At 57.5% G+C, this 56,485-nt stretch carries 52 protein-coding genes, 6 tRNA genes and 1 rRNA gene (1 of these 59 cut by a window edge); 44 read left to right on the plus strand and 15 right to left on the minus strand.

Annotated features, from left to right (window positions below; translation table 11 throughout):
* Positions 1 to 46 precede the first annotated feature (46 nt).
* The 3 genes from rrf to KHQ24_RS17955 all read left to right on the plus strand — a co-directional run bounded on the left by rrf (position 47) and on the right by KHQ24_RS17955 (position 425).
* Positions 47 to 162 (plus strand): 5S ribosomal RNA (gene rrf / locus KHQ24_RS17945).
* Between the two features lie 57 nt (positions 163 to 219).
* Positions 220 to 296, plus strand: a tRNA-Asp gene (locus KHQ24_RS17950).
* A 53-nt stretch (positions 297 to 349) separates the two neighbouring features.
* Positions 350 to 425, plus strand: a tRNA-Trp gene (locus tag KHQ24_RS17955).
* Between the two features lie 109 nt (positions 426 to 534).
* Here the strand turns inward: KHQ24_RS17955 and hdfR are convergent.
* Positions 535 to 1,356 carry an HTH-type transcriptional regulator HdfR gene (gene hdfR, locus KHQ24_RS17960; protein WP_211777384.1) on the minus strand — a complete coding sequence of 274 codons (822 nt, stop codon included), beginning with the start codon at positions 1,354 to 1,356 and terminating at the stop codon, positions 535 to 537.
* A gap of 118 nt (positions 1,357 to 1,474) precedes the next feature.
* Between hdfR and KHQ24_RS17965 the strand changes: the two genes are divergently transcribed.
* Positions 1,475 to 1,813, plus strand: coding sequence for a DUF413 domain-containing protein (locus tag KHQ24_RS17965; protein WP_004886877.1), 339 nt, complete (start codon positions 1,475 to 1,477; stop codon positions 1,811 to 1,813).
* Between the two features lie 24 nt (positions 1,814 to 1,837).
* Here the strand turns inward: KHQ24_RS17965 and KHQ24_RS17970 are convergent, their stop codons facing one another.
* The gene (locus KHQ24_RS17970) at positions 1,838 to 3,358 is read right to left on the minus strand and encodes a YifB family Mg chelatase-like AAA ATPase (RefSeq protein ID WP_211777385.1); all 1,521 of its coding nucleotides are present in this window, start codon (positions 3,356 to 3,358) and stop codon (positions 1,838 to 1,840) included.
* Positions 3,359 to 3,712: 354 nt separating this feature from the next.
* Between KHQ24_RS17970 and ilvL the strand changes: the two genes are divergently transcribed.
* From ilvL to ilvA, 7 genes are all read left to right on the plus strand, one after another.
* Positions 3,713 to 3,811 carry an ilv operon leader peptide gene (ilvL, locus tag KHQ24_RS17975; RefSeq protein WP_001311244.1) on the plus strand — a complete coding sequence of 33 codons (99 nt, stop codon included), beginning with the start codon at positions 3,713 to 3,715 and terminating at the stop codon, positions 3,809 to 3,811.
* Positions 3,812 to 3,898: 87 nt separating this feature from the next.
* Positions 3,899 to 3,949 (plus strand): peptide IlvX, encoded by a 51-nt coding sequence (gene ilvX, locus KHQ24_RS24590; protein ID WP_175426296.1) that lies wholly within the window; start codon positions 3,899 to 3,901, stop codon positions 3,947 to 3,949.
* 2 nt (positions 3,950 to 3,951) lie between these two features.
* Entirely contained in the window at positions 3,952 to 5,598 is a 1,647-nt protein-coding gene (gene ilvG / locus KHQ24_RS17985) for an acetolactate synthase 2 catalytic subunit (RefSeq protein WP_004886873.1), read from the plus strand.
* Positions 5,595 to 5,852 (plus strand): acetolactate synthase 2 small subunit, encoded by a 258-nt coding sequence (gene ilvM / locus KHQ24_RS17990; protein ID WP_004886870.1) that lies wholly within the window; start codon positions 5,595 to 5,597, stop codon positions 5,850 to 5,852. Before ilvG ends, ilvM begins: the two co-directional genes overlap by 4 nt.
* A gap of 16 nt (positions 5,853 to 5,868) precedes the next feature.
* Positions 5,869 to 6,798 (plus strand): branched-chain-amino-acid transaminase, encoded by a 930-nt coding sequence (gene ilvE / locus KHQ24_RS17995; protein WP_002883171.1) that lies wholly within the window; start codon positions 5,869 to 5,871, stop codon positions 6,796 to 6,798.
* A 60-nt stretch (positions 6,799 to 6,858) separates the two neighbouring features.
* Positions 6,859 to 8,709: a dihydroxy-acid dehydratase gene (gene ilvD, locus KHQ24_RS18000; protein ID WP_002883173.1), complete on the plus strand. Its 1,851-nt coding sequence runs from the start codon at positions 6,859 to 6,861 to the stop codon at positions 8,707 to 8,709.
* Between the two features lie 2 nt (positions 8,710 to 8,711).
* Entirely contained in the window at positions 8,712 to 10,256 is a 1,545-nt protein-coding gene (gene ilvA, locus KHQ24_RS18005; RefSeq protein ID WP_017899412.1) for a threonine ammonia-lyase, biosynthetic, read from the plus strand.
* Here ilvA and ilvY read toward each other — a convergent pair.
* Positions 10,253 to 11,143, minus strand: coding sequence for an HTH-type transcriptional activator IlvY (ilvY, locus tag KHQ24_RS18010; RefSeq protein ID WP_002883176.1), 891 nt, complete (start codon positions 11,141 to 11,143; stop codon positions 10,253 to 10,255). The two genes, ilvA and ilvY, sit on opposite strands and share 4 nt — an antisense overlap.
* 152 nt (positions 11,144 to 11,295) lie before the next feature.
* Between ilvY and ilvC the strand changes: the two genes are divergently transcribed.
* Positions 11,296 to 12,771 carry a ketol-acid reductoisomerase gene (ilvC, locus tag KHQ24_RS18015; RefSeq protein ID WP_002883178.1) on the plus strand — a complete coding sequence of 492 codons (1,476 nt, stop codon included), beginning with the start codon at positions 11,296 to 11,298 and terminating at the stop codon, positions 12,769 to 12,771.
* Positions 12,772 to 12,974: 203 nt separating this feature from the next.
* On the opposite strand, the gene ppiC (KHQ24_RS18020) is transcribed toward ilvC, so the two are convergent.
* Together ppiC (KHQ24_RS18020) and ppiC (KHQ24_RS18025) are read right to left on the minus strand one after the other, a co-directional pair.
* Positions 12,975 to 13,256 (minus strand): peptidylprolyl isomerase PpiC, encoded by a 282-nt coding sequence (gene ppiC, locus KHQ24_RS18020; RefSeq protein WP_211777386.1) that lies wholly within the window; start codon positions 13,254 to 13,256, stop codon positions 12,975 to 12,977.
* 50 nt (positions 13,257 to 13,306) lie between these two features.
* Positions 13,307 to 13,588, minus strand: a complete 282-nt coding sequence (gene ppiC, locus KHQ24_RS18025; RefSeq protein ID WP_004886860.1) for a peptidylprolyl isomerase PpiC — start codon at positions 13,586 to 13,588, stop codon at positions 13,307 to 13,309.
* A 112-nt stretch (positions 13,589 to 13,700) separates the two neighbouring features.
* Between ppiC (KHQ24_RS18025) and rep the strand changes: the two genes are divergently transcribed.
* Positions 13,701 to 15,725 carry a DNA helicase Rep gene (gene rep, locus KHQ24_RS18030; protein ID WP_004886858.1) on the plus strand — a complete coding sequence of 675 codons (2,025 nt, stop codon included), beginning with the start codon at positions 13,701 to 13,703 and terminating at the stop codon, positions 15,723 to 15,725.
* Between the two features lie 51 nt (positions 15,726 to 15,776).
* Here the strand turns inward: rep and gppA are convergent, their stop codons facing one another.
* Both gppA and rhlB read right to left on the minus strand, forming a co-directional pair.
* Positions 15,777 to 17,267 (minus strand): guanosine-5'-triphosphate,3'-diphosphate diphosphatase, encoded by a 1,491-nt coding sequence (gene gppA, locus KHQ24_RS18035; protein ID WP_023319439.1) that lies wholly within the window; start codon positions 17,265 to 17,267, stop codon positions 15,777 to 15,779.
* A gap of 117 nt (positions 17,268 to 17,384) precedes the next feature.
* Entirely contained in the window at positions 17,385 to 18,650 is a 1,266-nt protein-coding gene (gene rhlB, locus KHQ24_RS18040) for an ATP-dependent RNA helicase RhlB (protein WP_002883222.1), read from the minus strand.
* Between the two features lie 342 nt (positions 18,651 to 18,992).
* Between rhlB and trxA the strand changes: the two genes are divergently transcribed.
* From trxA to KHQ24_RS18135, 19 genes are all read left to right on the plus strand, one after another.
* Positions 18,993 to 19,322 carry a thioredoxin TrxA gene (trxA, locus tag KHQ24_RS18045; protein WP_002883224.1) on the plus strand — a complete coding sequence of 110 codons (330 nt, stop codon included), beginning with the start codon at positions 18,993 to 18,995 and terminating at the stop codon, positions 19,320 to 19,322.
* Between the two features lie 332 nt (positions 19,323 to 19,654).
* Positions 19,655 to 20,914: a transcription termination factor Rho gene (gene rho / locus KHQ24_RS18050; protein WP_002883293.1), complete on the plus strand. Its 1,260-nt coding sequence runs from the start codon at positions 19,655 to 19,657 to the stop codon at positions 20,912 to 20,914.
* A 240-nt stretch (positions 20,915 to 21,154) separates the two neighbouring features.
* Positions 21,155 to 22,258 carry a UDP-N-acetylglucosamine--undecaprenyl-phosphate N-acetylglucosaminephosphotransferase gene (wecA, locus tag KHQ24_RS18055; protein WP_004886849.1) on the plus strand — a complete coding sequence of 368 codons (1,104 nt, stop codon included), beginning with the start codon at positions 21,155 to 21,157 and terminating at the stop codon, positions 22,256 to 22,258.
* Positions 22,259 to 22,271: 13 nt separating this feature from the next.
* The gene (gene wzzE, locus KHQ24_RS18060; RefSeq protein ID WP_004886846.1) at positions 22,272 to 23,318 is read left to right on the plus strand and encodes an ECA polysaccharide chain length modulation protein; all 1,047 of its coding nucleotides are present in this window, start codon (positions 22,272 to 22,274) and stop codon (positions 23,316 to 23,318) included.
* A 56-nt stretch (positions 23,319 to 23,374) separates the two neighbouring features.
* On the plus strand, positions 23,375 to 24,505 hold the full coding sequence (gene wecB / locus KHQ24_RS18065) for a non-hydrolyzing UDP-N-acetylglucosamine 2-epimerase (RefSeq protein ID WP_211777387.1): 1,131 nt from the start codon (positions 23,375 to 23,377) through the stop codon (positions 24,503 to 24,505).
* The gene (gene wecC / locus KHQ24_RS18070) at positions 24,502 to 25,764 is read left to right on the plus strand and encodes a UDP-N-acetyl-D-mannosamine dehydrogenase (RefSeq protein WP_048293967.1); all 1,263 of its coding nucleotides are present in this window, start codon (positions 24,502 to 24,504) and stop codon (positions 25,762 to 25,764) included. Before wecB ends, wecC begins: the two co-directional genes overlap by 4 nt.
* Positions 25,761 to 26,828: a dTDP-glucose 4,6-dehydratase gene (rffG, locus tag KHQ24_RS18075; RefSeq protein ID WP_064183899.1), complete on the plus strand. Its 1,068-nt coding sequence runs from the start codon at positions 25,761 to 25,763 to the stop codon at positions 26,826 to 26,828. The genes wecC and rffG overlap by 4 nt, the downstream gene beginning before the upstream one ends.
* Positions 26,829 to 26,846: 18 nt before the next feature.
* Positions 26,847 to 27,728: a glucose-1-phosphate thymidylyltransferase RfbA gene (gene rfbA, locus KHQ24_RS18080; RefSeq protein ID WP_004886836.1), complete on the plus strand. Its 882-nt coding sequence runs from the start codon at positions 26,847 to 26,849 to the stop codon at positions 27,726 to 27,728.
* The gene (gene rffC / locus KHQ24_RS18085) at positions 27,706 to 28,380 is read left to right on the plus strand and encodes a dTDP-4-amino-4,6-dideoxy-D-galactose acyltransferase (RefSeq protein ID WP_004886833.1); all 675 of its coding nucleotides are present in this window, start codon (positions 27,706 to 27,708) and stop codon (positions 28,378 to 28,380) included. Before rfbA ends, rffC begins: the two co-directional genes overlap by 23 nt.
* A gap of 4 nt (positions 28,381 to 28,384) precedes the next feature.
* Positions 28,385 to 29,515, plus strand: a complete 1,131-nt coding sequence (gene rffA / locus KHQ24_RS18090) for a dTDP-4-amino-4,6-dideoxygalactose transaminase (protein ID WP_004886831.1) — start codon at positions 28,385 to 28,387, stop codon at positions 29,513 to 29,515.
* A 1-nt stretch (position 29,516) separates the two neighbouring features.
* Positions 29,517 to 30,767, plus strand: a complete 1,251-nt coding sequence (gene wzxE, locus KHQ24_RS18095) for a lipid III flippase WzxE (protein WP_004886828.1) — start codon at positions 29,517 to 29,519, stop codon at positions 30,765 to 30,767.
* A complete protein-coding gene (locus KHQ24_RS18100) occupies positions 30,764 to 31,840 on the plus strand; it encodes a TDP-N-acetylfucosamine:lipid II N-acetylfucosaminyltransferase (RefSeq protein WP_211777388.1) in 1,077 nt (358 codons plus the stop codon). The genes wzxE and KHQ24_RS18100 overlap by 4 nt, the downstream gene beginning before the upstream one ends.
* Complete coding sequence (gene wzyE, locus KHQ24_RS18105; RefSeq protein WP_211777389.1) at positions 31,837 to 33,177, plus strand: ECA oligosaccharide polymerase; 1,341 nt, start codon at positions 31,837 to 31,839, stop codon at positions 33,175 to 33,177. Before KHQ24_RS18100 ends, wzyE begins: the two co-directional genes overlap by 4 nt.
* Positions 33,178 to 33,194: 17 nt before the next feature.
* Positions 33,195 to 33,935, plus strand: coding sequence for a lipopolysaccharide N-acetylmannosaminouronosyltransferase (gene wecG, locus KHQ24_RS18110; protein WP_004886818.1), 741 nt, complete (start codon positions 33,195 to 33,197; stop codon positions 33,933 to 33,935).
* A gap of 205 nt (positions 33,936 to 34,140) precedes the next feature.
* Complete coding sequence (thrP, locus tag KHQ24_RS18115) at positions 34,141 to 35,526, plus strand: bifunctional threonine/serine APC transporter ThrP (protein ID WP_004886813.1); 1,386 nt, start codon at positions 34,141 to 34,143, stop codon at positions 35,524 to 35,526.
* Between the two features lie 102 nt (positions 35,527 to 35,628).
* Positions 35,629 to 35,705, plus strand: a tRNA-Arg gene (locus tag KHQ24_RS18120).
* A gap of 55 nt (positions 35,706 to 35,760) precedes the next feature.
* A tRNA-His gene (locus tag KHQ24_RS18125) sits at positions 35,761 to 35,836 on the plus strand.
* 23 nt (positions 35,837 to 35,859) lie between these two features.
* A tRNA-Leu gene (locus tag KHQ24_RS18130) sits at positions 35,860 to 35,946 on the plus strand.
* A gap of 42 nt (positions 35,947 to 35,988) precedes the next feature.
* Positions 35,989 to 36,065 (plus strand) — tRNA-Pro (locus KHQ24_RS18135).
* Between the two features lie 461 nt (positions 36,066 to 36,526).
* Here KHQ24_RS18135 and hemY read toward each other — a convergent pair.
* Genes hemY through hemC form a run of 4 tightly spaced genes read right to left on the minus strand, consistent with a single transcriptional unit; the run spans position 36,527 to position 40,617 of the window.
* Positions 36,527 to 37,723, minus strand: coding sequence for a protoheme IX biogenesis protein HemY (hemY, locus tag KHQ24_RS18140; RefSeq protein WP_004886811.1), 1,197 nt, complete (start codon positions 37,721 to 37,723; stop codon positions 36,527 to 36,529).
* A gap of 3 nt (positions 37,724 to 37,726) precedes the next feature.
* Positions 37,727 to 38,917, minus strand: a complete 1,191-nt coding sequence (hemX, locus tag KHQ24_RS18145; protein WP_048293969.1) for a uroporphyrinogen-III C-methyltransferase — start codon at positions 38,915 to 38,917, stop codon at positions 37,727 to 37,729.
* A gap of 21 nt (positions 38,918 to 38,938) precedes the next feature.
* Positions 38,939 to 39,679, minus strand: coding sequence for a uroporphyrinogen-III synthase (hemD, locus tag KHQ24_RS18150; protein ID WP_017899402.1), 741 nt, complete (start codon positions 39,677 to 39,679; stop codon positions 38,939 to 38,941).
* Positions 39,676 to 40,617 (minus strand): hydroxymethylbilane synthase, encoded by a 942-nt coding sequence (hemC, locus tag KHQ24_RS18155; RefSeq protein ID WP_004886804.1) that lies wholly within the window; start codon positions 40,615 to 40,617, stop codon positions 39,676 to 39,678. The genes hemD and hemC overlap by 4 nt, the downstream gene beginning before the upstream one ends.
* 357 nt (positions 40,618 to 40,974) lie before the next feature.
* Here hemC and cyaA point away from each other — a divergent pair, with 357 nt between their 5' ends.
* The gene (gene cyaA / locus KHQ24_RS18160; protein ID WP_002883383.1) at positions 40,975 to 43,527 is read left to right on the plus strand and encodes a class I adenylate cyclase; all 2,553 of its coding nucleotides are present in this window, start codon (positions 40,975 to 40,977) and stop codon (positions 43,525 to 43,527) included.
* Between the two features lie 48 nt (positions 43,528 to 43,575).
* On the opposite strand, the gene cyaY is transcribed toward cyaA, so the two are convergent.
* Complete coding sequence (cyaY, locus tag KHQ24_RS18165; protein ID WP_004886799.1) at positions 43,576 to 43,896, minus strand: iron donor protein CyaY; 321 nt, start codon at positions 43,894 to 43,896, stop codon at positions 43,576 to 43,578.
* Positions 43,897 to 44,042: 146 nt separating this feature from the next.
* Here cyaY and lptM point away from each other — a divergent pair, with 146 nt between their 5' ends.
* The 8 genes from lptM to corA all read left to right on the plus strand — a co-directional run bounded on the left by lptM (position 44,043) and on the right by corA (position 50,957).
* Positions 44,043 to 44,246: an LPS translocon maturation chaperone LptM gene (lptM, locus tag KHQ24_RS18170; protein ID WP_004886794.1), complete on the plus strand. Its 204-nt coding sequence runs from the start codon at positions 44,043 to 44,045 to the stop codon at positions 44,244 to 44,246.
* 35 nt (positions 44,247 to 44,281) lie between these two features.
* Positions 44,282 to 45,106, plus strand: a complete 825-nt coding sequence (gene dapF / locus KHQ24_RS18175) for a diaminopimelate epimerase (protein ID WP_135683901.1) — start codon at positions 44,282 to 44,284, stop codon at positions 45,104 to 45,106.
* Positions 45,103 to 45,810 (plus strand): DUF484 domain-containing protein, encoded by a 708-nt coding sequence (locus KHQ24_RS18180; protein WP_004886790.1) that lies wholly within the window; start codon positions 45,103 to 45,105, stop codon positions 45,808 to 45,810. The genes dapF and KHQ24_RS18180 overlap by 4 nt, the downstream gene beginning before the upstream one ends.
* The gene (gene xerC, locus KHQ24_RS18185) at positions 45,807 to 46,709 is read left to right on the plus strand and encodes a tyrosine recombinase XerC (RefSeq protein WP_043521016.1); all 903 of its coding nucleotides are present in this window, start codon (positions 45,807 to 45,809) and stop codon (positions 46,707 to 46,709) included. The genes KHQ24_RS18180 and xerC overlap by 4 nt, the downstream gene beginning before the upstream one ends.
* On the plus strand, positions 46,709 to 47,425 hold the full coding sequence (gene yigB / locus KHQ24_RS18190) for a 5-amino-6-(5-phospho-D-ribitylamino)uracil phosphatase YigB (protein ID WP_135683899.1): 717 nt from the start codon (positions 46,709 to 46,711) through the stop codon (positions 47,423 to 47,425). The genes xerC and yigB overlap by 1 nt, the downstream gene beginning before the upstream one ends.
* A 63-nt stretch (positions 47,426 to 47,488) precedes the next feature.
* Positions 47,489 to 49,651 (plus strand): DNA helicase II, encoded by a 2,163-nt coding sequence (gene uvrD, locus KHQ24_RS18195; RefSeq protein WP_004886784.1) that lies wholly within the window; start codon positions 47,489 to 47,491, stop codon positions 49,649 to 49,651.
* Positions 49,652 to 49,799: 148 nt separating this feature from the next.
* Positions 49,800 to 49,856 carry a YsgD/CorL family protein gene (gene ysgD, locus KHQ24_RS24595; RefSeq protein ID WP_349815745.1) on the plus strand — a complete coding sequence of 19 codons (57 nt, stop codon included), beginning with the start codon at positions 49,800 to 49,802 and terminating at the stop codon, positions 49,854 to 49,856.
* Positions 49,857 to 50,006: 150 nt separating this feature from the next.
* The gene (gene corA / locus KHQ24_RS18200) at positions 50,007 to 50,957 is read left to right on the plus strand and encodes a magnesium/cobalt transporter CorA (RefSeq protein ID WP_002883400.1); all 951 of its coding nucleotides are present in this window, start codon (positions 50,007 to 50,009) and stop codon (positions 50,955 to 50,957) included.
* An 87-nt stretch (positions 50,958 to 51,044) separates the two neighbouring features.
* On the opposite strand, the gene rarD is transcribed toward corA, so the two are convergent.
* Positions 51,045 to 51,938 (minus strand): EamA family transporter RarD, encoded by an 894-nt coding sequence (gene rarD / locus KHQ24_RS18205; protein ID WP_017899396.1) that lies wholly within the window; start codon positions 51,936 to 51,938, stop codon positions 51,045 to 51,047.
* 48 nt (positions 51,939 to 51,986) lie between these two features.
* Complete coding sequence (gene yigI, locus KHQ24_RS18210) at positions 51,987 to 52,451, minus strand: acyl-CoA thioesterase YigI (RefSeq protein WP_002883404.1); 465 nt, start codon at positions 52,449 to 52,451, stop codon at positions 51,987 to 51,989.
* Positions 52,452 to 52,603: 152 nt separating this feature from the next.
* Here yigI and pldA point away from each other — a divergent pair, with 152 nt between their 5' ends.
* From pldA to rhtC, 3 genes are all read left to right on the plus strand, one after another.
* Positions 52,604 to 53,464 carry a phospholipase A gene (gene pldA, locus KHQ24_RS18215; protein ID WP_004886777.1) on the plus strand — a complete coding sequence of 287 codons (861 nt, stop codon included), beginning with the start codon at positions 52,604 to 52,606 and terminating at the stop codon, positions 53,462 to 53,464.
* A 67-nt stretch (positions 53,465 to 53,531) separates the two neighbouring features.
* Positions 53,532 to 55,358 carry an ATP-dependent DNA helicase RecQ gene (gene recQ, locus KHQ24_RS18220; RefSeq protein ID WP_004886773.1) on the plus strand — a complete coding sequence of 609 codons (1,827 nt, stop codon included), beginning with the start codon at positions 53,532 to 53,534 and terminating at the stop codon, positions 55,356 to 55,358.
* Positions 55,359 to 55,419: 61 nt separating this feature from the next.
* A complete protein-coding gene (rhtC, locus tag KHQ24_RS18225; protein ID WP_023319447.1) occupies positions 55,420 to 56,040 on the plus strand; it encodes a threonine export protein RhtC in 621 nt (206 codons plus the stop codon).
* 44 nt (positions 56,041 to 56,084) lie between these two features.
* Here the strand turns inward: rhtC and KHQ24_RS18230 are convergent, their stop codons facing one another.
* Positions 56,085 to 56,485, minus strand: partial view of an Rpn family recombination-promoting nuclease/putative transposase gene (locus KHQ24_RS18230; RefSeq protein ID WP_004886770.1) — the 3' end only. 532 nt of this gene lie beyond the right edge of the window; the window shows 401 of its 933 coding nt (coding positions 533–933); its start codon lies beyond the right edge, outside the window — the gene reads right to left on this strand; its stop codon occupies positions 56,085 to 56,087.

The raw sequence follows: 56,485 nt of genomic DNA on the forward strand, positions 1-56,485 counted from the left end.
AGATTAGTCGATGCGTCCGCAGGACGTGTTGACAAAACAGAATTTGCCTGGCGGCACTAGCGCGGTGGTCCCACCTGACCCCATGCCGAACTCAGAAGTGAAACGCCGTAGCGCCGATGGTAGTGTGGGGTCTCCCCATGTGAGAGTAGGGAACTGCCAGGCATCAAATTGCAGTAAGCCGGGGTGACAACCGGTGGTCATAAAGCGAAAAAATTCGGTGGAGCGGTAGTTCAGTCGGTTAGAATACCTGCCTGTCACGCAGGGGGTCGCGGGTTCGAGTCCCGTCCGTTCCGCCACTTATTTAACATTAAGCCTGCTCAGATAGCAGGCTTAGTGGTAAGAAAGCTTTAGGGGCGTAGTTCAATTGGTAGAGCACCGGTCTCCAAAACCGGGTGTTGGGAGTTCGAGTCTCTCCGCCCCTGCCATTTATAAGAATCCTTTGCTCAGGCAAAGGATTTTTTCTTATCTCTGCTCTCTATCTGCAATATCCCTGTTCAAAATACCTTGCTTCTCTCCGTCCATGGAGAGTACCGCTTATTCCAGGATAGGGCTTTTCAGGATCTCGTGGATCTGCGCCTGCTTATCGCTATTTTGTAACCAGATCGCATAGAGTGGGCGGGACAGCGTAGCGCTGTCCATAACCGTATGTAACCCATGCTTCTCTTTCGCCCAGCGGACAGGTAGCCAACAGCAGCCGCTCAGACGCGATAATTGCTGATAGACCAGTTCAGCTGAAGAGGTAGTGAGCAGCGGAACATCATCGCTTCCTATCAGACCCACTTCGTTTTGCTGAAAATCAGGCCCCCATTCAAGGCGCAAGTAATTCAATTCATTTCTGTTTTTTGCAGGCGATGCGCAATACAAGGCAAGGGTAAAATTACCCAACAGCTGGCTGCTTAATTCATCCATCTTCGGCGATTCGGTGGTGATCAGCAGATCCAACTGGCGTTCGTGAAGCTGTTTAACCAGCGACTGCCGCTGTGCGATACGCGCTTCAAACTGGAGATTGTAAGGTGCGCTGTAGAGGGTGCCGAGCCAGCCGTTAAGCATGCATTCCCACAGCGAGGCGCTGGCTCCGATGGAGAATTCATTATGTCGCGAAGAGTGTGCGACCTCCTTGCGCGCAGCCTGCCAGGTATTCATTAACGTTTCGGCGTAAGGCAGGAGCTTTTCTCCGGCCGTCGTCAGGCGAATGTTATTACGATGTCGGGTGAACAGGTTCACACCAAGTTGATTTTCCAGCTGACGAATACGAAAGCTGACCGCTGACTGCGTCAGGTAAAGCGCCTCTGCTGCTCGCCCAAAGTGACGAGTTCTGCTCACTTCCAGGAAAGTCTTGAGCAATTCCGTATCCACACCGTTCTCCACAAAATTATTTGTCGTGATGATTTAAATGTTTTGTTTGACGCTCTGTCAAGCGTAACTAATACTCCGCGCCATAAATAGCTCGGCCAAAGAATCAGGAGCGTGTAGGATGGCGGAAAGCTTTACGACGACTAATCGTTTTTTCGACAATAAAAATTATCCACGCGGGTTCTCCCGTCACGGTGATTTCACCATCAAAGAGGCGCAACTGCTGGAACGTCATGGTTATGCCTTTAACGAACTGGAACTGGGTAAACGCGAACCTGTTACCGATGATGAAAAACAGTTTGTCTCGGTGTGCCGTGGTGAGCGTGAGCCGGTAACGGAAGCAGAACGCGTATGGATTAAGTATATGGCGCGCATCAAGCGGCCGAAGCGTTTCCATACCCTTTCCGGCGGCAAACCGCAGATGGAAGGCGCTGACGATTACACCGAAAGCGATGACTAAGAAAAAAGGGCGTAAGCCCTTTTTTTACGCCATCATTTTCTGCAGATGGTTTAGCATCCGGTCTATCGCCCGATAGCTGAGCGCCTCCTGCAAATGACGGCGTTCAATCTCTTCAGCCTCTGCCAGATCGGCAATGGTTCTCGCCACCTTTAACAGACGCTGCCAGGCTCGAATAGAGAGCCCCAACTGCGTTAGCGTCTGTTCCAGCCAGACAGCGTCCTCCCGCCGTAAGTGGCAGCAGCTCTTCATTTCACGATTCTCAAGATGAGCATTGAGCTTATTTTGCCTGAGCATTTGCCGTTCGCGCGCCGCCAGCACCCGCTGCCGGACCGTTGCGCTAGACTCTTCGCCCTGCGTGCCCTGGCTCAGTATCCCTGGCGGCGGCAGCGGGATCTCTAAGGAGAGATCGAAGCGGTCAAGGAAGGGGCCTGACAGACGTCCCAGATAACGTAATGTCTGCTCAGGCGATGTACGATTATGTTTGCCCTGATAATGCCCTGTCGGGCTTGGGTTCATCGCCGCGATAAGCTGAAAGCGCGCCGGATAGTCAATTTTGGCGCGCGAGCGTGATATGTGGATCTTGCCTGACTCAATGGGTTCGCGCAGCGCATCCAGTACACGCCGCTCAAACTCAGGCAGTTCATCAAGAAACAGCACGCCATTATGGGCCAGGGAAATCTCACCGGGGACCGGTATTGAGCCGCCGCCCACCATCGCTGCCAGCGAGGCGCTATGGTGAGGCGCGCGAAACGGCCTCTGACGCCACCGGGTCTTCGCGGTATGCAGATTGACCAGGCTCTGAATGGCCGTGCTCTCCAGGGCTTCCTGATTGCTTAATGGCGGCAGGAGACCGGGTAGCCGGCTGGCAAGCATGGTTTTCCCGGTGCCGGGTGGGCCGATCAGGAGCAGGTTGTGACCCCCGGCGGCCACAATCTCCAGCGCTCGCTTGCCCTGCTGCTGGCCGATAACATCGCGCAGATCTTCGCCGCGTTCATCAACGGTGGGTGCCTCGGCGAGAGGCGGCGAAAGCGATGTCTGCCCCGCGAGAAAAGCACACACCTCCTGCAGATGGTCGGCGACCAGGCAATCGCTGCCGCCGATCAGGCCGACCTCAGCCGCATTATCAGAGGAGACGACGATGCGCCGGCCGGCTTTGATGGCTTCCATTGCGCTGGGGATCGCCCCTGGAACGCCGCGTAACCCACCTGTGAGGGCGAGTTCGCCCACAAACTCATATTGATTCAGTCGCGTCGTGTTGAGCTGCTCTGAGGCAACGAGAAGCGCGAGAGCGATAGGTAGATCGTATCGCCCGCCCTCTTTAGGCAGATCCGCTGGCGCCAGGTTAATGGTTATTTTCTTCGCAGGGAAAGCGTAGCCGCTGTTGATCAGGGCGCTGCGAACCCGGTCACGGGCCTCTTTCACGGTGGTCTCCGGCAGTCCGACCATAGTCAGGCCGGGCAGACCGTTGCTGAGATGAATCTCGACAGTAATCAATGGCGCTTCGATACCGAGCGCCGCGCGGGTATAGACGATGGCGAGCGACATAAAACCTCCTGGACCAGGCAGGATTATGGCTGACCTGTGTTAAAACGGGATCGGTAATAGTCAGAAGTTAGGACCATAAATCCATACTTTTCGCGCCATATTGTTACATTTAGCCGAAACTGGAAGTTCGCTCGCAAAACAGAGCGGCGTTGGGAAGGAGGGCGCAAAAGAGCGCGGCAGGCGAGAGAAAACTGAGTTTTTTTCATCTTCGAATTTTTTCATATAAAACAATTATTTTTGCTGAAACTGTTAGGCTGCTCAGCAACAGAGATATAAAAAAATCTTGTGTTTTATGTGATGTCTGTGGTACCTCTTTAGGTATTCCTTCGAACAAGAAGCCAGAAAGTACAGAAAATGACAGCCCTTCTACGAGTGATTAGCCTGGTCGTGATTAGCGTGGTGGTGATTATTATCCCACCGTGCGGGGCTGCACTTGGACGAGGAAAGGCTTAATAATCAAGCCTTAACGAACTAAGACCCCCGCACCGAAAGGTCCGGGGGTTTTTTTATAACTGAAATAACCTAAGCGAGGAGCAGATGATGACTTTTAGCATAAAATTCTGTTTCTCCCGATTTATGACGGGGAACTAACTATGAATGGCGCGCAGTGGGTGGTACATGCTTTGCGGACACAGGGGGTCGACACCGTTTTTGGCTATCCGGGTGGCGCAATTATGCCGGTTTACGATGCACTGTATGACGGCGGCGTGGAGCACCTGCTGTGCCGGCATGAGCAAGGGGCAGCCATGGCGGCCATTGGTTATGCGCGAGCAACCGGTAAAACCGGGGTATGTATCGCGACTTCCGGCCCGGGCGCAACCAACCTGATCACCGGCCTGGCGGACGCTTTGCTTGACTCCATCCCCATTGTCGCTATCACCGGCCAGGTGGCCGCACCCTTCATCGGCACGGATGCGTTCCAGGAGGTAGACGTTCTCGGTTTGTCACTGGCCTGTACTAAGCACAGTTTCCTCGTGCAGTCTCTGGACGAGCTGCCGCGGGTCATTGCTGAAGCTTTCCAGGTGGCAAACTCAGGCCGTCCAGGCCCGGTGCTGGTTGATATCCCTAAGGATATTCAGATGGCGCAGGGCGATCTCGATCCCCATTTCTCTATGGTCGCCGATGAGATGGCATTCCCGCAGGCGGAAGTGGCTCAGGCTCTGCAGATGCTGGCTCAATCGCAGCAACCGATGCTGTATGTTGGCGGCGGGGTCGGCATGGCGCAGGCGGTACCGGCGCTGCGCGAATTCCTCGCAGTGACCCGGATGCCGGCGACCTGCACCCTGAAAGGGCTGGGCGTGGTGGACGCCGATTACCCGTATTATCTCGGCATGCTGGGAATGCACGGCACCAAGGCGGCCAATCTGGCGGTACAGGAGTGCGATCTGCTGATCGCTGTCGGCGCGCGCTTTGACGATCGCGTGACTGGCAAGCTCAACACCTTCGCGCCGCATGCCAAAGTGATCCATATGGACATCGATCCGGCGGAGCTGAACAAGCTGCGCCAGGCGCACATTGGTCTGACCGGCGATCTGAACCGCTTGCTGCCGGCGCTGCAGCAGCCGTTAGCGATCGATGGCTGGCGCGAGCGGAGTGCCGCACTGCGTGCCGATCACGCCTGGCGTTACGATCATCCCGGTGAGGCTATCTACGCGCCGCTGCTGCTGAAACAGCTTTCCGACCGCAAGCCGGCGGACAGCGTGGTGACAACCGACGTAGGCCAGCATCAGATGTGGTCGGCTCAGCATATGACCTATACCCGCCCGGAAAACTTCATCACCTCCAGCGGCTTAGGCACCATGGGCTTTGGCCTGCCGGCCGCCGTTGGTGCCCAGGTGGCGCGCCCTAACGATACGGTGATCTGTATCTCTGGTGACGGCTCCTTCATGATGAATGTGCAGGAGCTGGGCACCGTAAAACGCAAGCAGTTACCGCTGAAGATCGTATTACTCGACAACCAGCGGTTAGGGATGGTTCGACAATGGCAGCAGCTGTTTTTCCAGGAACGTTATAGCGAAACCACTCTGACTGATAACCCTGATTTCCTCACGCTGGCCAGCGCCTTCGGTATTCCTGGCCAACACATCACCCGTAAAGACCAGGTTGAAGCGGCACTCGACACCATGCTTTCGAGCCAGGGGCCATACCTGCTTCATGTCTCAATCGACGAACTTGAGAATGTCTGGCCGTTGGTGCCGCCCGGCGCCAGTAACTCTGAAATGCTGGAGAAATTATCATGATGCAACATCAGGTCGCTTTACAGGCACGTTTCAACCCGGAAACCTTAGAGCGCGTGCTGCGCGTTGTCCGTCACCGTGGTTTTCAAATCTGCGCAATGAACATGGAAACCGCAGCGGACGCACAGAACATAAATATCGAATTGACCGTTGCCAGCCCGCGGCCCGTCGAATTACTGTTTAGTCAATTAAGTAAACTGGTCGACGTTGCCTGCGTCGAGATCCAGCAACCCACATCACAACAAATCCGCGCCTGAGCGCAAAGGAAGAAAAATGACGACGAAAAAAGCTGATTACATCTGGTTCAATGGCGAGATGGTTCCGTGGGGCGAAGCGAAAGTTCATGTGATGTCCCATGCGCTGCACTATGGCACCTCGGTATTCGAAGGCATCCGTTGCTACGACTCGCACAAAGGCCCGGTGGTGTTCCGTCATCGCGAACATATGCAGCGTCTGCATGACTCAGCCAAAATTTATCGTTTCCCGGTCTCCCAGAGCGTCGACGAACTGATGGAAGCCTGCCGCGAAGTCATTCGCACTAATAATCTGACCAGCGCTTATATCCGCCCGCTGGTGTTTGTTGGCGATGTCGGCATGGGGGTAAACCCGCCTCCGGGTTACAACACTGACGTGATCATCGCGGCGTTCCCGTGGGGAGCCTACCTCGGCGCAGAAGCGCTGGAGCAGGGGATCGATGCCATGGTCTCTTCCTGGAACCGCGCGGCGCCGAACACCATCCCGACGGCGGCGAAAGCCGGCGGCAACTATCTCTCCTCGCTGCTGGTTGGCAGCGAAGCGCGTCGCCATGGCTACCAGGAAGGTATCGCCCTCGATGTTAACGGCTATATCTCTGAAGGCGCTGGCGAAAACCTGTTTGAAGTGAAGGACGGCGTGCTGTTCACTCCGCCGTTTACCTCTTCCGCGCTGCCGGGCATTACCCGCGACGCCATCATCAAGCTGGCGAAAGATCTCGGTATTGAAGTCCGCGAGCAGGTATTGTCCCGTGAATCCCTGTACCTGGCGGATGAAGTCTTCATGTCCGGCACCGCGGCGGAAATCACCCCGGTACGCAGCGTGGATGGCATCCAGGTCGGCGCAGGCCGTCGCGGTCCGGTCACCAAACGCATTCAGGAAGCCTTCTTTGGCCTCTTCACCGGTGAAACAGAAGATAAATGGGGCTGGTTGGATCCGGTAAGTAAGTAATTAAAAATGGGACGGCACGCACCGTCCCATTTAATAAACACAGATGGGAGTAAAAAGAGCATGCCTAAGTACCGTTCCGCCACCACCACACATGGCCGCAATATGGCGGGCGCCCGCGCGTTGTGGCGCGCAACCGGGATGACCGATGCCGATTTCGGCAAACCGATTATCGCCGTCGTTAACTCCTTTACCCAGTTTGTTCCTGGGCACGTGCACCTGCGCGACCTCGGCAAACTGGTTGCCGAGCAGATTGAAGCCGCCGGTGGCGTGGCCAAAGAATTCAACACCATCGCAGTGGATGATGGGATCGCCATGGGCCACGGGGGTATGCTCTATTCACTGCCATCCCGCGAGCTGATCGCCGACTCGGTGGAGTACATGGTTAACGCCCATTGTGCGGATGCGATGGTCTGTATCTCCAACTGCGACAAAATCACCCCGGGGATGCTGATGGCTTCCCTGCGCCTGAACATTCCGGTGATCTTTGTGTCCGGCGGCCCGATGGAAGCCGGGAAAACCAAGCTGTCAGATAAAATCATCAAGCTCGACCTGGTGGATGCGATGATCCAGGGGGCGGATCCGAAAGTGTCCGACGAGCAGAGTAATCAGGTGGAACGCTCCGCCTGTCCGACCTGCGGCTCCTGTTCCGGGATGTTCACCGCCAACTCCATGAACTGTCTGACCGAAGCGCTGGGCCTGTCGCAGCCGGGTAACGGCTCTCTGTTGGCGACCCACGCCGATCGTAAGGAGCTGTTCCTTAACGCCGGGAAACGTATCGTTGAGCTGACCAAACGCTATTACGAGCAGGATGACGCTTCCGCGCTGCCGCGCAATATCGCCAGCAAGGCGGCCTTTGAGAACGCCATGACGCTGGATATCGCCATGGGCGGTTCCACCAACACCGTTCTGCACCTGCTGGCGGCGGCGCAGGAAGCTGAAATCGACTTCACCATGAGCGATATCGATAAGCTTTCCCGCAAAGTGCCGCAGCTGTGTAAGGTGGCGCCGAGCACGCAGAAATACCATATGGAAGATGTGCATCGCGCCGGCGGCGTGCTGGGCATTCTGGGCGAGCTGGACCGCGCCGGGCTGTTGAATCGCGAGGTCAAAAACGTTCTCGGCCTGACGCTGCCGCAGACCCTGGAACAGTACGATGTGATGGTGACCCAGGACGACGCGGTGAAAAAAATGTTCCGCGCCGGGCCGGCGGGCATCCGTACCACCCAGGCGTTCTCGCAAGACTGCCGCTGGGATACGCTGGATGACGATCGCGCCGAAGGCTGTATCCGTTCTCTGGAACACGCTTACAGCAAGGACGGCGGCCTGGCGGTGCTGTACGGCAATTTCGCGGAAAACGGCTGTATCGTGAAAACCGCCGGCGTGGACGACAGCATCCTGAAATTTACCGGTCCGGCGAAAGTGTATGAGAGCCAGGACGATGCGGTTGAGGCCATCCTCGGCGGTAAAGTCGTTGAAGGCGACGTCGTGGTGATCCGCTACGAAGGGCCGAAAGGCGGGCCGGGGATGCAGGAGATGCTTTACCCCACCAGCTTCCTGAAGTCGATGGGGCTGGGCAAAGCCTGTGCGCTGATCACCGATGGCCGTTTCTCCGGCGGCACCTCAGGGCTCTCTATCGGTCACGTCTCACCGGAAGCGGCGAGCGGCGGCAACATTGCGCTCATTGAAGATGGCGACATGATCGCGATTGATATTCCGAACCGCAGCATCCAGCTGCAGCTGAGCGATGCGGAAATTGCGGCGCGTCGTGAAGCCCAGGAAGCGCGTGGCGACCAGGCGTGGACGCCGAAGAATCGCCAGCGTCAGGTCTCCTTTGCCCTTCGCGCCTACGCCAGCCTGGCGACCAGCGCCGACAAAGGCGCGGTTCGCGATAAATCGAAACTGGGTGGCTAATCATGGCGGATTCACAACCCCTGTCCGGCGCACCTGAGGGCGCCGAATACCTGAGAGCAGTGCTGCGCGCGCCGGTTTATGAAGCGGTGCAGAAAACGCCGCTGCAAAAAATGGACAAACTCTCTTCTCGCCTGGATAACGTTATTCTGGTGAAGCGCGAAGATCGCCAACCGGTACACAGCTTTAAGCTGCGCGGCGCCTACGCGATGATGTCCAGCCTGACCGCGGAACAGAAATCCCACGGGGTGATCACCGCCTCGGCGGGCAATCATGCCCAGGGCGTGGCGTTCTCCGCATCGCGGCTGGGCGTTAAGGCGCTGATCGTGATGCCGGTAGCGACCGCCGACATCAAAGTGGATGCCGTTCGCGGCTTTGGCGGCGAAGTGCTGCTGCATGGCGCCAACTTTGACGAAGCGAAGGCGAGGGCGATTGAGCTGGCGCAGCAGCAGGGCTTTACCTGGGTGCCGCCGTTCGATCACCCGATGGTCATCGCCGGTCAGGGAACCCTGGCGCTGGAGCTGCTGCAGCAGGATGCCCACATCGACCGCGTGTTCGTCCCGGTGGGCGGCGGCGGCCTGGCGGCAGGCGTGGCGGTGCTGATCAAGCAGCTGATGCCGCAGATTAAAGTGATCGCGGTGGAAGCGGAAGATTCGGCCTGCCTGAAGGCGGCGCTGGACGCCGGTCATCCGGTGGACCTGCCGCGCGTCGGCTTGTTTGCCGAAGGCGTGGCGGTCAAACGCATCGGCGATGAAACCTTCCGTCTGTGCCAGGAGTATCTGGACGACATCATCACCGTCGACAGCGACGCTATTTGCGCGGCGATGAAGGATCTGTTCGAAGATGTGCGGGCGGTGGCAGAGCCTTCCGGCGCGCTGGCGCTGGCGGGGATGAAGAAATATGTCGCTCAGCACAATATTCGCGGCGAGCGACTGGCTCACATCCTGTCCGGGGCCAACGTCAACTTCCACGGTCTGCGCTACGTGTCTGAGCGCTGCGAGCTCGGGGAACAGCGCGAAGCGCTGCTGGCGGTGACGATCCCGGAAGAGAAGGGCAGCTTTCTGAAGTTTTGCCAGCTACTGGGGGGCCGCTCGGTGACGGAGTTCAACTACCGCTTTGCCGATGCCAAAGACGCCTGTATTTTTGTGGGGGTACGCCTGAGTCGTGGCCTGGAAGAGCGCAAAGAGATCCTCCAGTTACTGAACGACGGCGGCTACAGCGTGGTGGATCTCTCTGATGATGAGATGGCTAAGCTGCATGTGCGCTATATGGTCGGCGGCCGGCCGTCAAAAGCGCTGCAGGAGCGGCTGTTCAGCTTCGAGTTTCCGGAATCGCCGGGGGCGCTGCTGAAATTCCTGCATACCCTTGGCACCCACTGGAATATTTCACTGTTCCACTACCGCAGCCACGGCACTGACTATGGTCGGGTACTGGCGGCCTTCGAGTTGGGCGAGCACGAGCCGGACTTTGAAACTCGTCTCAATGAGCTGGGCTATGAGTGCCACGACGAAACGCATAACCCGGCATTCCGCTTTTTCCTCGCGGGTTAGTGGTTGGGAAGAATTTTCCAGAAAGCATCAATAAGCGGCTCATGCAGCCGCTTTTTTTGTGCGCAAACGCCCAGCTCAAACGGCGTTTGCTCATCGCTGCGCTCCAGGATCATCACCCTGTTGCGTACCGGCTCCGGACTGTTCTCCAGCACCACTTCCGGCAGCAGCGCCACGCCGCATCCCAGGGCGACCATCGACACCATCGCTTCGTGCCCGCCGACGGTGGCGTAGATCGACGGATTGCTGATTTTATGCCGCCGAAACCACAGCTCGATGCGCCGACGTACCGGCCCCTGGTCGGCCATGATAAAGGGCACTGTCGACCAGTCGGGGCGCTCGACGGTCACCTGGTTGCGCACCGGGCAGGGAAGGGCCGGGGCAATTAACACCACGGCGAGGTTCTCCAGCATCGAAAACGCCACCGACCCTGGCAGAGTCTCCGGCTTACCGGCAATCGCCAGGTCGGCTTCGCCGGTGACCACCTTCTCCATGGCGTCGGCGGCGTCGCCGGTCGACAGCTTGATCTCCACCGAGGGGTGCGCGGCGCGAAAGCGGTCGAGGATCGGCGGCAGATGGCTATAGGCGGCGGTGACGGAGCAGAAGATGTGCAACTCGCCGGAGAGCGAAGGGCCCTGCTGATCGATGACGTGACGAAGCTGCTGATACTGCAGTAAAGTCTGTTGGGCAAAGGTACGTAACTCTTCCCCGGCTTCGGTAAGGGTCACCGTGCGATTATCTCGCACGAACAGCGGCTGGCCGAGGTCCTCTTCCAGGCGCTGGATCTGGCGCGAAAGCGTCGACGGGCTGACGTGCATGGCCCGCGCGCTGCGGCCAAAATGGCGGCTTTCCGCCAGATGCAGAAAGGTTTTCAGATCGCGTAAATCCACGGCGCGTACTCCCCGGTTTTGTATTTCATAAAATGCAACGTGACGTTGTGAATATATCAATTTCCGCAATAAAATTCCTGTCATATAGTAAGTTCATTCTCGCAAAAGCGAACCGAACAATAAGCACGACACAACATCACGGAGTTACAGACATGGCTAACTACTTTAATACACTGAACCTGCGCCAGCAGCTGGCACAGCTGGGCAAATGCCGCTTTATGGCGCGCGACGAATTCGCCGATGGCGCAAGCTACCTTCAGGGTAAAAAAGTGGTCATCGTCGGCTGCGGCGCGCAGGGCCTGAACCAGGGTCTGAACATGCGTGACTCCGGCCTGGATATCTCCTATGCGCTGCGCAAAGAAGCGATCGCCGAGAAGCGCGCCTCCTGGCGTAAAGCGACCGAAAACGGCTTCAAAGTCGGCACTTATGAAGAGCTGATCCCGCAGGCGGACCTGGTGGTTAACCTGACTCCGGACAAACAGCACTCTGACGTTGTGCGCTCCGTACAGCCGCTGATGAAAGACGGCGCGGCGCTGGGCTACTCCCACGGTTTCAACATCGTGGAAGTGGGCGAGCAGATCCGTAAAGACATCACCGTGGTGATGGTGGCGCCGAAGTGCCCGGGTACCGAAGTGCGTGAAGAGTACAAACGCGGTTTCGGCGTACCGACGCTTATCGCGGTACATCCGGAAAACGACCCGAAAGGCGAAGGCATGGCCATTGCGAAAGCATGGGCGGCGGCGACCGGCGGCCATCGTGCGGGCGTGCTGGAATCTTCCTTCGTTGCCGAAGTGAAATCTGACCTGATGGGCGAGCAGACCATCCTCTGCGGCATGCTGCAGGCGGGTTCTCTGCTGTGCTTCGACAAGCTGGTGGCGGAAGGTACCGATCCGGCGTATGCAGAAAAACTGATTCAGTTCGGCTGGGAAACCATCACCGAAGCGCTGAAGCAGGGCGGCATTACCCTGATGATGGATCGCCTCTCTAACCCGGCGAAACTGCGCGCTTATGCGCTCTCCGAGCAGCTGAAAGAGATTATGGCGCCGCTGTTCCAGAAACACATGGACGACATCATTTCCGGCGAATTCTCCTCCGGTATGATGGCGGACTGGGCGAACGACGATAAGAAACTGCTGACCTGGCGTGAAGAGACTGGTAAAACCGCGTTCGAAACCGCGCCGCAGTATGAAGGTAAAATCGGCGAGCAGGAGTACTTCGATAAAGGCGTTCTGATGATCGCGATGGTGAAAGCGGGCGTTGAGCTGGCCTTCGAAACCATGGTGGCCTCCGGCATCATCGAAGAGTCCGCGTACTATGAATCTCTGCACGAGTTGCCGCTGATCGCCAATACTATTGCCCGTAAGCGTCTGTACGAGATGAACGTGGTTATCTCCGATACCGCTGAATATGGTAACTACCTGTTCTCTTATGCTTGCGTACCGCTGCTGAAAGAGTTCATGACCACCCTGCAGACTGGCGACCTGGGTACGGCGATTGCCGAAGGCGCGGTAGACAACGCTCAGCTGCGTGATGTTAACGAAGCCATTCGCAGCCACGCTATTGAGCAGGTTGGTAAGAAACTGCGCGGTTATATGACCGATATGAAGCGTATCGCGGTAGCCGGCTAATTCCTCGTCGTCTTTCGACTTGCCGATGCGTTGGCTACGGTACGTACACCCCAGTCACATAGTAATCTATGTTCGTGGGGATGTACCTCCTTGCCGCCTTCCGGCAAGCCGAAATCCATAGAGGAATGGATTTGTTTAATAGGCCTGATAAGCGAAGCGCCATCAGGCAAAAACCCGGAGATTAAGATCCCCGGGTTTTTTTATTATTTCCGGTACAGCACTTTGATGATGTGGTAGCCGAACTGGGTATGCAGCGGTCCGGTTGGCTCCAGCACCGGGCAGGAGAAAACCACTTTATCGAACGCCGGCACCATCTGGCCCTGGCGGAACTCACCTAAATCACCGCCGCGTTTGCCTGATGGGCAAATGGAGTGCTTCTTCGCCAGCTTACCGAAGTCGGCGCCGTTTTTAATCTGCTCCAGAAGATCCAGAGCCAGTTTCTCTTCTCTAACAAGAATATGCAGTGCTGCTGCTGTTTTTGCCATGATCGTGCCTTGAATAGGTTGAGATAAATCGGGGCGCAATATACCACGCGTCAGCGGCGATAAAGCACCTTAATGATATGGTAGCCAAATTTGGTTTTTACCGGACCGTAGGGCTTGAGAAGTGGGCAGCTAAAGACCGCCTGATCGAATGGGCCGACCATCGCGCCTTGCTGAAACTCCCCCAGATCGCCGCCGTTACGCCCGGACGGGCATTTCGAATAGCGCTTTGCCAGATGATCGAAGCTGATGCCGCGTTCCAGTTTGGCAAGGATCTCCTGGGCCAGTTTCTCTTCTTTGACCAGGATATGCAGGGCTGCTGCGGTCTTTTTCATGGTTCTGCTCTACGGGTTAATCGCGATTTCTTCACTTTACCATCAGTCGGTAAATCTCGGCTCCGCTTTCTGCTACAATCGCCACCCCGTTCGAAGATTGAGCAAGACTCCCATGCGTTTAAACCCTGGCCAACAACAAGCCGTCGAATTTGTAACCGGACCTTGCCTGGTGCTGGCGGGCGCCGGCTCCGGTAAGACCCGCGTGATCACCAATAAAATCGCCCACCTGATCCGCGGCTGCGGCTATCAGGCGCGCCATATCGCGGCCGTGACCTTTACCAACAAAGCCGCGCGCGAGATGAAAGAGCGCGTTGGGCAAACGCTGGGGCGCAAAGAGGCACGCGGGCTGATGATTTCCACCTTCCACACTCTGGGGCTGGATATCATCAAGCGGGAATACGCCGCGCTGGGCATGAAGTCTAACTTCTCCTTATTCGACGATACTGACCAGGTGGCGCTGCTCAAAGAGCTGACCGAAGGGTTGATCGAAGATGACAAAGTGGTGCTCCAGCAGTTGATCTCGACGATCTCCAACTGGAAAAACGATCTGAAAACCCCGGCGCAGGCCGCCGCGGGTGCGAAAGGCGAACGGGATCGCATTTTCGCCCACTGCTATGGGCTGTACGATGCGCATATGAAGGCCTGCAATGTCCTCGATTTTGACGATCTGATCCTGCTGCCGACGCTGCTGCTGCAGCGCAACGAGGAGGTGCGCGAACGCTGGCAGAATAAGATCCGCTACCTGCTGGTGGATGAGTATCAGGATACCAACACCAGCCAGTATGAGCTGGTGAAGCTGCTGGTGGGCCAGCGGGCGCGTTTTACCGTGGTAGGCGACGATGACCAGTCGATCTACTCGTGGCGCGGCGCGCGGCCGCAGAACCTGGTGCTGCTCAGCCAGGACTTCCCGGCGCTGCAGGTTATCAAGCTTGAGCAGAACTATCGCTCCTCCGGGCGTATTCTGAAAGCCGCTAACATTCTGATCGCCAATAACCCGCACGTTTTTGAAAAGCGGCTGTTCTCTGAGCTGGGATATGGCGCTGAGCTGAAAGTGCTCTCCGCCAACAATGAAGATCATGAAGCGGAGCGCGTGGCCGGGGAGCTGATCGCCCACCACTTCATTAATAAAACCAATTACAAAGACTACGCGATCCTTTATCGCGGCAATCACCAGTCGCGGGTCTTTGAAAAGATGCTGATGCAGAACCGCATCCCGTACAAAATCTCCGGCGGCACGTCGTTCTTCTCGCGCCCGGAAATTAAAGATCTGCTGGCCTATCTGCGCGTGCTGACCAACCCGGACGACGACAGCGCCTTCCTGCGTATCGTGAATACACCGAAGCGCGAGATCGGCCCGGCGACGCTGCAAAAGCTCGGTGAGTGGGCGATGGGCCGCAACAAAGGATTGTTCACCGCCAGCTTTGATATGGGTCTCAGCCAGACGCTGACCGGGCGCGGCTATGAATCACTCACCCGCTTCACCCACTGGCTGCGTGAGATCCAGCAGCTGGCCGAACGCGAGCCGGTTAACGCCGTGCGCGACTTAATCCGCGGAATTGACTACGAATCCTGGCTGTATGAAACCTCGCCCAGCCCGAAGGCCGCAGAAATGCGCATGAAAAACGTCAACCAGCTGTTCACCTGGATGACCGAGATGCTGGAAGGCAGCGAAATCGATGAGCCAATGACCCTGACGCAGGTGGTCACCCGCTTTACGCTGCGCGACATGATGGAGCGCGGTGAATCGGATGAAGAGCTGGATCAGGTGCAGCTGATGACCCTTCATGCCTCAAAAGGGCTGGAGTTCCCGTATGTTTACCTGGTGGGAATGGAAGAGGGATTGCTCCCGCACCAGAGCAGCATTGATGAAGATAATGTCGATGAAGAGCGCCGGTTAGCCTACGTGGGCATCACCCGCGCGCAGAAAGAGCTGACCTTTACGCTCTGTAAGGAGCGCCGGCAGTATGGTGAGGTGGTGCGCCCGGAACCGAGCCGTTTTCTGCTGGAGCTACCCCAGGACGATCTGATTTGGGAGCAGGCGCGCAAAGTGATTACCGCTGAAGAGCGAATGCATAAAGGACAGGCTAACGTGGCGAACATTCGCGCCATGCTGGCAAAAGCTAAAGAGAAAGGATAGCGATAAGCTGGCCGGGTAAGGCGAAGCCGCCGCCCGGCAATGTTCAGCGTATTACTTCACCTCAAGTACCCAGTGCACATAGCTCTGCCACTGGCATTCCTGTTCGATCAGCTCAGCCCCAAGCGGGTGATTATCCAGCCAGTTTTCCGGCAGCGTCAGGGACAGTTTTTCATCATCGGCCACAAGATTGATGGCGGGCAGCAAATCGTCACGCCGCCGGCTGGCAAAGAGTATCGCCAGTCGCAGCAGGCGACAAAGATGTTCGGCAACTCGCGGCGGAACGGCATTCTGCTGATGAAGCGATGAGAGGTCGATGGCGTTAGTCTGGTTAAGCAGCAGCGTCGCAATCAGCTTCTTCTGCGCCGGGGTAAAGCCGGGCAGGTCGAGATTATTGACCAGATAGGCCGCGTGCTGCGGCGCGCGCTTAAAATCCACGCTCAGGCCAATTTCATGCAATGCACAGGCGCTGAGGAGCAAGTCGCGGCTTAGCGGATCCAGCTCCCAGCTGCCGTCCAGCTGGCTGAGCAGGTGGCTGGCGAGACCAGCGACGCGCTGGGCCTGTTCGGTGTCGATCATAAAACGACGCTGAATATTACGCAGAGTGCGGCTGCGGATGTCCTGTTCAACGGAGAGATGCAGCATGCCGTACACCAGACCTTCACGTAACGCGCCGCCCGCGAGGGTCATACACTGAATATTCAGTTCGCTGAAGATAGCGATAAGGATCGCCAGCCCGCTTGGAAACACCAGCGCTCGCTCAAGGGTTAAGCCTTCGATCTCCAGCTCTTCCAGGCGTCCGCACTGAATGGCGCGCTGTTTAAGCTGCTGGAGTTTGGTCAGGGTGATCCGCTCATCCATCCCCTGCGCCATCATAATTTCCTGCAGAGCCTGAACGGTGCCGGAGGCGCCAACGCACACTTTCCATCCGTGATAGCGCAGCACATCGGCGACGGGCAGCAGCACCTCACGCGCGGCCGCCTCGGCAAGATCGAAATTTTCTTTCGTCAGGCTGCGATCGGCGAAATAGCGTTCAAGCCAGGTCACACAGCCCATCGACAGGCTAAATAGCGAGGTCGTTTGCGCGCCGGTTCCGGTCACCAGTTCGGTGCTGGCGCCGCCGATATCGACCACCAGTCGCTGATCGGCGCCGCCGGTGGTGTGGGCGACCCCCTGATAAATCAGACGCGCTTCTTCTTCGCCGCTAATGACCTGTACCGGACTGCCGAGGATCTCCTGCGCTTTCGCCAGAAATTCGCCGGCATTGACGGCAAGACGCAGCGTGGCGGTGGCCACGACGCGGATTTGCGCCGGCGGAATATCCTGCAGGCGTTCGGCAAACAGGCGTAAGCACTGCCAGCCGCGCTCCATCGCTTCTGCGGAGAGCGTGTTGTCGCTATTCAGGCCGGCGGCAAGACGGACTTTGCGCTTAATGCGGCTCAGCGTCTGGATACTGCCAGCCACCTCGCGCACCACCAACATATGGAAACTGTTGGAGCCCAAATCAATGGCGGCATACAGCGAGGTGGAGCTCATGCTCTTCATCGTTCAGAAGGCTCCCTGGTCGACGGGGCGCTTGTGCCCAATCCGTGTAACTGAGCGGGTTGCCGGGGAAGCGCGCCCTGGCACATTCTGAATGATTGAGCGTATAGCATAGATTTCTTAACCTGAACGACGACGATTGCGCGGTGGACCGTTGCGGCGCGGGCCGTTGCCTGGGCGAGCACGGGTCAGGCGCAGCGGCTTCGGCAGATCGGTCATCAGCGCGTCCGGGTTGTACTTGCTGACCGGAATTGAGTGACCAATATAGGTTTCGATAGCCGGCAGGTTCAGCGCATACTCTTCGCAGGCGAGGCTGATGGAGTGACCGCTGGCGCCAGCGCGACCGGTACGGCCAATGCGGTGAACGTAATCTTCGCAATCGTCTGGTAGATCGTAGTTAAAGACGTGGGTCACGGCCGGAATGTGCAAGCCACGAGCGGCAACGTCAGTCGCGACCAGGATATCGAGGTCGCCGCGGGTAAATTCTTCGAGAATACGCAGACGTTTTTTCTGCGCCACGTCGCCGGTCAGCAGACCTACGCGATGGCCGTCGGCGGCGAGATGGCCCCAGATATCTTCACAACGATGCTTGGTATTGGCGAAGACGATGGCGCGATCGGGCCACTCTTCTTCCAGCAGCGTCTGCAGCAGGCGCATTTTTTCTTCGTTGGACGGGTAGAAGAGCTCTTCTTTAATACGGTGGCCCGTTTTCTGTTCCGGCTCGACTTCAACGTACTCGGCGTTGTTCATTTGTTCGAACGCCAGTTCGCGTACGCGATAGGAAAGGGTCGCGGAGAACAGCATGTTCAGACGCTGAGTGGCCGGCGGCATGCGGCGGAATAGCCAGCGGATATCTTTAATAAAGCCGAGATCGTACATGCGATCGGCTTCGTCCAGCACGACGACCTGAATGGCGCCGAGGTTAATGTGGTTTTGCTTCGCGTAATCGATCAGACGACCGGTGGTGCCGATCAGAATATCGACGCCGCTTTCCAGCACTTTTAGCTGCTTATCGTAGCCGTCGCCGCCGTAAGCCAGACCCAGCTTCAGACCGGTGGCCTGCGCCAGCGGTTCAGCGTCCGCGTGGATCTGTACCGCCAGTTCACGCGTCGGCGCCATAATCAGCGCGCGCGGCTGGTTTACCTGGCGATCGGCGATAGCCGGGTGAGAGAGAAGATAATGAAACGTCGACGTCAGGAACGCCATCGTTTTACCGGTACCGGTTTGCGCCTGCCCGGCGACATCGCGGCCTTCCAGCGTCAGCGGAAGGGCGAGGGCCTGAATAGGTGTGCAATTATGAAACCCTTTCTTTTCAAGGGCTTCAATGACTGCCGGGTGCAGGGCGAAGTCGGAAAACTTCTGTTCTGTTAAATGTGTTTTGCTCATAGTGTGGTAGAATATCAGCTAACTATTGCATTAAGAAAGCGTATCCGGTGAAATAACGTCAACCTTTCGTTGGCGGTGTGCGAAATTATTCAAGGTACGTCTACGGTAACTGAACGAATCCAGGATAGCTTAGACCACTAAGCGAGTCGGGAGCGATAAATCTGCAGCATGCAGTTCGCGTTCGGGCAACCCTGGCGTCAAAAGGTGGGTCCATGATGGATCGCGCCAGTTGGCAGACCAGAGAATTGAGGTATCCTGAAGAATAGCGTGCATAACGTAGCTGCAGCGCGTCGTTGATGGCTACGACACCAACACACCAGGCTTATTCCTGTGGAGTTAAATATGAGCGATAAAATTATTCACCTGACTGACGACAGTTTTGACACGGACGTACTCAAGGCTGACGGGCTGACCCTCGTCGATTTCTGGGCAGAGTGGTGTGGTCCGTGCAAAATGATCGCCCCGATTCTGGATGAGATCGCTGAAGAGTATCAGGGCAAACTGACCGTAGCTAAGCTGAACATCGACCAGAACCCGGGTACCGCGCCGAAGTACGGCATTCGCGGCATCCCAACCCTGCTGCTGTTCAAAAACGGCGAAGTGGCGGCCACCAAAGTTGGCGCCCTGTCCAAGGGTCAGCTGAAAGAGTTCCTCGACGCCAACCTGGCGTAAGCGAATTGCTGTTCCGGCGTCCAGATTCCTATTTTTTGCGGAACTCTGGACGCCCGGCTGGAGTCGTGCTAAGTTAATCCACAGACTTCGTTTTAAACATACCTTGTTTGAATCTTGTTTTACCCGAAGCATCCCGCAAAAAAATGCGCGTGAAGCTATTAATTCCGGGCTTTTCACTCATTCCGTCTAGTCGTTTCAGTTCTGCGTTCTTTCCTGTGACCAGGCAACGTACAGACACGAGATGAAGGCCGTTAACAGGCATGGAAGTTCCTGCCATACCATTCACAACATTAAGTTCGAGATTTACCCCGAGTTTAAGAACCCACACCACTATGAATCTTACCGAATTAAAGAATACGCCGGTTTCTGAGCTGATTACTCTCGGCGAAAATATGGGGCTGGAAAATCTGGCTCGTATGCGTAAGCAGGATATTATTTTTGCCATCCTCAAGCAGCATTCGAAGAGTGGCGAAGATATCTTTGGCGACGGCGTACTGGAGATACTGCAGGATGGATTTGGATTCCTCCGCTCCGCAGACAGCTCCTACCTCGCCGGCCCTGACGACATCTACGTATCCCCCAGCCAAATCCGCCGTTTCAACCTCCGCACTGGTGACACCATTTCCGGTAAGATTCGTCCTCCGAAAGAGGGTGAGCGTTACTTTGCGCTGCTGAAAGTTAACGAAGTTAACTACGACAAGCCGGAAAACGCCCGTAACAAGATCCTGTTCGAGAACTTAACGCCGCTGCACGCGAATTCTCGTCTGCGTATGGAGCGTGGTAACGGTTCTACCGAAGACTTAACCGCTCGCGTACTGGATCTGGCTTCCCCGATTGGCCGCGGCCAGCGTGGTCTGATCGTCGCGCCGCCGAAAGCCGGTAAAACCATGCTGCTGCAGAACATCGCGCAGAGCATCGCTTACAACCATCCGGACTGCGTGCTGATGGTGCTGCTGATCGACGAACGTCCGGAAGAAGTGACCGAGATGCAGCGTCTGGTGAAAGGTGAAGTCGTTGCTTCCACCTTCGACGAACCGGCATCCCGTCACGTTCAGGTTGCTGAGATGGTTATCGAGAAAGCGAAACGTCTGGTTGAACACAAGAAAGACGTTATCATCCTGCTCGACTCCATTACCCGTCTGGCGCGCGCCTACAACACTGTGGTCCCGGCTTCCGGTAAAGTGCTGACCGGTGGTGTGGACGCTAACGCCCTGCACCGTCCGAAGCGTTTCTTCGGCGCGGCGCGTAACGTTGAAGAGGGCGGCAGCCTGACCATCATCGCCACGGCGCTGATCGACACTGGCTCCAAAATGGATGAAGTTATCTACGAAGAGTTTAAAGGCACCGGTAACATGGAGCTGCACCTCTCTCGTAAGATTGCTGAAAAACGCGTCTTCCCGGCTATCGATTACAACCGTTCCGGTACGCGTAAAGAAGAGCTGCTCACCACTCAGGAAGAGCTGCAGAAAATGTGGATCCTGCGCAAAATTATCCATCCGATGGGTGAGATCGACGCGATGGAATTCCTCATTAATAAACTGGCAATGACTAAGACGAATGATGACTTCTTCGATATGATGAAGCGCTCGTAAGGTAAAAAAAGCCAAAAACGCCACGCCTTTGCGTGGCGTTTTCATTTTGGGATTTGTATGATCCAGAGACAGAGAAAGCGGGACGAAAGTTGTCGTATAATGGCGCCGGACAGCAGGCGGAGACAGCTTTAACAGACTAAAATCTATACAATAAATTTGTAATGTTCTGCTTTTCCCCTTCTGGAGTTGGGGCATCATCGCTATACTTCCCGGATTAACTATGCTGAGAGCACATGCGTTGTGAATTTACTCACTGCTATTACTGAATTAATCAGTATTTTCTTATTCACGACCCTCTTTATTTTTGTCGCGCGGAAAGTGGCAAAAAAGATTGGGTTAGTGGATAAACCAAACTATCGCAAACGGCATCAGGGGTTGATTCCGTTGGTCGGTGGTATCTCAGTTTATGCAGGCATCTGTTTTACCTTCGCTATCGCCGATTATTATATTCCTCACGCCTCGCTGTATCTGGCCTGTGCGGGGGTATTGGTGCTGGTTGGTGCGCTGGACGATCGCTTCGACATCAGCGTGAAAATTCGCGCGGTCATTCAGGCCGCGATCGCCGTGATTATGATGATGGCAGGGAATCTGCATCTGAGTAGTCTGGGCTTTATTTTTGGCTCGTGGGAGCTGGTGCTGGGGCCCTTCGGCTTCTTCCTTACTCTGTTTGCCGTCTGGGCCGCCATCAATGCGTTTAATATGGTCGATGGGATTGACGGTCTGCTCGGCGGCCTGTCATCGGTCTCCTTTGCGGCGACCGGGATCATCCTTTGGTTTGATGGCCAGTACAGCCTGGCGATGTGGTGTTTTGCGATGATCGCCGCCATTCTGCCCTATATTCTTCTTAATCTTGGCGCCCTCGGCCGCCGCTATAAAGTTTTTATGGGTGACGCCGGCAGCACCATGATTGGCTTCACCATCATCTGGATCTTGCTGGAAACCACCCAAGGTAAAACGCATCCCATCAGCCCGGTCACTGCGCTGTGGATTATCGCTATCCCGTTGATGGATATGGTGGCGATTATGTATCGCCGCCTGCGTAAAGGCATGAGTCCTTTCTCACCGGACCGGCAGCATATTCATCATTTGATCATGCGCGCCGGGTTTACTTCCCGCCAGGCGTTCGTCCTGATTACCCTGGCCGCTGCCCTGCTGGCGCTGGTTGGCGTCGCGGCGGAATATACCCGCATTGTGCCGGAATGGGTGATGTTAATTCTCTTTTTGGTGGCCTTCTTCCTTTATGGCTACTGTATTAAGCGCGCCTGGAAAGTGGCGCGTCTGGTTAAGCGCATCAGACGCAGAATTCGGCGACACAGCGGCAATAATCCGAAACTAACCAAGTAAAGCTGGGGATGTGATGACTCAACCATTACCGGGAGCACAAGCAGTGAACGTTGAGAACGAGCTGGATATTCGCGGGCTGTTTCGCGCTTTATGGGCAGGAAAAGGCTGGATAGTCGGCGGCGCTGTTCTCTTCGCCGCTATCGTGTTGGTGTACACCTTCTTTGCTCGCCAGGAGTGGAGCGCCACGGCGATCACCGATCGGCCTACTGTCAACATGTTGGGGGGGTACTATTCCCAGCAGCAGTTCTTACGCAATCTGGATATCAAAGCCGACCTGGCCTCGGTGGATCAGCCTTCCGCCATGGATGAAGCGTATAAAGAGTTCATCATGCAGCTGGCCTCCTGGGACACCCGGCGTGATTTCTGGCTGCAAACGGACTACTACAAGCAGCGCCAGTCGGGTAATGCTCGCGCCGATGCGGCGATGCTGGATGATTTGATTAACAATATCCAGTTTATGCCCGGCGATGCGGCCAAGAGCGTCAATGACAGCGTCAAACTGACTGCCGAGACCGGGCAGGATGCCAATAATTTGCTGCGCCAGTATGTGGCTTTCGCCAGCCAGCGGGCGGCCGGCCATCTTAACGACGAACTCAAAGGCGCCTGGGCGGCGCGGACGGTGCAAATGAAGGCGCAGGTGAAGCGCCAGGAGGAGGTGGCCGAGGCTATTTTCAACCGCCGGACCCACAGCGTGGAGCAAGCGCTGAAGGTCGCTCAGCAGCATAACATCTCACGCAGCGAAACGGATGTTCCTGCCGATCAGTTGCCGGATTCAGAGCTATTTTTATTGGGCAGGCCGATGCTGCAGGCCAGACTGGAAAACCTGCAGGCCGTCGGACCGGAATATGACCTCGATTACGACCAGAATCGCGCCATGCTGAGCACGTTGAACGTCGGTCCAACGTTGGACCCGCGTTTTCAGACTTACCGGTATTTGCGAACGCCGGAAGAACCTGTAAAACGCGATAGCCCGCGCCGTGTATTTCTGATGGTGATGTGGGGGATTGTGGGTGCGCTCATCGGCGCAGGCGTGGCGTTATCGCGTCGTCGTGTCCTGTGATTGCGGCCTGTGGTGAAGGGCAGATGACCTTCATCGCCTAATCGAAGAGAATCGATGTGAAAGTACTAACTGTATTTGGCACGAGGCCGGAAGCCATCAAGATGGCTCCTCTGGTCCATGCGCTGGCAAAGGATCCTCATTTTGAGGCGAAAGTATGCGTGACCGCGCAGCATCGGGAGATGCTCGATCAGGTGTTGAAACTATTCTCCATCACCCCGGACTACGATCTCAACATCATGAAGCCGGGGCAGGGGCTCACCGAGATCACCTGCCGTATTCTTGAGGGGCTGAAGCCGGTCCTGGAGTCGTTTAAACCCGACGTGGTGCTGGTGCATGGCGATACCACCACCACGATGGCGGCGAGCCTGGCGGCGTTTTACCAGCGCATACCGGTGGGCCATGTAGAGGCGGGTCTGCGGACCGGCGATTTAAGTTCGCCGTGGCCGGAAGAGGGCAACCGTACGTTGACCGGGCATCTGGCGACGTACCACTTCGCCCCTACGGAAACCTCGCGGCAGAATCTCCTGCGGGAGAACATTGCCAACAGTCGCATCACGGTGACCGGTAATACCGTCATCGATGCTCTGTTCTGGGTGCGCGATCGGGTTTTGGGCGATGAAGCGCTACGGGAGACCTTGCTGCAGCGCTACCCTTTCATTAGCCACGGTAAAAAAATGATTCTGGTTACCGGCCATCGGCGGGAAAGCTTCGGCCGCGGTTTTGAGCAGATCTGCCAGGCGCTGGCGGAGATAGCCCATACCCACCCTGAGGTGCAGATTGTCTATCCGGTTCACCTGAATCCTAATGTCAGCGAACCGGTGAACCGTATTCTCGGCCATATCGACAACGTGATGTTGATTGAACCGCAGGACTACCTGCCGTTCGTCTGGTTGATGGATCGGGCCTGGCTCATCCTGACCGATTCCGGTGGCATTCAGGAAGAGGCGCCTTCCCTGGGGAAACCGGTGCTGGTCATGCGCGATATGACCGAACGTCCGGAAGCGGTGGCCGCCGGCACCGTGAGTCTGGTGGGCACTGACAGCCAGCGCATCGTCGCGGAAGTGACGCGACTGCTGGAGGATGATGCCGCATACCAGGCGATGAGCCGCGCGCATAATCCTTATGGCGATGGCGAAGCATGTCGTCGAATTTTGTCTGCACTTAAAAATAATCAGGTAACGCTATGAGTTTTTCTACCATTTCAGTGATTGGCCTTGGCTATATCGGGCTGCCAACCGCTGCCGCGTTCGCCTCCCGGCAGAAGCGGGTGGTCGGCGTTGATGTCAATCAACATGCCGTGGAGACCATTAACCGTGGAGAGATTCATATCGTGGAGCCGGATCTGGCGAGCGTGGTGAAGACCGCGGTCGAGCAGGGGTATTTAAGCGCCACCACCACCCCGGTGGCAGCGGATGCCTACCTGATTGCCGTGCCGACGCCGTTTAAAGATCGCCACGAGCCGGATATGGTGTTTGTCGAGTCGGCGGCAAAATCCATTGCGCCAACGTTAAAGAAAGGCTCGCTGGTGATCCTCGAGTCCACCTCGCCGGTCGGGTCGACCGAACAGATGGCTGAGTGGCTGGCGGAGATGCGCCCGGATCTTAGCTTCCCCCAGCAGGTGGGTGAAGCGGCGGACGTGAATATCGCCTACTGCCCGGAGCGGGTATTGCCCGGTCAGGTGATGGTCGAGCTGATTAAAAACGACCGCGTTATCGGCGGCATGTCGCCAGTCTGCTCCGCTCGCGCCAGCGAGCTGTATAAAATCTTCCTTGAAGGCGAATGTGTGGTGACCAACTCGCGCACCGCTGAGATGTGCAAGCTGACGGAAAACAGCTTCCGCGACGTCAACATCGCTTTTGCCAACGAGCTGTCGCTGATTTGCGCTGACCAGGGCATTAACGTCTGGGAGCTGATCCGCCTGGCGAACCGTCATCCTCGGGTGAATATCCTGCAGCCGGGTCCGGGCGTCGGCGGCCACTGTATCGCCGTCGACCCGTGGTTTATCGTGGCGCAGAACCCGCAGCAGGCGCGTCTGATCCGCACGGCCCGTGAGGTTAACGACCACAAGCCGGAATGGGTTATCGAACAGGTGAAAGCGCAGGTAGCGGACTGCCTGAATACCACCAACAAACGGGCCAGCGAACTGACCATTGCCTGTTTTGGCCTCGCCTTTAAGCCGAATATTGACGACCTGCGCGAAAGCCCGGCAATGGAAATTGCCGCGCAGATTGCCCGCTGGCACAGCGGCACGACGCAGGTGGTTGAGCCCAACATTCACGCGCTGCCGAAGAAGCTCGACGGTCTGTGTACGCTGGCGACCCTCGATGCGGCGCTGGCCAGCGCCGATGTGCTGGTGATGCTGGTCGATCACCATGAATTTAAAGCCGTTAGCGGCGATAGCGTCACCCAGGCGTATATCATCGACACCAAAGGAGTGTGGCGGTGAGAACCATTCTGGTCACCGGCGGCGCGGGCTTCATTGGTTCGGCGGTAGTGCGGGAGATTATCCAGCACACCGCCGATCGCGTGGTGGTGGTGGATAAACTGACCTACGCCGGCAATTTAATGTCGCTGGCGCCGGTGGCGCAGGATGCGCGTTTCGCCTTTGAACAGGTGGATATTTGCGACCGCGGCGAGCTTGATCGTATTTTCGTTCAGTATCAACCGGATACAGTGATGCACCTGGCGGCGGAAAGCCATGTCGATCGTTCGATTGACGGCCCGGCGGCGTTTATCGAGACCAATATCGTGGGCACCTATACGCTGCTGGAGGCGGCCCGTAGCTGGTGGAATACGCTGGCTACGACGCAAAAATCGGCGTTTCGCTTCCATCACATCTCCACCGATGAAGTGTATGGCGATCTGCACGGCAGCGATGATTTCTTTACCGAGACCACGCCCTATGCGCCAAGCAGTCCCTATTCGGCCTCGAAAGCCAGCAGCGACCACCTGGTGCGCGCCTGGCTGCGAACCTATGGCCTGCCGACGCTTATCACCAACTGTTCGAACAACTACGGCCCGTATCACTTCCCCGAGAAGCTGATCCCGCTGACGATCCTCAACGCGCTGGCGGGCAAGCCGCTGCCGGTGTATGGCAATGGACAGCAGATCCGCGACTGGCTGTACGTGGAAGATCACGCCAGGGCGCTATATCTGGTGGCGACCCGCGGCGAACCCGGCGAGACGTACAATATCGGCGGTCATAACGAACGTAAAAACATCGAGGTGGTGGAAACCATTTGCGAATTGCTCGAAGCGCTGGCGCCGAATAAGCCGCAGGGCGTGGCGCACTATCGCGACCTGATCGCCTTTGTTGCCGACCGCCCGGGCCACGATCTGCGCTATGCCATTGATGCCTCGAAGATTGCCCGTGAGCTGGGCTGGACGCCGGCTGAGACCTTCACTTCCGGTATGCGTAAGACCGTGGCGTGGTATCTGGCGAACGAGCCATGGTGGCGCCAGGTTCAGGACGGTAGCTATCAGGGCGAGCGTCTTGGGCTGCAAGGCTAATCATCTCTGGGGGGAATGATGAAAGGTATTATTCTGGCGGGGGGGTCTGGAACGCGACTGCATCCTATCACCCGCGGCGTGTCGAAGCAGCTGTTGCCGATCTACGATAAGCCGATGATCTACTACCCGCTGTCGGTATTAATGCTGGCCGGGATCCGTGAGATCCTGATCATCACCACGCCGGACGATCTGCGCGATTTCCAGCGCCTGCTCGGCGATGGTTCAGAGTTTGGCATTGCGCTGCACTATGCCGTACAGCCGTCGCCGGATGGTTTAGCCCAGGCGTTTATCATCGGCGAAGCCTTTCTTAACGGTGAACCGGCGTGCCTGGTGTTAGGCGACAACATCTTCTTCGGCCAGAGCTTCAGCCCCAAGCTGCGCAGCGTGGCTGCCCGCACGGAAGGGGCGACGATTTTTGGCTATCAGGTGATGGATCCTGAACGCTTTGGTGTGGTGGAGTTTGATGACAACTTCCGCGCGCTGTCGCTGGAAGAGAAGCCGAAGCAGCCGAAGTCGAACTGGGCGGTTACCGGTCTCTATTTCTACGATGGCAAGGTGGCGGAGTACGCCAAACGGGTCAAGCCATCCGAGCGCGGCGAACTGGAAATCACCTCCATCAACCAGATGTACCTTGAAGATGGCGCATTAACCGTCGAACTGCTTGGACGCGGCTTTGCGTGGCTGGATACCGGCACCCACGATAGCTTGATCGAGGCCAGCATGTTTGTGCAGACCGTCGAGAAGCGTCAGGGCTTTAAAATCGCCTGTCTGGAAGAGATCGGCTGGCGCAACGGCTGGCTGGACGACGACGGCGTCAAACGCGCGGCGAAGCGGCTGGAAAAAACCGGCTACGGCCAATATCTGCTGGATCTGCTCCGTGCCCGTCCGCGCCAGTATTGATCCCCTGGAGTGGGAGAACCGCTTCTTTGCCGTTAACAGCGCCGTCGTTCACTTTGACGAGCGTGCGCCGCTGCTGACGCCTGAGGCGCTGGCGGGGTGGTCGCGGGTGCAGGCGAAGGTAGCCGCCAGCGACACCGTCCGGCTCGACGCGCTGCAGCAGCTGGGTTTTCAGCTGGTGGAAGGCGAGGTCGATCTGGCGCTACCGGTGGGCAACCCTGCGGATGCGGGCGCCGACGTCGCCGTGGAGGCGGATATTGCGCCACTGCGCGAGCTGGCGGCGCAGGCCTTTGCCCTGAGCCGCTTTCGTGCGCCCTGGTACGCTGCCGATGCCAGCGGCCGCTTCTATGCCCAGTGGATTGAAAATGCGGTGCGCGGCACCTTCGACCATCAGTGCCTGATTTACCGCCATCCTGAGGGCGATATTCGCGCCTTTGTCTCCCTGCGCCAGCTCAATGCCACCGAGGCGCGTATCGGCCTGCTGGCCGGACGCGGCGCCGGGGCGCAGCTGATGCAGGCGGCGCGGTACTGGGCCGCTTCGCGCGGACTTTCTACACTGCGGGTGGCGACCCAGATGGGCAACACCGCCGCGCTTAAACGTTATATTCTCAGCGGTGCTAATGTGGAAAGCACCGCCTACTGGCTATACAGGTGACCTCATGATCCCATTTAACGCGCCGCCGGTGGTTGGAACCGAGCTTGATTACATGCAGTCTGCGATGAACAGCGGCAAGCTGTGCGGCGACGGCGGCTTTACGCGCCGCTGCCAGCAGTGGATGGAGCAGCGTTTTGGCACGGCAAAGGCCCTGCTAACCCCTTCCTGCACGGCTTCGCTGGAGATGGCCGCGCTGCTGCTGGATATCCAGCCGGGCGACGAAGTGATTATGCCCAGCTATACCTTTGTCTCCACCGCCAATGCTTTTGTGCTGCGCGGGGCGAAAATCGTCTTCGTCGATATCCGTCGCGATACCATGAATATCGATGAAACGTTAATCGAAGCCGCTATCACCGATAAAACCCGGGCGATCGTCCCGGTGCATTATGCCGGCGTAGCTTGCGAGATGGATATCATCATGGCCATCGCCGACAAGTACAACCTGTTCGTGGTGGAAGATGCCGCGCAGGGGGTGATGTCCACCTACAAGGGGCGTGCGCTGGGCACCATCGGCCATATCGGCTGCTTCAGCTTCCATGAAACCAAAAACTACACCGCTGGCGGTGAGGGCGGGGCGACGCTCATCAACGATCGCACGCTGGTGGAGCGCGCGGAGATCATTCGCGAAAAAGGCACCAACCGCAGCCAGTTCTTTCGTGGCCTGGTGGATAAATATACCTGGCGGGACATTGGCTCCAGCTATCTGATGTCCGACCTGCAGGCCGCCTACCTGTGGGCGCAGCTGGAAGCGGCGGAGCGCATCAACCAACAGCGCCTGGCGCTGTGGCAGAACTACTATGACGCCCTGCTGCCGCTGGCACGCGCGGGACGTATCGAACTGCCGACGATCCCGGCCGACTGCGGGCAAAACGCGCACATGTTCTACATTAAGCTGCGCGATATCGAGGATCGCAGCAGGTTGATCGCCTGGCTGAAAGAGGCGGAGATCCTCGCGGTATTCCATTACATTCCTCTGCACAGCTGTCCGGCAGGCGAACACTTCGGCGAATTCCACGGTGAAGACCGCTATACCACCCAGGAGAGCGAGCGCCTGGTACGCCTGCCGCTGTTTTACAATCTGTCTGTGGTGAACCAGCGGACGGTGATTAACTCGCTGCTGAGCTACTTCTCCTGATATGTCGTTAGCAAAAGCTTCATTGTGGACGGCGGCATCGACGCTGGTCAAAATCGGCGCCGGGCTGTTGGTCGTCAAGCTGCTGGCCGTCTCGTTTGGGCCCGCGGGCGTTGGCCAGGCCGGTAACTTCCGGCAACTGGTCACCGTGCTCGGCGTGCTGGCCGGGGCCGGGATATTTAATGGCGTCACGAAGCTGGTGGCGCAGCATCACGACGATCCCCCGCGCCTGAAGCAGGTGGTGGGCACCTCGTCGGCGATGGTGCTTGGCTTTTCCACACTGCTGGCGCTGGTGTTTTTACTGGCCGCGGCGCCGATAAGCCAGGGGTTGTTCGGCCATACTCATTATCAGAATCTGGTACGGCTGGTGGCGCTGGTACAGATGGGGATCGCCTGGGCAAACTTCCTGCTGGCGCTGATGAAAGGCTTTCGCGATGCGGCGGGTAACGCCTTCTCGCTGATTGCCGGGAGCCTGATCGGCGTGGCGGCTTACTATGCTTGCTACGTGTTGGGAGGCTATCAGGGCGCGCTGCTGGGGCTGGCGTTAGTTCCGGCGCTGGTGGTGGTTCCGGCGGGTATTATGCTCTGGCGGCGGGGTAATATCCCGCTGAGCGCCTTGCGTCCGCGCTGGGATAACGGTCTGGCGGGACAGCTATCGAAATTTACCCTGATGGCGCTGATAACCTCAGTGACCCTGCCGGTGGCTTATGTGATGATGCGTAATCTGCTGGCGGCGCATTATGGCTGGGAGGCGGTGGGTATCTGGCAGGGGGTGAGCAGCATCTCTGATGCCTATCTGCAGTTTATTACCGCCTCGTTCAGCGTCTATCTCCTGCCGACGCTGTCGCGGCTGAGCGCCAAAACGGATATCACCCGCGAGATAGTCAAGTCGCTGAAATTCGTCCTGCCGGCAGTGGCGGCGGCGAGCCTGACGGTCTGGCTGCTGCGCGATTTTGCCATCTGGCTGCTGTTTTCCGATCGCTTTACCGCGATGCGTGACCTGTTCGCCTGGCAGCTGGTGGGCGACGTTTTAAAAGTAGGCGCCTACGTCTATGGCTATCTGGTGATCGCCAAAGCGTCGCTGCGTTTTTATATTCTGACGGAAATCAGTCAGTTCACACTGCTGACCGCATTCTCACACTGGCTTATACCGGCGCACGGCGCGGTTGGCGCGGCGCAGGCGTATATGGCCACTTATATTGTTTATTTCGCCCTTTGTAGTGGCGTGTTTTTACTCTGGCGTAAACGGGCATGACAGCACTGATACATGTACTGGGATCAGATATCCCGCATCATAACCAGACCGTACTGCGGTTCTTTAACGACGAACTGGCCGCCGATCCGCAGGCCAGGAGATTTATGATCGTCGGTGATGAGGCCAGCGTGCGTGATGGGTATCCGGCGCTGGACATCACCTGTTATCCGGGGAAGAAGTCGCTGGCGCAGGCGGTGATTGCGCAAGCCAAAGCCAACCGCCAGCAGCGCTTTTTCTTCCACGGCCAGTTCAATACCGGCCTGTGGCTGGCGCTGTTGGGCGGTGGTATCCGCCCGTCGCAGTTTAACTGGCATATCTGGGGGGCGGATCTGTACGAAAACGCCACCAGCCTGAAGTTCCGCCTGTTCTATCCGCTGCGCCGCCTGGCGCAGGGGCGGGTAGGGCGCGTTTTCGCCACCCGCGGCGATCTGAGCTGGTTCGCAAACCGTCATCCGCGCGTCCCGGGCGAACTGCTCTATTTCCCGACCCGTATGGATCCGGCGCTGAATACCCTGGCCGAAAACGCGCCGCGCGGCGACACGCTGACCATTCTGGTGGGTAACTCCGGGGATCGCAGCAATGAACATATTGCCGCGCTGAAGGCTATTCATCAGCAGTTTGGCGATACGGTAAACGTCATCATGCCGATGGGCTATCCGGCGAATAACGAGGCCTATATCAATGAGGTTCGTGAGGCGGGGGCGGCGCTGTTTAGCGGTGAGCATCTGCAGATCCTCAGCGAGAAACTGGAGTTTCATGATTATCTGGCGCTGCTGCGCCGCTGCGATCTGGGCTATTTCCTGTTCGCGCGTCAGCAGGGGATCGGCACCCTGTGCCTGCTGATTCAGGCGGGCATTCCCTGCGTGCTCAACCGCGAAAACCCGTTCTGGCAGGATATGACCGAGCAGCATGTGCCGGTGCTGTTCACCAGCGATGCGCTGGACGTCAGCGTGGTGCGCGAAGCGCAGCGCCAACTGGCGAGCGTGGATAAGTCGGGTATCGCTTTCTTCCGGCCGAACTATCTGACGGGCTGGCAGCGGGCGCTACGGTTAGCGGCGGAGGGGCAGGCATGACGTTAATGCAATTTAGCGGGCTGCTGGTAGTCTGGCTGCTGTCGACGCTGTTTATCGCCACCGCCACCTGGTTTGAGTTCCGCCGGGTACGCTTCAACTTCAACGTCTTTTTCTCGTTGCTGTTTCTGCTGACTTTCTTCTTCGGTTTCCCGCTGACCAGTATTCTGGTGTTCCGCTTTGACGTCAGCGTGGCGCCGCCGGAGATTTTGCTGCAGACGCTGCTGATCGCGGTGTGCTTCTACGCGATTTACTACGTGACCTATAAAACGCGTCTGCGTCCGGCATCGCGTGAGGTTGCGCGTCGGCCGCTGTTTACCATGAACCGGGTAGAAACCCATCTGGCGTGGGGCATTTTGATGGGGCTGGCGCTGCTGTGCGTTGGCATCTTCTTCGCCCACAACGGTTTCCTGCTGTTTAAGCTCAACTCCTACAGCCAGATTTTCTCTGCTGAAGTCTCCGGCGTGGCGTTGAAGCGCTTCTTCTACTTCTTTATTCCGGCGATGCTGGTGGTCTATTTCTTGCGCCAGGATTATAAGGCGTGGATCTTCTTCCTCGTCAGCACGGTGGCCTTTGGTTTGCTGACCTACGCCATCGTCGGCGGGACGCGCGCCAATATCATCATCGCCTTCGCCATCTTCCTGTTTATCGGCATTATTCGCGGTTGGATCAGCCTGTGGATGCTGGCGGCGGCGGGCGTGCTGGGCATCGTCGGCATGTTCTGGCTGGCGCTGAAGCGCTACGGGATGAACGTCAGCGGCGACGAAGCGTTTTATACCTTCCTCTATCTCACACGCGATACCTTCTCGCCGTGGGAGAACCTGGCGCTGCTGCTGCAAAACTACGACAAGATCGATTTCCAGGGTCTGGCGCCGATGATCCGCGATTTCTACGTCTTTATCCCCAGCTGGATGTGGCACGGTCGCCCGACGATGGTGCTCAATACCGCCAACTACTTTACCTGGGAAGTGTTAAACAACCATTCGGGGCTGGCGATTTCGCCGACGCTAATTGGCTCGCTGGTGGTGATGGGCGGCGTCTGGTTTGTGCCGCTGGGCGCCGTGGCGGTCGGGTTGATTATTAAATGGTTCGACTGGCTGTATGAGCTGGGCAACCGGGAGAGCAATCGCTATAAAGCGGCTATCCTGCACAGTTTCTGTTTCGGCGCTATCTTCAACATGATAGTGCTGGCGCGCGAGGGCCTGGATTCGTTCGGCTCCCGCGTGGTGTTTTTCCTCGTGATCTTTGGTATCTGCTTGCTGGCGGCGAAACTGCTGTACTGGTTCCTGGATAGCGTGGGACTGATTCATAAGCGCGTAAAACCGCTTTCGCAACCGTAAGTCTGAGAAGGATGGACATGACTGGGACCATTTCCGCGCCGTTGTACCTGTTAAGAGGGCTGCAGCTCATAGGCTGGCGCGATATGCAGCACGCTCTGGATTATTTGTATGCCGACGGCGTTCTCCGCGAGGGGACGCTAGTGGCGATTAATGCCGAGAAAATGCTGGCCGTAGAGGATAACCCGGAGGTGCGGGCGCTGATTGAGGCGGCGGAGTTTAAATATGCGGATGGCATCAGCGTGGTGCGTTCGCTGCGTAAAAAATATCCGCAAGCCCAGGTGTCCCGCGTGGCAGGGGCCGATCTCTGGGAAGCGTTAATGCAGCGCGCCGGCGCTGAAGGCACACCGGTGTTTTTGGTCGGCGGTAAACCTGAAGTCCTGGCGCAGACGGCGTCCAGCCTGCGCCAGCGCTGGCAGGTGAATATCGTCGGCACCCAGGACGGCTATTTTGCTCCTGAACAGCGCCAGGCATTATTCGAACGCATTCGCGACAGCGGGGCGAAAATCGTCACCGTCGCCATGGGGTCCCCGCGTCAGGAGATCTTTATGCGCGACTGTCGGCGTCTGTACCCGCACGCGCTGTATATGGGCGTCGGCGGCACTTACGATGTTTTCACCGGGCACGTGCATCGGGCGCCGAAGTTCTGGCAGGATCTGGGGCTGGAATGGTTTTATCGTCTGCTTTTACAGCCGAGCCGCATCAAGAGACAGTTCCGCCTACTGCGCTATTTACGTTGGCATTATTCCGGTAAGCTCTGATATTCCACTGCAACCAGGCGAGTTTGCATACATATTCTGTGTAATCTCTTCACTCGCCTGATACTTTATTTGCCATTTCCGCAAAATTAATTAACCATTCGCAGGCTTTATACGCGCGGGGGAGACCTGCGCGTCGGCAAGGCTATGAGTTCAGTTAATAACAATAACCGGGAGTACCCGGAATACGGCAAACACAAGAGGATATATGACTGAGAAAAAAGCGGAGCTCCAGCGTGGACTGGAGGCCCGGCATATTGAACTGATCGCTCTTGGTGGGACGATTGGCGTGGGGTTGTTTATGGGGGCGGCCAGTACGCTGAAGTGGGCTGGACCTTCCGTGCTGCTGGCGTACATTATCGCTGGCCTGTTCGTCTTTTTCATTATGCGCTCAATGGGCGAAATGCTGTTCCTTGAGCCCGTCACCGGCTCTTTCGCGGTGTATGCGCATCGCTATATGAGCCCCTTCTTCGGCTACCTGACCGCGTGGTCGTACTGGTTTATGTGGATGGCGGTGGGCATCTCGGAGATTACCGCCATCGGCGTCTATGTGCAGTTCTGGTTCCCGGAGATGGCGCAGTGGATACCGGCATTAATTGCCGTGGGGCTGGTGGCGCTGGCAAACCTCGCGGCGGTCCGGCTGTACGGTGAAATCGAGTTCTGGTTCGCCATGATTAAAGTGACCACCATTATTGTGATGATCGTCGTGGGCCTGGGCGTCATTTTCTTCGGCTTTGGCAATGGCGGCCACTCCATCGGTTTTGGCAACCTGACCGAACATGGCGGTTTCTTTGCCGGCGGCTGGAAGGGCTTCCTGACGGCGCTGTGTATCGTGGTCGCGTCATATCAGGGCGTGGAGCTCATCGGCATTACCGCAGGTGAAGCGAAAAATCCGCAGGTCACGTTACGCAGCGCGGTGGGCAAAGTGCTGTGGCGGATCCTGATTTTCTACGTCGGCGCGATTTTCGTTATCGTCACCATTTTCCCATGGGATCAAATCGGCTCCAACGGCAGCCCGTTCGTACTGACGTTTGCCAAAATCGGTATTACCGCCGCGGCGGGGATTATCAACTTCGTGGTGCTGACGGCGGCGCTTTCCGGCTGCAACAGCGGGATGTACAGCTGCGGACGTATGCTGTACGCCCTGGCGAAGAACCGTCAGCTGCCGGCGGCGATCGGTAAGGTATCGCGCAACGGTGTTCCTGCCGTCGGCGTGGCGCTGTCGATTCTGATCCTGCTGGTAGGCTCCTGCCTGAATTACATCATTCCTAATCCCCAGCGGGTATTTGTCTATGTCTATAGCGCCAGCGTCCTGCCGGGGATGGTGCCGTGGTTTGTGATCCTGATTAGTCAGCTGCGTTTCCGTCGCGTACATCAGGCAGCGATAGCCAGCCATCCGTTCCGTTCGCTGCTGTTTCCGTGGGCCAACTATTTCACCATGGCTTTCCTGATCTGCGTGCTGGTCGGGATGGGGCTGAATGATGAAACCCGGATGTCGCTCTTTGTCGGTATTATTTTCCTTGCTGCCGTTACCCTGATTTATAAGGTGTTTGGCCTCGGAAGACAGGGACAAATCAATAATCCGGCTGAATAAGCGTCAAAACGAACAAAGCATGAGCAAACGATAATTTTCTTTAAAAAGGCACTAGACAGCGGGGGAGGAAGTCCGTATTATCCGACCCCGCAACGGCGCTAAGCGCCCGTAGCTCAGCTGGATAGAGCGCTGCCCTCCGGAGGCAGAGGTCTCAGGTTCGAATCCTGTCGGGCGCACCATTAACCCGGTGCTGGAGCTGCGGTGGTTTTAATACCGCGTAAAAGGTTTGCAGTGGTGGCTATAGCTCAGTTGGTAGAGCCCTGGATTGTGATTCCAGTTGTCGTGGGTTCGAATCCCATTAGCCACCCCATTATTTGATAGAGTTGTGAATTTGCGAAGGTGGCGGAATTGGTAGACGCGCTAGCTTCAGGTGTTAGTGTTCTTACGGACGTGGGGGTTCAAGTCCCCCCCCTCGCACCACGACTTTAACGAATTGAACTAAAAATTCAAAAAGCAGTATTTCGGCGAGTAGCGCAGCTTGGTAGCGCAACTGGTTTGGGACCAGTGGGTCGGAGGTTCGAATCCTCTCTCGCCGACCAATTTTGAACCCCGCTTCGGCGGGGTTTTTTGTTTTCTGTTATTTCCTGCCATGACTTATTCCCCTGATCTTGCTGATAAAAAATCTTCTCTTTGCTTAAGAATACGCGTCAGGAAAACTCTCAATTCATCACTGTGGTAGATGCAATTTCCCCGGATCCTGTGCGATAATAACCGGGTAGATGCTCATTCCATCTCTTATGTTCGCCTTCGTGCCTCATAAACTCCGGAATGATGCAGAGCCGTTCTTACGGTGCTTATCGTCCACTGACAGATGTCGCATTTATGCCTCATCAAACACCATGGACATTACGTTGAGTGAAGCACCCAATTTGTTGTCAAACAGACCTGTTTTAACGCCTGCCCTGATTTCAGCGCAGGCGTTTTTTTCTTTCAGGGGATCGTCAACGCGAAGGCGGGGGAGAAGCGCTATCGCCCCGCAGGAGGCGATAGCCAGACCAGGTTATTGCTGAGGGTTATTCTGCAGCGTCAGCAGCAGGCCATCGCGGCGCATGGTGGCCGCTTCCTCCGGCTGATGCAGGCGATCCAGGGCATCGGCCAGCCAGGCGTAATCAAAGGCATCCGGACGCTGCTTAAGCGCGGCGCGGAAGGCGATGCTGGCCTCCTGCCATTCACCGTGCCGCATCAGCGACTGGCCCAGGGTGCTCCACAGCAGCGGACGGTCGCCAACGGCTTTGATCTGCTGGCGCAGTACTTTCTCCAGCTGTTCCGGGTTATTGGTCTTCAGGCGCGGGATCGGCATCACCAGACGGTCGTCATACTGTTTCTTCAGACCATCAATGATAATTTGCTGCGCGGTATCGTGATCGTCGCTCTCGATGAGGCGCTCGGCCATCGCCACCTGCAGCGGCACCAGCGCCCGCGTTTTACGGCTCTGGTTGCGCCACCATTCACGCAGCCCCTCGCTGCCGCCATCGGCCAGCGCTTTGTCCATCAGGCCAACCCACGCCAGCTGTTCCAGCGCGGCGCGGTGCTCTTCATCGCCGACGTTAGCTTTCGCCATCGACGGAATGATATCCAGCAGCGACTGCCAGGCGCCGGTGCGGGTATAAGCCTGTTCGGCGAGGCGCAGCACTTCCGGATGACGCGGGGTGATCTCCAGCAGCTTATCGATGCCATGGCGCGCGGCGTGATTTTCATTGCGCGCCAGCTGCAGGCGAACGCGGGTGATTTCCACCGGGATCAGATCATCGCCCGCCAGTTCGGTGGCGCGCTCCAGATGCTGGTTAGCCCGCGCTTCATCGCCGCGCTGCTGGGCCGCTTCCGCCGCCAGCAGATAGTTCACCACCGGCTGTTCGGCGTGATCGGCGTTTTTCGCCATCAGCTTCTCAACCTGCTGGTAATCACCTTCCGCCAGCTTAAGCAGCGCCTGCTCGGTTTGCTTACGCGCGCGACGGCGTTTACGGCCGACAAACCAGCCGCGCGTATGCGCCCCGGTGCGGAAAATGCGGCGCAGCAGCCATTCAATGGCGAACAGCACCACCATGGCGAGGATCAGGATAATCACCAGCCCGGTCACGCTGGTCTCGATATTGTAGTTATCAGTCTGGATCAGGACGTAGCCCTGATGGCCGGCGATCATCGGGCCAAGCACGATCCCGGCGATCAACAGTGCGAAGAGTAAAAGAATTTTCAGCATGCGTTACTCTCCTTGCGGCGCAGCGGGGGCGGCCGGTGCAGCAGGTGCAGACGGTGCAGGTGCGGGCGCGCCGCCCGCGGAAACGGCAGGCTGCGCCATCAGATTACGCACCCGGGTCTGCATCAGTTTTTCCAGCAACGCCTGGCTCTGCAGCGTCTCCGGCACCGTCATGGTAATGCTTTGCTGACTGAGTTTATCCACCTCTTCAAGGAAGGCTTTAGTGGTGGCGTCATCGGTATCGTAATAGGCGCGTACCCAGGTCGAGACGTTATCCAGCGACTGTTTCCAGGTCTCTTCCTGATGACGCGGCACCGCCTGCGCGGCGACCAGCAGGCGAGAGCGAATATTTTCCCGCAGATAGATATCCTGATTCGGCGCCAGCAGCGGGACCGCCGTTTCATCGCGGCGGCGCACGGTGATAAAGCTGTCCATAAAATTCTGCCAGCTTTTCTGCAGATTGATGCGCCATTCGCTGATGGAGCTGGAGAGCTCATCGCTATCAGAATCCATCGGCGAATCGTCATCGTTATTATCCGCCAGCCGCAGGTTATCGATTTGGTTCGCCAGCTGATTAACCTTGAGGATCATGCCGTCGTAGTCCACCTGGTTCACCGCGGAGAGAGTGGCGATGTCGTCGGTAATCGCCCGGCGGGCGCCGATCAGGCTCGGGTCATTCATGTCGGCGAGACTGGCGTCGGCGCTTTTCAGCAGCGCGGCGGCGGTGGTGACATCCTGATCGCTCCACAGCTTACGTCCCGCCAGCTTGACGAGGAAGTCGGCCTGGGCCAGCAGCCAGGTTTTGGCGTCGCTACCGGAAATGACCGCCACTTTTTGCTGGACTTCGTCCAGCTGTTTGGCCAGCGTCTCCTGCTGGTGTTTGGCTTCGTTTAGCTGGTCGGCCTGCTGTTTGATAATGCCTTCCAGTTCGCTTTTTTGGCTCTCCTGCGCTTTTTGCAGCGCCGCGACCTGGCTTGATAATTCAGAGGTGGTTTCGTTTTGACGCGAGGCCTGCTGTTTGTTCAGGCCATACAGACCGATACCGGCGGCTATCGCAATGGCGATAGCGATCGCGCTGAGCGCCAGGCTGGTTTTGTTGCCAGCCTTCTTCTTATCAGTGTTCTCTGGCTGTGGTGTGGTCTCCACGGCCTCCCTGGTCTCTTCAACCACGGCGGATTGATTTTGTTGTTCCGTCATTATGGCTTCCAATGTTGAGAGTTATTGTAATGCGCGTAGCAGCGCATCGTTGTCGGCGCTATCGGCAACCTGAATCTCCTGCCAGCCCAGCTCCCGGGCCTGAAGGGCCAAACGTTCGCTGACAACGACAACGCGGCAGTGCAGGAGCCACCGTTCGCGATACCATTGCGGTATTAACGACCATAGCTGCTGCAGCATCTCGCCGCTGGTGACCACCAGCGTGGTGACCCCGCGAGATTGCCAGCGCATCGCTTCTTCTGCGCCATCGTAATGCTTTGCACTACGTTGATAACATTCACAAAATGTGACCCTGGCGCCGCGCTCGGTCAGCGTCGCGCCTAAGAGTTCCCGCCCGCCATTGCCGCGTAAGATCAGCGCATTTTTCCCGGCAATGTTTTGTAATTCAGGTAATTGTAGCAAGACTTCGCTAATTTCCCGATCTAACGGGTAATGGATATGCTGCCCGCTGACCGTATGCAGGGCCAGCGCCGTCGTGCGGCCAATGGCAAAATAGCGTGGGGAAGTGGGCCAGGGCAGCCCCTGTTGCTGCAGGCGGGCATGGGCGAACTCCACCGCATGCTGGGACAGCGCAAACAGCAGATCGTCAGGCCCGAGGCGGGCAAGCGCGTCGCCCAGCGCGGGAAGCTCCCGGCCAGGCGTAAATTCTATCAGCGGAAAGCCCCAGGCCACGCGTCCCATGGCCCGCAGACGGCTGACCAGCGCTTCTCCTTGCGGTAATGGACGAGTGACCAGGATGCTCATCGTGGGGCTTCTCCATCATAAACTGCCGCGAGAATGTCGCGCGCGCCGTTATCCAGGAGCTCTTCCGCCAGCGAGATGCCGAGCGCTTCGGCCTGCTCTGCTGGCCCGCGCCGTTCGCCGCGTACCATCTGCGAACCATCCGGGGCGCCAACCAGCGCCCGCAGCCACAGTTCGCCGTTGACGAGTTCCGCATAGCTGCCAATCGGCACCTGGCAGCCGCCTTCGAGACGAGTGTTCATCGCCCGCTCGGCGCGCACGCGCACTGCCGTTTCCGTATGGTTGAGAGGCGCTAGCAGCCCCTGGGTCCATGCATCGTCGAGACGGCATTCGATGCCGACCGCACCCTGGCCGACCGCCGGCAGGGATTGCTCCGGCGACAGCGGCTGGCGAATTCTCGCCTCGAGCTGCAGGCGCTTCAGGCCGGCGGCGGCGAGGATGATGGCGTCATACTCGCCGTTATCCAGCTTACTCAGCCGGGTACCGACGTTACCGCGCAGAGAGCGGATCACCAGGTCCGGACGAGTGGCGGCCAGCTGGCACTGACGGCGTAAACTTGATGTGCCAACGACGCTGCCGGCCGGGAGTTCATCAATCGAGGCATAGTGATTGGAGACAAACGCGTCGCGCGGATCGTCGCGCTCGCAGATAGTCACCAGCCCCAGTCCCTCCGGGAATTCCACCGGCACATCTTTCATCGAATGAACGGCGATATCGGCGCGCCCTTCGAGCATGGCAAGCTCTAACTCTTTCACAAATAAGCCCTTGCCACCCACCTTTGCCAGCGGAGTATCAAGGATGACATCCCCGCGAGTGACCATCGGCACCAGCTCGACCTTCAGTCCGGGATGCGCGTGTTCGAGGCGCGCTTTAACATATTGCGCCTGCCATAGCGCAAGCGGGCTTTGCCGTGTGGCAATTTTCAAAACTTTGTCTAACATGCTTGTTACCGTCATTGTCGACCACTAACCATCCTAACATTGTTGTCTTGCGGATGTTAGTTTTCACGGTTTATGTGGGAGATAGCTCCGGCCCACTCTTTTTTAACCTTTCATGCGCGTGGCGGTTGCCGGAGGCGTAGTGAGGAATTTACAGGTAATAAACGGTGCTACACTTGTATGTAGCGCATCTTTCTTTACGGTCAATGAGCAAGGTGTTAAATTGATCACGTTTTAAACCATTTGTCCGTCCGCTGCTCATCACAACCACACCGACGACGAATGGTGACGGTTTTTGTTGAAATACTGAAATCCTCCGTACTATTGTACCTCGGGTTTTTGAACATCAGGCGATATGTCTTGTACCTCTATATTGAGACACTGAAACAGAGACTGGATGCCATCAACCAATTGCGCGTGGATCGCGCGCTTGCTGCCATGGGACCCGCTTTCCAGCAGGTTTACAGTCTACTGCCAACGTTATTACATTATCATCACCCGCTGATGCCGGGTTACCTTGACGGTAACGTTCCCCGTGGCATTTGCCTCTACACGCCTGATGAAACCCAACGCCACTATCTTGAAGAACTGGAACTGCATCGCGGCATGCAGACCCAGGAGCCGCCAAAAGGCGAGCTGCCGATCACCGGCGTCTACTCGATGGGCAGTACCTCCTCCGTCGGCCAGAGCTGTTCTTCCGATCTTGATATCTGGGTATGTCACCAGGCCTGGCTGGATAGCGAAGAGCGCCAGCTGCTGCAGCGAAAATGCAGCCTGCTTGAGAGCTGGGCGGCCTCGCTCGGCGTGGAAGTCAGCTTCTTCCTGATCGACGAAAACCGCTTCCGCCATAACGAAAGCGGCAGCCTCGGCGGCGAAGACTGCGGTTCGACCCAGCATATTTTACTGCTCGATGAGTTCTACCGCACCGCGGTGCGTCTCGCCGGCAAGCGTATTCTGTGGAATATGGTGCCGTGCGATGAAGAAGAGCATTACGACGATTACGTCATGGGGCTGTATGCCCAGGGCGTGCTGACGCCAAACGAGTGGCTCGATCTCGGCGGCCTTAGTTCACTGTCGGCGGAAGAGTACTTCGGCGCCAGCCTGTGGCAGCTGTATAAGAGTATCGACTCGCCCTATAAAGCGGTGCTGAAAACGCTGCTGCTGGAAGCCTACTCCTGGGAATACCCCAACAACCGCCTGCTGGCGAAAGATATCAAACAGCGCCTGCACGACGGCGAGATCGTCTCCTTCGGACTCGACCCCTACTGCATGATGCTGGAGCGCGTGACCACCTACCTCCAGGCCATTGAAGATGAAACTCGTCTCGACCTGGTGCGCCGCTGCTTCTACCTGAAAGTGTGCGAAAAACTCAGCCGCGAGCGCGCCTGCGTCGGCTGGCGTCGCGAAGTCGTCAGCCAGCTGGTCAACGCGTGGGGCTGGGATGAAAAGCGTCTGATGATGCTCGACAACCGGGCGAACTGGAAAATTGATGAAGTGCGCAAGGCGCACAACGAACTGCTCGATGCGATGATGCAGAGCTATCGTAATCTGATCCGCTTCGCACGACGTAATAACCTCAGCGTCTCCGCTAGTCCGCAGGATATCGGCGTGCTGACGCGTAAGCTGTATGCGGCCTTTGAAGCGCTGCCGGGCAAAGTGACGCTGGTGAACCCGCAAATTTCGCCGGATCTCTCGGAACCGAATCTGACCTTTATCCACGTGCCGCCGGGTCGCGCCAACCGTACCGGTTGGTATCTGTACAACCGCGCGCCGGATATGGAATCGATCATCAGCCATCAGCCGCTGGAATATAACCGTTATCTTAATAAGCTGGTGGCCTGGGCCTGGTTTAACGGCCTGCTGACCTCACGCACCCGCCTGTTTATTAAGGGCAACGGCATCGTCGATCTGGCGAAGCTGCAGGAGATGGTGGCCGATGTGTCGCACCACTTCCCGCTGCGCCTGCCGGCGCCCACGCCAAAAGCGCTATACAGCCCGTGCGAAATTCGCCACCTGGCGATTATCGTCAACCTCGAATATGACCCGACGGCGGCCTTCCGCAATCAGGTGGTGCACTTCGATTTCCGTAAGCTCGATGTCTTCAGCTTCGGCGAAGAGCAAAAATGTCTGATCGGCAGCGTCGACCTGCTGTATCGCAACTCGTGGAATGAAGTGCGTACGCTGCATTTCAACGGCGAGCAGGCGATGATTGAAGCGCTGAAAACGATCCTTGGTAAAATGCATCAGGATGCCGCGCCGCCGGACAGCGTGGAGGTCTTCTGCTATAGCCAGCATCTGCGCGGCCTGATCCGCACCCGCGTACAGCAGATGATCTCCGAGTGCATCGAACTGCGTCTCTCCAGTACCCGTCAGGATACCGGGCGCTTTAAAGCGCTGCGCGTCTCCGGCCAGACCTGGGGACTGTTCTTCGAGCGTCTCAATGTTTCGGTGCAGAAGCTGGAAAACGCCATTGAGTTCTACGGCGCTATCTCGCACAACAAGCTCCATGGCCTGTCGGTGCAGGTGGAAACCAATCACGTTAAGCTGCCGGCGGTAGTGGACGGATTCGCCAGCGAAGGGATTATCCAGTTCTTCTTTGAAGACGCGGATAACAACGACAGCGGCTTTAACATCTATATTCTCGATGAGAGCAACCGCGCTGAGGTCTATCACCACTGCGAGGGCAGCAAAGAGGAGCTGGTGCGCGACGTCAGCCGCTTCTATTCGTCATCGCACGATCGTTTTACCTACGGCTCCAGTTTTATCAACTTCAACCTGCCGCAGTTCTATCAGATTGTCGAGGTGGACGGGCGCACCCAGGTGATCCCTTTCCGCACCCAGGCGATTGCCGCCGCGATACCCACCAGCCAGGACGTTACCGCCTCGCCGGTGCTGCAGCAGCGCTACTCGTAGATTTGGCCCGGAAAAGGCGCAATGCGCCGTCATCCGGGAAACATGTCATTAACGGAATCTCACCGTCTCACCGGCCTGCTGGCTCGCCGCCTGCTCCAGCAGATCCCAGAAGGTTTCACCGCTGCGATCGCAGATCCACTCGTCGCCTTTGAGATCGAAATGGTAGCCGCCCTGTTTGGTGGCCAGCCACACCTGGTGCAGCGGCTCCTGACGGTTAATAATGATTTTGCTGCCGTTTTCAAAGCTAATGGTCAGCACGCCACCGTTGATTTCGCAGTCGATGTCGCTATCGCCGTCCCAGTCATCCAGGCGTTCTTCGATGGTCATCCACAGGCTATCGGCCAGGCGATGGAATTCACTGTCGTTCATAATTTTATTCTGCTTTTTTGATTTTTGAAGATGGGTCGCAGTATAGCGCGAAACAAAAGCGCGCGCAGTCGGATGCTAAAGGCTTGCTTTTACGTCTTCTCCTGCGATGATAGAAAGCAGAAAGAATGAATCACGGGCAACTATCAATGAAAAACGTTTTTCCTACGCTTGCCGTTTTGTTTGCGATCTTCAGCCTGACCGGCTGCGGTCTGAAAGGGCCTCTCTATTTCCCGCCGGCTGATAAAACTGCGCCGCCGCCGACCAAACCGGTTAACCCGGGCATTCAGAGCTCAACGCCGGATCGTAACGATCGTGGCGATACTGGTGGTCCGAGCCAGGTCAATTACTAACGATAACGTTCTGTTCCGCGCAACTGGAGTAGATAATGCAGTTCTCTAAAATGCATGGCCTTGGCAACGATTTTATGGTCGTTGACGCGGTAACGCAGAATGTTTTTTTCTCGCCGGAGCTGATTCGCCGCCTGGCGGATCGCCACCTTGGCGTCGGGTTCGATCAGCTGTTGGTGGTGGAGCCGCCCTACGATCCGGATCTGGATTTCCATTACCGGATCTTTAATGCCGACGGTAGCGAAGTGTCGCAGTGCGGCAACGGCGCGCGCTGTTTCGCGCGTTTCGTCCGGCTGAAAGGCCTGACCAATAAACGTGATATCCGCGTGAGTACGGCCAACGGCCGTATGGTATTAAGCGTAACGGAAAACGATCTGGTGCGGGTGAATATGGGCGAGCCCAACTTCGAGCCCTCCCAGGTGCCGTTCCGCGCCAACAAAGCGGAAAAGACCTATATCATGCGTGCCGCCGAGCAGACAGTATTGTGCGGCGTGGTGTCCATGGGGAACCCGCACTGCGTTATCCAGGTGGATGATGTGGATACGGCGGCGGTGGAAACCCTCGGCCCGGTGATGGAAAGCCATGAGCGTTTTCCGGAGCGCGCGAATATCGGTTTTATGCAGGTGGTCGGCCGGTCCCATATTCGTCTGCGCGTCTACGAACGCGGCGCGGGGGAAACCCAGGCCTGTGGCAGCGGCGCTTGCGCCGCGGTGGCGGTGGGGATCCAGCAGGGGTTGCTCGCTGAAACGGTACGTGTGGAATTACCCGGCGGTCGTCTTGATATCGCCTGGAAAGGCCCGGGCCAGCCGCTGTTTATGACCGGCCCGGCGGCCCATGTCTATGATGGATTTATTCATTTATGAAACCAATCGGGGAAGAACAGCAGGAGGTCGCCAGCGCATTGAACGATCGTGCAGTGGTGGACTATCTGTTGCAAAATCCTGAATTTTTTATTCGTAATGCCGCCCAGGTCGAACATCTCCGCGTCCCGCATCCGGTGCGCGGTACGATTTCGCTGGTGGAGTGGCACATGATGCGGGCGCGTAACCATATCCATGTGCTGGAAGAGAATATGTCGCTGCTGATGGAGCAGGCGGTAGCCAATGAAAGCCTGTTCCAGCGCCTGCTGCAGCTGCAAACGCGGCTGGCGGCGGCGGAGAGCCTCGACGATATGCTTAACCGCCTTCACCGCTGGGCGCGCGAGCTGGGGCTGGCGGGCGCCACGGTGCGCCTGTTCCCTGACAGCTGGCGCCTGGGTGCGCCTTCGAAGTTTACCCACCTGGCGTTAAGCCGGCAGGCGTTTGAGCCGATCCGTATTCAGCGTCTGGGCCAGGCGCGCCACTACCTTGGGCCGCTGAACGGTCCGGAGCTGCTGGTGGTATTGCCGGAGGCGAAAGCCATTGGGTCAGTGGCGATGTCGCTGCTGGGCGGCGATAATGCCCCTGGCGTGATGCTCTTTAGCAGCCGCGATGCGCAGCATTATCAGCCAGGACAGGGGACGCAGCTGCTGCAGGAGATCGCCCAGATGCTGCCCGGCCTGCTGGAGCGCTGGATTGAACGCGCATGACCGATTCTCCTCTCTTCTCCGCCGTCGCCCGCTTTCTGCGCCACCTTGGCGTTGAACGCCAGCTCAGCCCGATCACGTTACTGAATTACCAGCGACAGCTGGACGCGCTGATTGCCCTGGCGGATGAGGCGGGTCTGAAAAGCTGGTCGCAGTGCGATGCCGCTCAGGTGCGAAGTTTTGCGGTGCGCAGTCGCCGCGCGGGATTAGGCCCGGCAAGCCTGGCGCTTCGCCTGTCGGCGCTGCGCAGTTTCTTCGACTGGCTGGTCGGCCAGGGCGAGCTCAGCGCCAATCCGGCGAAAGGGATTGCCGCGCCGAAAATTCCCCGTCACCTGCCAAAAAATATCGATGTCGATGACGTCAATCGGCTGCTGGATATTGATCTCAACGATCCGCTGGCGGTGCGCGACCGGGCGATGCTGGAGGTGATGTACGGCGCGGGGCTGCGTTTGTCCGAGCTGGTCAACCTTGATATCAAACATCTCGATCTCGATAGCGGCGAGGTCTGGGTGATGGGCAAAGGCAGCAAAGAGCGCCGCTTGCCGATCGGTCGCAACGCCGTGATGTGGATTGAGCACTGGCTGGATTTACGCGGCCTGTTCGGTACTGACGACGACGCGCTGTTTTTGTCGAAACTGGGCAAGCGCATTTCGGCGCGCAACGTACAGAAGCGGTTCGCCGAGTGGGGCATTAAGCAGGGGCTGAACAGCCATGTGCATCCGCACAAGCTTCGCCACTCCTTTGCCACCCATATGCTGGAGTCCAGCGGCGATCTGCGCGGTGTGCAGGAGCTGTTGGGTCATGCTAACCTCTCCACCACCCAAATCTATACCCATCTCGACTTTCAACACCTTGCCTCGGTGTACGATGCCGCGCATCCGCGCGCAAAACGGGGGAAATAATGCGTTTTTACCGACCTCTGGGCCAGATTTCCGCGCTGACGTTTGACCTGGACGATACCCTTTATGATAACCGCCCGGTCATTGACCGGACGATGCACGAGTCGCTGGCTTTTGTACGCAGCTACCATCCGTCGCTCAGCCAGTTCGACGCCCATGAGCTTAATCAGCTGCGCCAGACGCTGTTGGCATCCGAGCCTGAGATCTATCACGACGTGACCGTCTGGCGCCACCGTGCGCTGGAGTTAGGCATGCGTAACGCCGGACTCTCCGCCGACGAGGCGAAAGCGGGGGCCGATGCGGCGATGGAACACTTCGCCCAGTGGCGCAGCCGCGTCGATGTCCCGCAGGAGACCCACGATACGCTGGCGAAGCTGGCGGAGAAGTGGCCGCTGGTGGCGATTACCAACGGCAACGCCCGACCAGAGTTGTTCGGCCTGAGCGACTATTTCCGCTTTGTGCTGCGCGCCGGGCCGGATGGCCGCTCCAAGCCGTTTGCCGACATGTACCATCTGGCGGCGGAGCGCCTGAACTTACCGCGCGGGCATATTCTGCACGTCGGCGATGACCTGACCACTGACGTCGCCGGATCGCTGCGCTGTGGCATGCAGGCCTGCTGGATCAAACCGCAAGGCGCGGACCTGATGCACACCGCGGACAGTCGCCTGCTGCCGCATATTGAAATTTCACGGTTGGCATCTCTGACCTCGCTGATATAATCACCAGTTACTCTGTATATATTAACAGGGGTTCGTGGAACCCCTTCTCTTCCGGCGGTGCCAATGGACGTTTCTTACCTGCTCGACAGCCTTAATGACAAACAGCGTGAAGCCGTAGCGGCCTCGCGCACCAACATGCTGGTTCTGGCAGGGGCGGGCAGTGGTAAGACGCGCGTTCTGGTGCACCGTATCGCCTGGCTGCTGAGCGTGGAGAACTGCTCGCCGTATTCTATTATGGCGGTGACCTTTACCAACAAAGCGGCGGCAGAGATGCGCCACCGTATCGGCCAGCTGATGGGTACCACCCAGGGCGGCATGTGGGTGGGCACCTTCCACGGCCTGGCCCACCGCCTGCTGCGCGCGCACCATCTGGACGCCAACCTGCCGCAGGATTTCCAAATCCTCGATAGCGAAGACCAGCTGCGCCTGCTGAAGCGTCTGATTAAGGCGATGAACCTCGATGAGAAGCAGTGGCCGCCGCGTCAGGCGATGTGGTACATCAACAGCCAGAAAGATGAAGGGCTGCGTCCGCATCATATTCAGAGCTACGGCAACCCGGTCGAGCAGACCTGGCAGAAGGTCTATCAGGCCTATCAGGAAGCCTGCGATCGTGCCGGGCTGGTGGACTTCGCCGAACTGCTGCTGCGCGCCCACGAGCTGTGGCTGAATAAGCCGCATATCCTCCAGCACTACCGCGAGCGCTTCACCAATATCCTCGTCGACGAATTCCAGGATACCAACAACATTCAGTACGCGTGGATCCGCCTGTTGGCGGGCGATACCGGCAAGGTGATGATCGTCGGCGATGACGATCAGTCGATTTACGGCTGGCGCGGCGCGCAGGTCGAGAACATTCAGCGTTTCCTTAACGATTTTCCCGGTGCGGAAACCATCCGCCTTGAGCAGAACTATCGCTCGACCAGCAACATCCTCAGCGCCGCCAACGCCCTGATTGAAAACAACAACGGTCGCCTGGGCAAGAAGCTATGGACCGACGGCGCCGACGGCGAGCCGATCTCGCTGTACTGCGCTTTCAACGATCTCGACGAAGCACGCTTCGTAGTGAACCGGATAAAAACCTGGCAGGAGAACGGCGGGGCGCTGGAGCAGTGCGCCATCCTCTATCGCAGCAACGCCCAGTCGCGCGTGCTGGAAGAGGCGCTTCTGCAGGCCAGTATGCCGTACCGCATCTATGGCGGCATGCGCTTCTTCGAACGCCAGGAAATCAAAGACGCGCTCTCGTACCTGCGTCTGATCGCCAACCGTAACGACGATGCGGCGTTTGAGCGCGTAGTCAATACGCCGACCCGCGGCATCGGCGACCGCACGCTGGACGTGGTGCGTCAGACGTCGCGCGATCGTCAGCTGACGCTGTGGCAGGCCAGCCGCGAGCTGCTGAAAGATAAAGCGCTGGCCGGTCGCGCCGCCAGCGCCCTGCAGCGCTTTATGGAGCTGATTGACGCGCTGGCGCAGGAGACCACCGATATGCCGCTGCACGTCCAGACCGATCGGGTGATTAAAGACTCCGGGCTGCGCGCGATGTACGAGCAGGAGAAAGGCGAGAAGGGTCAGACCCGTATTGAAAACTTAGAGGAGCTGGTGACGGCGACGCGCCAGTTTAGCTACAACGAAGAAGATGAAGATCTGATGCCGCTGCAGGCGTTCCTCTCCCACGCCGCGCTGGAAGCGGGCGAGGGGCAGGCGGACACCTGGCAGGACGCGGTTCAGCTGATGACCCTGCACTCGGCGAAAGGGCTGGAGTTCCCGCAGGTGTTCATCGTCGGCGTCGAGGAGGGGATGTTCCCGAGCCAGATGGCCCTTGATGAAGGCGGCCGCCTGGAAGAAGAGCGTCGTCTGGCCTACGTCGGCGTGACCCGCGCCATGCAGAAGCTGACGCTGACCTACGCGGAAACCCGCCGTCTGTACGGCAAAGAGGTTTACCATCGGCCGTCGCGCTTTATTGGAGAACTGCCGCAGGAGTGCGTAGAAGAAGTGCGTCTGCGGGCTACGGTGAGCCGCCCGGTAAATCATCAGCGACTGGGCGCGCCGATTGCCGAGAGCGATACCGGCTACAAATTAGGCCAGCGCGTACGGCATCCGAAGTTTGGCGAAGGCACCATCGTCAACCTCGAAGGCAGCGGCGAGCACAGCCGGCTGCAGGTGGCTTTTCAGGGTCAGGGGATCAAATGGCTGGTCGCGGCTTACGCCCGGCTCGAGGAAGTGTAACTTTAAGAAAAATATCATTATTTTGTAATATTCTGCTACCTTTATACGTTAAGGCGCCTGATTTGCGCTTTCGCGTTCCGTTGCGTGTTGACGCCGATTTTGCGCTGGCGTAACATGCGCGCACGATTACGCTAAGAGGACATTCGCCTTGGACACACCCAGTAGATGCTGGCTCAACTTCCTGTCATTCAGGAACAACTCCTAAGGCTATCCTCTTATGCTGATAGCCTTAGCGGTTGTCAGCGACCTGCCCCATTCCCGTCGCGCTGAGTCAGGCTTAATGGTCTGAAACCCAATTTGTTTCTGTGTGCCCACCGAACTGTCCGATAATTTTTTTGCATTGGGAGTCCCGGTCATGCTGAGCGCATTTCAACTGGAAAACAATCGTTTAACGCGCCTGGAAGCCGATGAGATCAAGCACCTCGCCAGCTCGGTGTGGGTCGATCTGGTCGAGCCTGACGACGATGAGCGAAGCCGCGTGCAGACGGAACTGGGTCAGAACCTGGCGACGCGCCCGGAGCTGGAAGATATCGAAGCCTCCGCGCGTTTCTTTGAAGATGAAGACGGGTTACATATCCACTCCTTCTTCTTTTTCGAAGATGCCGACGATCACGCGGGTAACTCTACCGTGGCGTTTACCATCCGCGAAGGGCGCCTGTTTACGCTGCGTGAGCGTGAACTGCCCGCTTTTCGCCTCTACCGCATGCGCGTGCGTAACCAGACCCTGGTGGACGGCAACGCCTACGAGCTGCTGTTAGATCTGTTCGAGACCAAAATCGAACAGCTGGCGGATGAGATAGAAAACATCTACAGCGACCTGGAAAAGCTGAGCCGCGTGATTATGGAAGGCCACCAGGGCGATGAGTACGACGAAGCGCTGTCGACGTTGGCGGAGCTGGAAGATATCGGCTGGAAGGTCCGCCTGTGTTTGATGGATACCCAGCGCGCGCTGAACTTTCTCGTGCGCAAAGCGCGCCTGCCGGCGGGCCAACTGGAGCAGGCGCGGGAGATCCTGCGCGATATCGAATCCCTGCTGCCGCACAACGAATCGCTGTTCCAGAAGGTGAACTTCCTGATGCAGGCGGCGATGGGCTTTATCAACATCGAGCAGAACCGCATCATCAAGATCTTCTCGGTGGTGTCGGTGGTGTTCCTGCCGCCAACTCTGGTGGCCTCCAGCTACGGGATGAACTTTGAATTTATGCCTGAGCTGCACTGGAGCTTCGGCTACCCGGGGGCGATCGTCTTTATGATGCTGGCTGGCCTGGCGCCGTATCTCTACTTCAAGCGTAAAAACTGGCTGTAGTTGTTGTGCCGGATGCGCTGCGCTTATCCGGCCTGAGTGCTGTACTTTTGTAAGCCGGATAGGGCGGAGCCGCCATCCGGCAATGTCCTAGCTCCGACGCCCCCGCCTTTGCGTATACACCGCATCCATCACGAATATCGCCAGCGCCACCCAGATAAAGCCAAAGGTGACCATTTTATCCTTGCCCGGCACTTCGCCGTAGAACGTCACCGCCAGCAGGAACATTAGCGTCGGGCCGATGTACTGGAAAAAGCCCAGCGTGGAGAGCCGCAGACGCGTTGCCGCCCCGGTGAAGCACAGCAGAGGGATGGTGGTCACCACGCCCGCCGCCATCAGCAGCAGATTGAGCGACCAGGGGTTCTGCCCCATATGGCTGGTGGGGCTGTCGGTGATGCCGAACAGCCAAATCGCCGCCACCGGCAACAGCCACAGCGTTTCCACCAGCATGCCGGTCTGCGCATCGACAGCGATTTTCTTCCGCACCAGACCATAAAAGGCAAAGCTGAAGGCCAAACCAAGGCCGATTATCGGTAGCGAACCAAAGGTCCAGAGCTGCACCAGCACGCCGCAAAAGGCGAGGATCATCGCCAGCCACTGCAGGCGACGGAAACGTTCGCCAAGGAAAATCATCCCTAACAGAATATTCACCAGCGGGTTGATAAAGTAGCCGAGGCTGGCTTCCAGCATATGGTGGTTATTCACCGCCCAGATGAACAGCAGCCAGTTGCCGCCGACCAGCACCGCAGAGAGCGCCAGCAGGAAGATCTTGCGCGGCGTCTTCAGCAGCTTTTTCACCTGCGGCCACTGACGGCTAACGCTGATGAGCGCCACCATGAAGAAGAAAGACCAGATCACGCGATGGGTCAGAATTTCATCGGCGGGAACATAGTAGATAAGTTTGAAGTACGCCGGCGCGATACCCCAGATAAAGTAGGCGGCGAGGGCCAGAATAATCCCCAACCGCGTCTGTTTCGCATCCATCGGTAAAATCCATTGCCAAAGAGAGTGATGTTACTCGATTTTGGGCAATCAACCCACCATATAGGTCGCTGTTGCGCTGGCAATATATACCTGAGCTTCGTTATGCAGTTCCACACGGGCTACCGCCACTTTATTGCCGGCGCGCAGCAGGGTGCTGGTCGCGGTAAAACGTTCGCCGCGACCCGGACGCAGGTAGTCCACGCGCAGGTCGATGGTTCCCATGCGGGAAAGCCGCTGGCGCAGCTCTTCTTCATTGATGGTGTCATGGCGGGTAAGGGTGCTGCCAACGCAGACCAGACCTGCGGCGACGTCCAGCGCGGAGGCGATTACACCGCCATGCAGAATGCTTTGCGCCCAGTTGCCGACCATCATCGGCTGATTATTAAAGCTGAGCTGGGCAAACGCTTTTTCATAGCGCTCCAGTTCGAGGCCGAGGGCGCGGTTAAACGGCATGTGATAGACGAAAATCTCCCCCACCAGTTTCAGAGCTGCTTCGGCAGTAAGTTCAGACATAACACCGGTTCCATTCGTTAATAAAATGTTGATTTTATGCTTCTAAAATATTGATTTCCACTTTCGGAGTGGATTAGGGGGCAGGGGATTAATAAACAGGTAGAATGTCTTCAGGTTAAACAAAAATAAAAACTATTTATCAGGAGACCAGCATGCGTATCTCTTTGGCCTGCCTGGCGGCGCTGTGCGCGCTACCGGCTGGTGTTATGGCGCAGGATGCGTCGGTACACGACAAACCAGCAGTGCGCGGCAGTATTATCGCCAACCTGCTACAGGATCATGATAATCCTTTTCTGCTCTACCCTTATGAAAGCAACTATCTGCTCTACACATGGACCAGCGATCTCAATAAAGAGGCGATTCGCAGCTATGACTGGGCCGAAAATGCCCGTAAAGATGAAGTCAAATTTCAGCTGAGCCTCGCCTTCCCGCTGTGGCGCGGCATCCTGGGGGATAATTCGCTGCTCGGCGCGTCCTATACCCAGAAGTCCTGGTGGCAGCTCTCCAACAGCAAAGAGTCGGCGCCGTTTCGCGAAACCAACTACGAACCCCAGCTGTTTCTTGGCTTTGCCACCGACTATCAGTTTGCCGGCTGGACGTTGCGCGATATCGAAATGGGATATAACCACGACTCGAATGGCCGCTCCGATCCCACCTCGCGCAGCTGGAACCGGCTCTATGCCCGCCTGATGGCGCAAAATGGCAACTGGCTGGTGGAAGTGAAACCCTGGTATGTGGTGGGCAGCACCGATGATAACCCGGACATCACCAAATATATGGGCTATTACCGCCTGAAGGTGGGTTACCAGCTGGGCGAGGCGATCCTCAGCGCGCAGGGGCAATATAACTGGAACACTGGCTACGGCGGGGCGGAGTTGGGGGTGAGCTATCCCATCACCAAACATGTTCGCGCTTACACCCAGATCTACAGCGGCTACGGCGAATCGCTTATCGACTACAACTTTAATCAAACGCGCGTCGGCGTCGGGCTAATGCTCAACGATCTGTTTTAATCGTTGCACTCTGGCTCGCAGGCGCTGAAAATAGCGCCTGTTTTCTTTTCAGGCAAATGGGGTCAACGTGGCACAGGCGGAAGTATTAAATCAGGAATCGCTGGCTAAGCAGGTTTTACAAGAGACCTTCGGCTACCAGCAGTTCCGCCCTGGCCAGGAGACGATTATCGAGACGGTGCTCGAGGGCCGTGACTGCCTGGTGGTCATGCCGACCGGTGGCGGCAAGTCACTGTGTTATCAGGTACCGGCGCTGGTTATGGGCGGCCTGACGGTAGTGGTCTCGCCGCTGATCTCGCTGATGAAAGATCAGGTCGATCAGCTGCTGGCCAACGGCGTGGCGGCGGCCTGTCTGAACTCGACCCAGAGCCGCGAACAGCAGCAGGACGTGATGGCCGGCTGCCGCAGCGGGCAGGTTCGTCTGCTGTATATCGCTCCGGAACGGTTGATGCTCGACAACTTCCTTGAGCATCTGGCGAACTGGAATCTGGCGATGCTGGCGGTGGACGAAGCGCACTGCATCTCCCAGTGGGGACATGACTTCCGCCCGGAATATGCCGCGCTGGGCCAGCTTCGTCAGCGGATGCCGCAGATCCCGTTTATGGCGTTGACCGCCACCGCCGATGACACCACCCGCCGCGATATCGTCCGTCTGCTGGGACTTAACGATCCGCTGATTCAGGTCAGCAGCTTCGACCGGCCGAACATCCGCTATATGCTGATGGAGAAATTCAAGCCGCTCGACCAGCTGATGCGCTACGTCCAGGATCAGCGCGGCAAATCGGGCATTATCTACTGCAACAGCCGTTCGAAAGTGGAAGATACCGCCGCGCGTCTGCAGAGCCGCGGCATCAGCGCGGCGGCTTACCATGCCGGCCTGGAAAACGACGTGCGCGCCGACGTGCAGGAGAAATTCCAGCGCGACGATCTGCAGATTGTGGTGGCGACAGTGGCCTTTGGGATGGGCATCAACAAGCCGAACGTCCGCTTTGTGGTGCATTTTGATATCCCGCGCAATATTGAATCCTACTATCAGGAGACCGGCCGCGCCGGGCGTGACGGCCTGCCGGCGGAAGCGATGCTGTTTTACGATCCGGCGGACATGGCGTGGCTGCGCCGCTGTCTGGAAGAGAAGCCCGCCGGGCCGCTGCAGGATATCGAACGGCATAAGCTGAACGCGATGGGGGCGTTTGCTGAAGCCCAGACCTGTCGTCGTCTGGTGCTGCTGAACTACTTTGGCGAAGGACGCCAGGAGCCGTGCGGCAACTGCGATATCTGTCTTGATCCGCCGAAGCAGTACGATGGCTTAATGGACGCCCGTAAGGCGCTCTCCACTATTTATCGGGTCAACCAGCGCTTCGGGATGGGTTACGTGGTGGAAGTCCTGCGTGGCGCTAACAATCAGCGCATCCGTGAGATGGGCCACGATAAGCTCCCGGTATACGGCATCGGCCGGGAACAGAGTCACGAGCACTGGGTGAGCGTGATCCGCCAACTGATTCACCTTGGGCTGGTGACGCAGAATATCGCCCAGCACTCCGCGCTGCAGCTGACCGAAGCCGCACGCCCGGTGCTGCGCGGCGACGTCCCGCTGCAGCTTGCCGTACCGCGTATCGTGGCGCTGAAGCCGAAGGCGATGCAGAAATCCTTCGGCGGTAATTACGATCGTAAGCTGTTTGCCAAGCTGCGCAAATTACGTAAAGCGATTGCCGATGAAGAAAACATTCCCCCGTACGTGGTCTTCAACGACGCGACGCTTATTGAGATGGCGGAGCAGTCGCCGCTAACCGCCGGCGAAATGCTCAGCGTCAACGGCGTGGGGACACGTAAACTCGAGCGTTTCGGCAAGCCGTTTATGGCGCTGATCCGGTCGCATGTCGATGGCGACGACGAGTAGTCAGCTGGCTATAAAAGTGCCAGAATAGTTATCCTCTTCATTATTTTCCTGCGAGTTAACTATGCTGATGCTTTTCCTTACCGTGGCGCTGGTGCATATCATTGCGCTGATGAGTCCGGGGCCGGATTTTTTCTTTGTCTCACAAACGGCCATCAGCCGCTCGCGCAGAGAGGCGTTGATGGGAGTGCTGGGGATCACCTGCGGCGTAATGATCTGGGCGGGGGTAGCGCTGCTCGGCCTGAACCTGATCCTCGCCAGAATGGCGTGGCTGCACAACATCATTATGGTCGGCGGGGGCTTGTACCTGTGCTGGATGGGCTACCAGATGCTGCGCGGCGCGTTGAAAAAAGAGGCGGTGTCCCCGCCAGAGCCGCAGGTTGAGCTGGCCCGCAGCGGACGCAGCTTCCTGAAGGGATTGCTGACCAATCTGGCGAACCCGAAAGCGATTATCTATTTCGGCTCGGTGTTCTCGCTGTTCGTCGGTGACAGCGTTGGCGCCGGCGCGCGCTGGGGTATTTTTCTGCTGATTATCATGGAGACGCTGGCCTGGTTTATGGTGGTTGCCAGCCTGTTCGCCCTGCCGGGGATGCGCCGCGGCTATCAGCGGATGGCGAAGTGGATCGACGGTATCGCCGGCACCCTGTTTGCGGGCTTCGGCATCCACCTGATTATCTCGCGTTAACCTGGCGTGATGCTCCACCCGGCTATATCCGGGTGGAGAAAGTGTCAGTGGCGAAGCCGCTGCAGCTCGTCTTCAGACAGACCGGTCATTTCCATAATCGCTTCGTCATCAATACCGCGTTTGCGCATCGCTTCGGCAACCTGCAGCAGGGCCTGATGTTTGCCTTCCTTTATACCTTCCTTTATACCTTGCTGTACGCCTTTCCTGATGCCTTTTTCCATACCTTCTGCGAGCCATGTTTCCGCCAGCGTCATCAGTAATCCTCCATGCTGCGGCACGCGCTGTGCCAGCCCGTATAAGAGTGTCCGAGTATCCTCGGCATCCCCTGCCTGAGCCATATAGTTTACCAATACGGTGATTTGTTGTCCGCTCATCTGCTCCAGCATTAAGAGTTGGGTCAACTTATCCAGCAATTGCGCCATATCGCGCTGACGGATGTGTTTTT

Source organism: Klebsiella sp. 54 (genome assembly GCF_018223875.1).
Taxonomy (GTDB): domain Bacteria; phylum Pseudomonadota; class Gammaproteobacteria; order Enterobacterales; family Enterobacteriaceae; genus Klebsiella; species Klebsiella quasipneumoniae.

What these genes read in the sequence shown, in the direction of transcription:
- KHQ24_RS17965 (WP_004886877.1), top strand. Translation starts at nt 1,475, where the DNA reads ATGGCGGAAAGCTTTACGACGACTAATCGTTTTTTCGACAATAAAAAT.
- KHQ24_RS17970 (WP_211777385.1), bottom strand. Translation starts at nt 3,358, where the DNA reads ATGTCGCTCGCCATCGTCTATACCCGCGCGGCGCTCGGTATCGAAGCG.
- ilvL (WP_001311244.1), top strand. Translation starts at nt 3,713, where the DNA reads ATGACAGCCCTTCTACGAGTGATTAGCCTGGTCGTGATTAGCGTGGTG.
- ilvG (WP_004886873.1), top strand. Translation starts at nt 3,952, where the DNA reads ATGAATGGCGCGCAGTGGGTGGTACATGCTTTGCGGACACAGGGGGTC.
- ilvM (WP_004886870.1), top strand. Translation starts at nt 5,595, where the DNA reads ATGATGCAACATCAGGTCGCTTTACAGGCACGTTTCAACCCGGAAACC.
- ilvE (WP_002883171.1), top strand. Translation starts at nt 5,869, where the DNA reads ATGACGACGAAAAAAGCTGATTACATCTGGTTCAATGGCGAGATGGTT.
- ilvD (WP_002883173.1), top strand. Translation starts at nt 6,859, where the DNA reads ATGCCTAAGTACCGTTCCGCCACCACCACACATGGCCGCAATATGGCG.
- ilvA (WP_017899412.1), top strand. Translation starts at nt 8,712, where the DNA reads ATGGCGGATTCACAACCCCTGTCCGGCGCACCTGAGGGCGCCGAATAC.
- ilvC (WP_002883178.1), top strand. Translation starts at nt 11,296, where the DNA reads ATGGCTAACTACTTTAATACACTGAACCTGCGCCAGCAGCTGGCACAG.
- ppiC (WP_211777386.1), bottom strand. Translation starts at nt 13,256, where the DNA reads ATGGCAAAAACAGCAGCAGCACTGCATATTCTTGTTAGAGAAGAGAAA.
- ppiC (WP_004886860.1), bottom strand. Translation starts at nt 13,588, where the DNA reads ATGAAAAAGACCGCAGCAGCCCTGCATATCCTGGTCAAAGAAGAGAAA.
- rep (WP_004886858.1), top strand. Translation starts at nt 13,701, where the DNA reads ATGCGTTTAAACCCTGGCCAACAACAAGCCGTCGAATTTGTAACCGGA.
- gppA (WP_023319439.1), bottom strand. Translation starts at nt 17,267, where the DNA reads ATGAAGAGCATGAGCTCCACCTCGCTGTATGCCGCCATTGATTTGGGC.
- rhlB (WP_002883222.1), bottom strand. Translation starts at nt 18,650, where the DNA reads ATGAGCAAAACACATTTAACAGAACAGAAGTTTTCCGACTTCGCCCTG.
- trxA (WP_002883224.1), top strand. Translation starts at nt 18,993, where the DNA reads ATGAGCGATAAAATTATTCACCTGACTGACGACAGTTTTGACACGGAC.
- rho (WP_002883293.1), top strand. Translation starts at nt 19,655, where the DNA reads ATGAATCTTACCGAATTAAAGAATACGCCGGTTTCTGAGCTGATTACT.
- wzzE (WP_004886846.1), top strand. Translation starts at nt 22,272, where the DNA reads ATGACTCAACCATTACCGGGAGCACAAGCAGTGAACGTTGAGAACGAG.
- wecC (WP_048293967.1), top strand. Translation starts at nt 24,502, where the DNA reads ATGAGTTTTTCTACCATTTCAGTGATTGGCCTTGGCTATATCGGGCTG.
- rfbA (WP_004886836.1), top strand. Translation starts at nt 26,847, where the DNA reads ATGAAAGGTATTATTCTGGCGGGGGGGTCTGGAACGCGACTGCATCCT.
- rffA (WP_004886831.1), top strand. Translation starts at nt 28,385, where the DNA reads ATGATCCCATTTAACGCGCCGCCGGTGGTTGGAACCGAGCTTGATTAC.
- wzxE (WP_004886828.1), top strand. Translation starts at nt 29,517, where the DNA reads ATGTCGTTAGCAAAAGCTTCATTGTGGACGGCGGCATCGACGCTGGTC.
- KHQ24_RS18100 (WP_211777388.1), top strand. Translation starts at nt 30,764, where the DNA reads ATGACAGCACTGATACATGTACTGGGATCAGATATCCCGCATCATAAC.
- wzyE (WP_211777389.1), top strand. Translation starts at nt 31,837, where the DNA reads ATGACGTTAATGCAATTTAGCGGGCTGCTGGTAGTCTGGCTGCTGTCG.
- wecG (WP_004886818.1), top strand. Translation starts at nt 33,195, where the DNA reads ATGACTGGGACCATTTCCGCGCCGTTGTACCTGTTAAGAGGGCTGCAG.
- thrP (WP_004886813.1), top strand. Translation starts at nt 34,141, where the DNA reads ATGACTGAGAAAAAAGCGGAGCTCCAGCGTGGACTGGAGGCCCGGCAT.
- hemY (WP_004886811.1), bottom strand. Translation starts at nt 37,723, where the DNA reads ATGCTGAAAATTCTTTTACTCTTCGCACTGTTGATCGCCGGGATCGTG.
- hemX (WP_048293969.1), bottom strand. Translation starts at nt 38,917, where the DNA reads ATGACGGAACAACAAAATCAATCCGCCGTGGTTGAAGAGACCAGGGAG.
- hemD (WP_017899402.1), bottom strand. Translation starts at nt 39,679, where the DNA reads ATGAGCATCCTGGTCACTCGTCCATTACCGCAAGGAGAAGCGCTGGTC.
- hemC (WP_004886804.1), bottom strand. Translation starts at nt 40,617, where the DNA reads ATGTTAGACAAAGTTTTGAAAATTGCCACACGGCAAAGCCCGCTTGCG.
- cyaY (WP_004886799.1), bottom strand. Translation starts at nt 43,896, where the DNA reads ATGAACGACAGTGAATTCCATCGCCTGGCCGATAGCCTGTGGATGACC.
- lptM (WP_004886794.1), top strand. Translation starts at nt 44,043, where the DNA reads ATGAAAAACGTTTTTCCTACGCTTGCCGTTTTGTTTGCGATCTTCAGC.
- dapF (WP_135683901.1), top strand. Translation starts at nt 44,282, where the DNA reads ATGCAGTTCTCTAAAATGCATGGCCTTGGCAACGATTTTATGGTCGTT.
- KHQ24_RS18180 (WP_004886790.1), top strand. Translation starts at nt 45,103, where the DNA reads ATGAAACCAATCGGGGAAGAACAGCAGGAGGTCGCCAGCGCATTGAAC.
- xerC (WP_043521016.1), top strand. Translation starts at nt 45,807, where the DNA reads ATGACCGATTCTCCTCTCTTCTCCGCCGTCGCCCGCTTTCTGCGCCAC.
- yigB (WP_135683899.1), top strand. Translation starts at nt 46,709, where the DNA reads ATGCGTTTTTACCGACCTCTGGGCCAGATTTCCGCGCTGACGTTTGAC.
- uvrD (WP_004886784.1), top strand. Translation starts at nt 47,489, where the DNA reads ATGGACGTTTCTTACCTGCTCGACAGCCTTAATGACAAACAGCGTGAA.
- corA (WP_002883400.1), top strand. Translation starts at nt 50,007, where the DNA reads ATGCTGAGCGCATTTCAACTGGAAAACAATCGTTTAACGCGCCTGGAA.
- rarD (WP_017899396.1), bottom strand. Translation starts at nt 51,938, where the DNA reads ATGGATGCGAAACAGACGCGGTTGGGGATTATTCTGGCCCTCGCCGCC.
- yigI (WP_002883404.1), bottom strand. Translation starts at nt 52,451, where the DNA reads ATGTCTGAACTTACTGCCGAAGCAGCTCTGAAACTGGTGGGGGAGATT.
- pldA (WP_004886777.1), top strand. Translation starts at nt 52,604, where the DNA reads ATGCGTATCTCTTTGGCCTGCCTGGCGGCGCTGTGCGCGCTACCGGCT.
- rhtC (WP_023319447.1), top strand. Translation starts at nt 55,420, where the DNA reads ATGCTGATGCTTTTCCTTACCGTGGCGCTGGTGCATATCATTGCGCTG.